Below are 57,671 nucleotides of genomic sequence, written 5' to 3' on the forward strand. Positions count from 1 at the left end.
TACTCCGTCGACGTCGATCCCGTTCCGTTCGAGGCGGTTGCGCGTGTCGGTCCTGACACCGGTACTCACGTCGTCGGCTGTGAGGTTCTCGTAGGTCGTCCGGACGTCGCTCTCCAGTGCGCTCATCCCGGCCTCGAGCAATGCCTGTTCGAGCAGCCGTTTGTTGAAAAACTCTGCCAGATCACGGAGGCTCATCCGCTCGACGCCGTCGCCTGTCCAGCGAGCCTCCAGATCCGCCCCCAACCCCTCCAGGCCGTACTCCTCGATGAGTCGCGCTACCTTGCTCGAGGGCCGGTCGTCCGGTGTATCTGCCATCGTAGGTATCCTTGCGAGATGAGTGGGATAAGACTACTGCCGTTAGATCGATGTGATGCGGTTGAACGTGTCGTCCAGTGCCTGTGCGTCTTCGGGGAGCAGTGCGACCACGAGGTACTCGGCGTAGTCCGCGAAGTACTCGACCAGTTCGGCGATCCGGACCGAGTCGATCGCTTCCAGCGAGTCCAGCAGCATGAACGGCACCGTCTCGTGGAGGTCGTGGACGAGGTAGCCCGCCAGCGCGAAGATCAGTCCGGTCACCTCGCGTTCGCTCTCACTGAGGTGCTCGATGGTGTCCTCGTAGGCAGCGCCGTTCTCGGTCGTCCGGACGATATGGAGTTCGAAGGCCGTCCGGTCGACCTTCCGGCGGCCCTCTCGGACCGTCTGTTCGACGCGTTCGATCCAGATCCGTTCTAAGTTCTCGTACTCCAGGATGTCGAGGATGGCGTCCATGTGCTCGTTGAACTCCTCGACGGCGCCGGCCTCGATCTGGTCGATCTTCGTGCGTTTGTCGGTGAGTTCCTCGACCAGTTCGTCGCGTTCGGCCCGGAGGTCGTCGGCCCGCTCTAACATCTCCTCGATCTCCTCGATCTGGTCAGAGACGTCGTCGAGGTCCGATTCGAGGCTGTCGATCTCGAACTCCAGCTGGTTGGCCTCCTTGTGGAGCGAGAGGATGTCGTCGAAGTCCTCGGATTCGAGGTCGTCGACCTCCGTCTCCAGACTCTCGACGCTCTCGGTGAGGGACTCGCGGTTCTCCTTGAGCGAGTCGATCTGGTCCTCGCGACGCTCCAGCTCCGTCTCGATATCCTCGATCTGCCGCTCGACGTCCTCGCGCCGTCGCTGCTGTTTCTCGGCCTCACGTTGCTGGTCCTTGAGGTCGTCGAGCTCGGACTTGAGGTCGTTGAGTGTCCCGACCTTCTCCTGTCGGAGATCCTGCAGCCGAGTGACCGTCTCCTCGATCTGTTCACGATCGACAGTCGACCCACAGGTCCAGCAGACCACCGACTCGTCGTCGTCGGCGAGCAGTTGGTCGGTCACAGCCTCGGCCGACTGGCCGTCGTCGCTGTCGAGCGACTGGATGACACCGTAGTCCCCCTCTTCGAGTCGTTCCTCGTTGTACTGGATGAGACTCTGGAGATCCGAGATCTCCGTGTTCAGGGCCTGCCGCTGGTCACGGAGCCGCGCGATCTCGTCGTCGAGATGCTGGTGCTCGCCCATCGGCGCTTCCGGGAGTTCAGACAGCTCTGATTCGAGTTCCTGTCGTTCCTGTTTGAGTGATGTGATACTCTCCTGCTGTGTCTCTATCTTACGACGAACTGACTCCAGATTGGAGCGAGTAGACCGAAGATCGCTGAGCTTGTCCTCTAATTCTTCCTTTTCTTTCCGACTTTCCTCTATATCGTGACTACTATCGTCTATCTCTTCTTCTTTCTCCGCTAATTCGTCCCTCTTTGCTGCTATTTTCTCCTGTATGCGCGTCCGCTCCTGTTCGAGATCGGGAAGATCCCGCTTTTTCGACTCTATCTTCGCCAGTTCGTCGTTGATTTCTCCCTTTTGGTCTTCGAGATCGGCGATCTCCTGCTTGATCTCGTCGATGTCCACCGGTCGCATGATGATCTCGCGCAGGTCGTCACCGCGAGCGACCGACTGCCGTGCCTCGTTGGTCTCCAGCAGGAACGCGAACAGATCCGCGACGGCAGGGTCGTCGAGATACCCTTCGCCGTCGAACTGGACCGTCCCGCCGGTTCGTTTCAGCGTGCGCTCGTATGTCTCACCACCGAGGGAGAGCTCGACCCGCCCGGTGTCCGCGTCGCCTTTCAACGTCGCCTGGCTGCTCCCCATTGCGGCCATAATCGACTGGAGGAACGACGTCCTGTTTGTCGCGTTCTTGCCCGTGAGGACGGTCACCCCCGGCGGGATATCGACGGTCGTCTCGTCGATCCCTCCGACGTTCTCGACGCGAAAATGTGCTGTCTCGGAGGATTGTTGTGACATTCCCATACCAGGGTCTTTGGTCCAGAGTATATAAATCCTTCTCACGGCCTTCCACATATTGGCTGTCCGCTAACAGGCGTACCATTATTACGAGGATCGTAGTGTGGCTATCGTCGGTGATCGATAGCGCTTCACGTAGCTCGTAACACCTGTACTTCCGTTATCGGTTCGCCATCCGGTGCAGCGTTGCTGACCGTCTCCATCCGGTCCGAATGAGATATGGATTTCAAACACTCCTCATACACTCAAAATGGCGAAAAATAGACCCAGATATTGGGATATCTAGGAAAAATAGTAAATTAACTAAGAGAATAGATGCAGAATGCACATAATAGCTACCAACAAACAGAATACAAATCTATATGCGGAGATTTAGATGCGAAATCGCTTTTTAGACTAGAATTACGGAGATCTTCCGGATTAGATGGGTATCTGTTCCTTTAGAGGATTGTTGATTCCATTACGGATTCAGAGTGGATACCAACTACGTGGAGGAGATGCCAGCACGTTCGACTTCGACAAGGAACTGAATGGGTCCTGCCGGATTGTGAACCGGAGGAAGACATACTCGCTCGCGCTGCTCGCTGCGCGTGTCTTCCAGGGTTCAAACCGGCAGTTCGTCTCACACACGCTCGCTTCGCTCGCGGTGTTCGATGGGCCCTGCCGGGGAAAATCCAGATCGTTTGGCACCGTGAACGACCCAATCTCGGCCGATACGGGCACTGCTTCCGTGGAGTACGACGGGTGCTGTCGTCGGGCCTTCGAGAACCCAGACAATGACGACAGACCTCGACCCACTCGATCCCGCGACAGCGAAGCAGATGTACTTGGACGAGCGCCGCCACGAGCTTGCGGACGCGACGCTCCAGTCCCACGATTACCGCTTGAAGCAGTTCATCAAGTGGTGCAACGAAGACGGTATCGACAATATGAACGACATCTCTGGCAGAGATATCCATCGGTTCCGGGTGAAGCGCCGGAACGAAGACGAACTGGCGACGGCATCGATGAAATCCCAGCTCGCCACACTCCGACTCTTCCTTCGCTTCTGTGCCACTGTCGACGCCGTCGAACCTGGACTCGACGAACAGATCATCCTGCCGACCACGACTGCGAAAGACGCCCGCGATGCGCTCCTCACTGCCGACCGGGCGGAACAGATGCTGGCCCATCTCGAACAGTTCCAGTACGCCACACTCGAACACGTCCTGCTGGCGGTCCTCTGGCACACGGGCTTTCGGGTCGGAGCGGCGGTCGGTATCGATCTCCATGACTACGACCCCGAAAAGCAACAGCTCAGGCTAGCTCACCGTCCGGAGGAAAATACCTCGCTGAAAAAGAAGCAAAAGAGCGAGCGACTGGTCGCACTGAGTGAGGCAGTCTGTGAGATACTGGACGACTGGGTTTCGGTCAAACACCCCATGAAGACAGACGACGCCGGACGGACACCGCTCTTTGCGACCAGCCGTGGCCGCCTCAGTCGGAACCGAGCGCGCTCTATCGCGTACCAGTTCACGCGGCCGTGCGTGTACGACGACTCGTGTCCGCACGACCGTGACATCGAGACGTGCGACGCACGGCCGACCGAGTACGCGTACGGTTGTCCGTCGGCCCTGAGTCCCCATCCTATTCGGCGGGGATCGATCACCTATCATCTCCAGTCTGGCACGCCGGAGCGTGTCGTGAGCGATCGGATGGATGTGGGCAGAAACGTACTGGAGCGCCACTACGATCAGCGGACGGAGCAGGAGAAAGTCGAACAGCGCCGCCAGTACCTCCCGGACGAATCAAACTAGCATAGCCCGCCCGCCATCATTGACGTTCAGTCTCGAACTATGGAACGTCCACACGCCTAACAGCAGCTTCGTGCGTGGACTTGTATTCTCCGCCCTGTTGAAACCCTCAATTTGTGACAGTTCTCAGAGGGTGTGCTGCATACACCGCGCGTATCTTGCAACTCGCTTTGTTTCATGTAGGCCGACGACTACAGGGATATTCCTCAGGACGAATCGGGATTGCTTTCAGAGACAAAAGTGTCAGGATCAATGAGATCGCCGAATTCTCTGGCTCGCCGTAGTTGCTGTTCCGCCTCACGCTGGTAGGTCTGTGCCCGGTCTAGTGCCCGCTTTTCGCGGGCGTAAGCGGTTCCACTCAGCCAGTTAGCTACTCGCCAGTAACACGTCGTTTTCTTTCTAGCACTATCGGCTGGTTCACTCACTGACGGGTCGCCACCTCTGTCAACGACCCGTGTGAACTTTTCAACCGCTTCTTCGAACGCGTCCGCCCCACCGTTGCACAGTGCCCGCGCATTGACCCACTGCTCTTCTTCGAGAGAAGCAATCGCGGAACCGAGCTGTCTCCGCCCCTCTCGATACTGAGCGTACCCGACGCGATACAAGATAATCACCCCACTGTCGTCGCAAGGCGTTGCCACAATATCACACTCGGGGCAGATTACCGTCGTTTCACTGTCGCCCTCTACGGTGAACTTGCTTTGACACCCCTCACACCGATAGTGCTGATTGGCGGTCATTCTGTCACCTATATGCGTTCTGAAAGAGCGTCCCGGTCGGCGGGAAGCAGGACTCTGTTTGGAGGGTAAAAAATGGCACTACAATCACATTAGTTTTCACACACAATAAACCCACTTTGAGTAACAAATGTTGCGTGATGTCAGGGTGTCATAGAACTCTTCGTAACTCTCTGAGAACTGGTGTTTGAGAATGGGCAAATATTACATAAACTCAGGGGCAGCAATAACAGGCCTTTCAGCCGATATCAGAGAACCATGGCAACCGTTCTATGACACCCTCTATTAGAGGCCAAGTGCATCCCTGAATTCATCTGGCTCTGGTATTACCGTTTCTGCATATTCTGACTCCTGTGTGAGTCGTTGTGTTTCCTTAGAATGTTTCTCGGCTTCATCTGTTCGGCCATCCTGTGCCGCCTCAGAAGCTTCAATTCCTTTTTCCGCCCATGGGATCCAGTATTCTGTGAGGTGTTTAGACGCCTCATCCGCGACCCGTTCTGCCTCGTCATGGCCGGCTTGATCGGCGAGAGTTGCTGCTTCATCGAAGTGTGCAACAGCGTCCCTCGAGGTCTCGAGCGTCTCTTGAAAGTCCTCTTCTGCTCTCTGATAATTCTCCGAATTAAAGTGATTACTGGCAGCGGCTCCAAGATTTGAAACACTTTGGAAGTCATAATCACCTGCCTGATAGGCCTGCAGCGCCTCTTGTTCCGTCTCAGTAGACGGGGTCGGCGTGGGCGTCGGTGTTGCTGTTGGCGTCGGTGTTGGCGTTGCAGTTGCCGTCGGCGTTGCAGTTGCTGTCGGCGTCGGTGTTGGCGATGGCGTCGAGATCTCTGTCTGTGTTGGCGTTGCCGTCGCGGATTCGGTTGTGGTTTCAGAGGTGAGATCGCTCTTTTCCTGTACCTCAGGGTCTTGGGGGGCATAATCCTCCGAATCGATTACGCCATCACCGTCTGAATCTTGGATGTCCTCAGTCTCGTCCTCGCCCCCTGAACAACCCGCAATCCCTGTTGAGACTAAAAAACCGTACTGATTAGAAACGACCGTCTCTTCACCATGTTTCGTACGTGTTTTAATCAAAGGTAAAGGTATTAATACCATCTGTTAGTTAGTAGTGGATAGGGACGCAATTGACCAGTGCAGATAACGATCGATATGCACACATACTGAGTAGCTGATTCGACAAGGAACACTGAAAGAAATAGAATCGTCGTACTGACTACATCCTCTGTATCTTGCACGCTGATTGTGTCGGCTCTTCTTAATTTTAACAAAGCAAAGATAGACATCGCAGCCCCAAGTCAATCCCACGAATCTCGAACATCGTTCAAACGGTCCTCTTTCCGCCTGCGTTTTGAACGCGGGTCGTAGTGTTTTCGGATTGTCTGAACTGACACATCGAAGCGTTCGCTTGCGATATGCGGTGGTAACCCGCCACTGAGGTGACGGACGATTGCCCCGCGACGAATTGCGTGCGGGTAGTACGAGTATGGACAGACACCTGAGTCCGGGTCACAATCACCATCACAGGGTCGCTCGGGTTCACGCTCGATAAGCCATCGGCAGCTCGTGGCTTCGTAGACTTTCCGACGGAGGGTCGATCGACTGGCTCGGCCATACTGGGTTGCGAACAGCGGCTCCCTGCCGTATTCATCTGTAACGTCAGGCCGCTCATAGCGAATATAAGTCTCGAGTGTGTCGACTACGCAGTCTGTGAGAACTACATTTCGTTCTCCATCGCCACTGTCACCGCTGCCGTTTTTCAACCGTGTTCCCTCCGCTGGTCGGTGACGAAGACGGATTTCGTTGTCCCGTGGATTGAAGTCCCGAAGATCAAGGGACTGGACGCCGCCGATTCGGGGCCCAGCATTCCAGAGGAGTTCAATCAGCGCGTGCAAGAATGCGCCATGGCGCTGCTGACGGAGTCGGGAAAGCAGTATATCAGCTTCGTCTGCGGGAAGTGCTTCATCACGAGCTGCCGGTGACAGACCGAGCTCGTCCTTATCGAGGATTCGGTAGATGGTCTCGGAGCAGTAGTTGCGCTTGTTGAGCCATCGAAGCCAGCTCCGGACGTTCTTCGTGTAGGTGAGGACCGTCGCATCTCCCCCATATTTCACCTGGAGCCTGTCGACGTACGCGTCAAGAATATCAACCGTGATCTCAGCTGATGTCCGGGTATCGTTGGCTGTCGCAAAGTCGATGAAGTCCGGAATCGTACGTCGATACTGCGCACGAGTAGCCGGACTTCGATTCTGTCTCCGTGAGAGGAACCGTTCGTACAACTCTTGCAGTAGTACGGGCTCGGATTCTGAGCGAGTTGAGGATCCCCGATCCTTAGCAGCGAACTCGAGGAGGTCAGCGATTGCGTCTGGATTATCGGTGTCTGCGAGCAACTCAGCGAGCCCCTCCGTCATTGGCAGTCTACGACCTCATTGAGTGCAACTCGCCAGATATCGCTCGGAACCACCGTGGCAGCCGTGGCTGGTGTGCCCTGTTCAGTGCAATTCGTCTCTGGGTCGAACGATGCGTACTCCTGTGCGTTGTTGCTTGCTGATCTCACTCCCTTACGGAGTGTCCCTGCACTCGCCCGACCATGTGCGGTCGTGAACAGCGGCTGATGTTCGTTCTGAGGTTGCGTCTCGTGTTCATGCTCCAAGTAAGTCCTGAGAGGACCGATAAGAGTCGACGAGAGGGAAGCGGTTCGATCTTCGTGTAGACCAGCAGTGGCTACAACATGATTCTCGGAAATCGAGATCGTAGCGAACTGCTGATCTAATTGGATGTCAGAAAGATTGAGCGCTCGTACTTGAGTTGGCCTCCCCGCTGTTTCGTAAACGAACTCGACGAAGACATGCGTTCGAGTCGCATACTGACGTTTCCGGAGATATGTTAGAAGGGCGTTGACGGATCGCTGTTGTTCTGGAGTTGGTTGTGGGTCGAACTCGTCAACGAGAATATCCCATGAGGGCTTGTCAAACGAACGTGCTCGAAGTTCTGAGGCAAGCCGAGCTTGGAGTATAGCTGGGCTCTCTTGGTAAAGACAGGAGCAGAAGCTCAATAGTGAGTATACATGTCCAACAACTGTATCGACGTCAAGCTCCAGTTCGTCTATGAGATACCAAATAAACTGACTCAGAACCCTCTCAGTCGATTCGCTCAGGGGCCTCTGAGTTGAACACCAGGTGACGAATTTCTTTAAAGAACTCTGATGAGAGAGGACGGTAGTTGGAGGAGTCTTCGAACGGAGCGTGCGCAAGTAAATTCCACCGAAGACTTTGAGAGCCGATGGTTGTATCTCACCCAGCTGCTGGTCGAGACCCGTCATTCCGCTCCTCCTGTCGGGTGGCGATAATTTGCGAGAAACAAACGATAAGTTGGCCAGTGGTCACTGAGTGACCATCTCAGATGTATTAAGCCATCTTAATGGATCTGCTGTGGTCACTCAGTGACCACTATACATCTCGTCAAGCGGTGGTCCCGGTCAAGGTTCTGCCAATCCGTTATTTATAGCGTCATAGAAACAGGAAAACCAATATGAAAAAAGTTTGATAAATAGGTTAGTAACTGAAAATATACTAAAGAATATTATCAAAGTGAGATGTTCTCAAGTGAACTCCTAATAGTATACAAGTGTTCTTCGGACTTATGCTCGTAATGTTCTTTCGTGATTTCTGTGCTTGAGTGGTCCAAGGCTTGGCTGCGTATCTCTCGGGAAACTCCTTGATCCCTCATTAGCTCGTTGAACGTGTGCCGGAGTGCGTGTGGAGTAACTCGATAGAATTTCATCTCGTTAGTATTGAATGACTCTTTTTGTCTCTCTGTGATACTTATCGTCCCAATCACTTCTTGAATACCTGCATCTTCGGCGGATTCTCGCACGATATTCGAAAAAGACCCCATCCCAATATGACCTCCCCCCCGACTGGGAAATAAATAATCGTTGTTGATTGAAGGTTCATACGCTTCTCGCGTAACTTCGGTCCAGTGTCGAAGTTTCATTGATAGATCGTTAGATATCGGCATGGTATATTTTCTATCTGATTTTATATTATAAATTTGTACAATATTCTGATCTAAGTCGACATGCTTCATTTTTCGAGTACACAGAGCCCTGTTCCGCGCGCCACATTCTACCCCCAGTTGAATCATCAACCGATCCCGGAAGCAAGGCGCCGAATCCAGCAATTGTTTCACTTCTTTCTTTGAGATTGCCTCTCTTTCTATTTCTTCTTTGGCAGGAAGTTTATTTATTTCAATAAATTCTCTGATCTCGTGTGGCGTTATATTAGAATCATATTGGCTTGTGGCTATTTGTTTGTACATATGGATTACCACTGTTCTATAACCCCCATATGATTTGACAGCGAGCCGTCGTTCTGCTAAATGGTCAAAAAAGTCATTCAAGTCACTGAGTTCGGCTTCACAAACCATAACTCCATTATTGTGTAAGAATTCGACAAACCTTGATGCCATAGCGGAGTACCCTTTTAACGTTGAGTTGGCCCAATTGTCTCTTTCATCGATTGCTTTATTGATGAAATGCCCACAACGAGGTTCTATGTCCACCGGTCCCCTGAGTAGCTGTTGCCATTCTTCTTTTTGACTTGCCTCTTGATATATCGGACATTTTGGCCTCTCCGGTCGGTCTGATGAGGTGTGTGCGCTCATACAATCATCTCTCCATGTCCGACAACCGGAATTCGACTTGCTGCTGGTTTTTAGAGGCGGTAATCAGCCCTCTGTCTTGGAGATGCAAAATCCCCTGCAGTGCCTCTCTTGTCGTTAATCCACTATTTGTAGTAAGGTCGTAAATTGTGGGCTGGTCCATTCTGAGGACCAGGTCCTGAACAGTCTTGGCCAGTTTATCCGACGAATGGGCTGATTTAGCCGGGGCTTGGGCCTGCATTTTATTTTCAGTCCTGTCATTGCTTCTCTGTCTCTGATCTGCGCCCGCTGCAATCAGTGCTGAGTGAATTGTGTCGACGTTCTCTGATAGCTCCTTAATCTCTGATTCCAGCGACTGGACCTCAACTTTGATCTCATCAATCGGCTGAGCACCCTTTCTTTCAAGCCGCTCTCGAAGCCCCTCAATTGCAGCTCGTAGTGCTTCACTCCGGTTTGCGTACCGCATATCTACCATTTGATCTAGTAGACGCTTCTGCCTTAGAGTGATCGTGCTATTGGGTTTTACAGACTTACCTGCCTCTTGAGAATCCAGGTCGATATCGAAACGGTTCGACTCGTCTTTCAGCATCTTGGGCCCTCCGTGAACAAGAAGGAGTGGACATCTTTAGCAGCAGCCGGGTCATTCCGAGTGACGCGGAGACTGTGTGCCCCCCTTCGCACGATACTTTTTAATCTTCGCCTCTGTAACCTGATATTGGAGTTTGTCCTAGTCATAGGTGAGCTCCGTTCTCGGGGCGCTACTACGCCCCGGGGCTTCCCAGCAAGTAGACTCGGCAGTCTTGCTTGGTAAGGTGAAGCTTTTACCGGAGTGTTTTCGCACAGCGTTTTCGCTGCCCGATATGTAATACAATACTCGCCTATAATAAAAAAATTCCGATGAATCGGGGCAGTTACTTTATTTTTCACACTTCTAAACTTCCATACCTCTGTAGTCTGCTTGAAAAACTCAAAGTAAAAGGAGACAATTTTTTAACTCTGGTATTAACCGGTCCCTAATGATAATTAATCATACTAATTAAAACTGAATGTAACAGCCGAACGGCTGTCACGCAGGCTTTAAATCTACAAATTCACGCCCCGCATTCGAGCGTATATTATTAGGTCATATTTTTGGACATTCTCACCGCGGTGGCCTGAACAACTTTCGAATCTCAGAAAAACGATTCTCTTCAGCATGGGTGTACATCTGTGTCGTATCTGGGTCTGCATGGTTGGCTACCAACTGTCGATATGCGACCTCAACACCTGATTCGGCAAGGAGGGTAATGAACGAGTGACGGAGTGTGTGGGGAGTCACACGCTGCCACTGCCTGGTTTGTATTTCTGATTGGGAGTGGCCACCTTCGTTTATATGAACTTTCGATTCACCTATTACCTCTTGTAAGCCGGCCTGATCGGCTGATTCGCTGATAATCTTGTTGAGGCTTCCATTCGATTCGAGCCTTTGCCCTCGCTGGCTGGGGAACACGTAGGGACTGTCATCTGCGTCTGCATAACCACCTCTGTGGTGTTGGAGCCAGAATCTCAACTCATATGCCAAATCCTCACTCATCGGAACATCGTACGGCTTCGAACCTTTCGGATCAGATACGTGGATTTTCAGACTCTCAAAGTCCAAGTCCTTAATCTTGAGTTCCCGTAGATCGGAATTTCGAAGTCCAGTTTCCACAGCAACCACTGCCATCAGCCGGTTCCGAAATGAGTCGAACGCATCGAACAGTTTTCGTAGTTCTTCACGAGACAGTGCCACTCGTTTGATCGGCTCTGGAGTTCGATAGCGACTCACGTCGATTTCAGCTAACCGTAATGGTTCCAGTGACAACTCGTCGCCGGCCTCAGTTCGTAGCCGAATGTATTTGTATAGCTCACTGATCGTCGTGACCTTTCCCTGGAGTGTCGACTGGCGGTTTCCACGCCTGACGCACTCTTCGACGAACTGCAATACATCTTCGAATGTGGCATCTATGACCGATGTCTCACTATCGTGAAGGAACTGAACGAATCCTCGGAGGTGAGATTCGTACGTGTCCGTCGAACTCGAAGAGAGCTTCAGTCCCGCTGCGTGTTCCAAATATTCTGTCGCATATCCGTCTGGTAGTTGGATACCAGACGCCTCCTCGGCTCTGTTCATCGTTCTGTCTCCCGGTCCTGCGAGCGATTGACCTGACCCGCGAGCGCGAACCGCTGTAGTCCATCTACTGTCTTTACGACCAGACCGCTGTCGACCAAGCGAGCGAGATCAGCTTGGAGACGTGACGGAGCCAATTCAGTCTGTTCAAGTAGATCTTCGATTCGCAATGGTGACGATGCCGTCTTTAGAACCTCAACTATTGCCGGCATATCATCCTCCATCTGCACCCCCCATTCAATCGGTTGGAGGTCTCCATTGCCTTCGCTCTCAGCCGTTTCTACAGGAATCTCGTCGAGATTCGCTCGAATTTCTTGAACAGATTGCTCTACCCCGTTCAACTGTCGCTCGATCTGCTGTAGAGCAAACTGCCCTTCCCCATCTAGGACTTGATGATGACTCTCGATCGCTGCACGCAGGCACAGGCTCACATTCCCCTGATAGTGCCGTGTCGCGATCTCCTGTAGCGTTTGATCGAGCGTCTCTGTTATCGTGAATTTTCGACGTATGAACGTCGGTTCCTTGGTGGTCATGCTATTCCACCAATCTTGTCCTCTCGAAAGAAGCAGGGTTGAGGCTACTTCTGATTACGTTCACAGTGGCACCCCCTCAAGTGAGGCCCCAGGAATCAATCGGTAGAGCGTTTTCCAGACCTCCCAGACGCGCTCTACTGTTCCCGTGCTTACCACCCGCTGTTGAGTATCGTCTGTTATGCGCGGCCGCTGCCACTCCGCTTCATCGATTCCATAGTCCGCAAGAGATTGTCCAAACTGTGACGCTAACTGCGACTCGATCTCGATGTGGGAGAGCCCGCGGAGTGATGGTGTTTCGATCTCGGTTGCAACTAGACACCCTCGAAGGTGCTGTAGTGTCGATTGGTCGGGAGTGATGAGCAGAGTGTCTCGGTATCGGTGAGTCCGTAGCTCGTCAAGAAGACCCTCCAGCAGGTCGCGCTGGGAGAGAGACCGCTTCCCAGAACGACTCAACGCTGTTGTTCTAACCAGTGATTCGGGATTCCCGACCCCGAGCTCCCAGTACTCCATTTCCCATCTGGAATTCGACGAACCTTGCTCGCTATCAGATTTCCTGGAGCCGCCAGCGATCAGGAATAGCCAACTCTCTCGGAGCTCGTCGAGGTGTAGCCAACTATTCCGTGACATGAGCACTCCTTCGGCCAACTTGATTATCCGGCTCAGGCCCGCGAAGCAGGCTGATCGAGTTTGTCTCGAAACACGCCGGGCACCGTGGGGGCTGAGTAACGTCTCCATTCCACTCGACCGAATCCCATGCATACGTCCCGCGACACCGGGTACATTCCCAATCGTAGACGCCGTACTCGTCTGCTAGGTCTCTGTGTTCAAACGCGAGCGAGGGAGTCAGTTCTGCATCTGGGTGTGAGTCAAGATACTCAACGAGCTTCTCGCGTGGGTACCCTGAGTACCTCGTCAGGAGGCCGGTGCTACCGCAGTCCGTAGCGTGTCGTTCCCCCATCCCGCATCGCTCACGATACGAGCAGAAGTCGCATTCCCAGTCATACTCTGGTATGGCAGGGGGGAGCTCGCTAGCGAGTCTGTACTGGGTATGCTTCCTCGCCCATTCCAGAACGATATCTTCCCAGAACACCTCGTCGAACTCAACATGAAAAACCTCTACCTCCAGCGACTGACGACTGCCATACAGGATTGCTCCGTCGGTAAGCTCAATATCGTACTTTTCTGAGAGGCCGAATAGGTATGCGTGCACCTGTGCCCGATGATGTTGACTGGGTGCATCGATGTGATCGATAGACGACTTGGTTTTGACTTCCGTCGGGAGTACTGGCACAGAGTCTTCGTCGACGATTACAGGGTCCGTCGCGCCCTTGATCCGTAGCTCGCCAGCGTCAGTCTCGACTGTGGTGTCGATCCACATCGTGTTCCGGACGTATGTGTTCGGACCCGTGACCGCGCGCTCGAGAAACGGGAAGACGAGGTCCTCCTCGAATCGCGTCCCAAACCAGAAGATTCCATCCGGATCCGACTCCTCTGCTGGTGCGTTATGTTGTCGGTAGAGAGTCTTTCGGTGACACTGGAGGAGTGAGCTTGGACTGTATCGCTCGGGCTTGGGTACCCGGCTTGGACCGTTGAAATACGGAGTGCCGTTCTCGATGTTTCGTCTATACTGGCGCTCCCGGTACCAGTCTTGGAAGCACTCAGCCGAAAGTGAGGTAAGGACATCAGCGGGTGAGGGGTTTTCCGGTCGAGAGGATGGTGAATGTTCAGCTGCCATGATCTTGGTGGATGGCGGTTACAGGGCCATCGATAGCTCTCAGGAGGCGACCACTCCATTTGATCAATCGCCGATTGTGGTCATAGGTCTGTCTCGTCTTCTGCTTCTTCGAGGAGGGCCTGGAACAAGTCTACCGTCGGTGTGTTAGTGTCGAGGAGAAGCGAGGCGATTCGGAAGTTTGGCCCGCGACAGACTGTCTGTCGCTCGGAGTCGTAGATGATGATACCTGCGTCCGACAGGGTCGGTAAATGCGTCTGCGAGAGTGCGTTGTACGCGTTACGGTAGGGCTCGCCAGTAGCCTGTCGCTCTGGGACACCGATTTCGAGACTCGCAATTTTTCGGGCCAGTTCTCGCGTTGTAAGCAATCTCTTATTGGTTTTCTCCAGAACCTGTATGACATACCGGCGGCGGGTTGCACGAAGAGAGTGGTAGAGCCTGGAAAGGAACTCTTCAAAGTCTTGGTCGCCATTCATCGGGTCGTTATTGAACCCACGCTGGAAGTGGATTCTCTGGTGGTGAACTCCGAACCGACTTTTGGGATTTGCGCTTCCTGTGCCGATTCCGGTCGGGGTCCTACTCTGAGGATTAGTACCATGTCTCTTCTATTGCTCAAAGATCGGGATATCGTTAGATGAGTCTAGACAACCATAGTTGCTTAAAGATTGTGTGGGTGACTTAGCGAACCTCCAATCATTGGGGTCAACCCACTAGTGACCATGCGGTTTGACGACGACTGGATGTCACGCGCTGATGACCGGATTTTGGAGCATCTCTCCGAAAGAGGGCCAGACACACCTAAAGAGATGGCTGACAGTGGACGAGTTCGATTTTCACGCCAACATATCAATCAGCGTTGCAAAAAGCTCGTTTCCGCCAGTTTGCTGGTCCACCTTGGAAACGGTGTTTATGATATCACCGAACATGGACAACAATATCTCGAAGGTGAACTAGATGTGAGAGACCTCGAACTTGAACACGAACCGTGATTGGTTGATCGAGAAAGATGGCAATCGGCGTATCAAAATAGCATCTAAGCCTCTACCTTGGTATTAAGAAATGTATATATTTGAGGTTTAGTTCTAGGTAGATGTATCTATTGCGGATATGATTGTATAATGGTGACATAAGATTTTCAATAAAGCAAAAAAGCACTGACTTCTCGCGCTTGTTTCGAGATGCACTCGGCCGGAGATACCGACACAAATTGAGGTTCACTCTGTGGTCTACTAATACTAGGAACTGCCGCGGCCGCACCAAGCGGACCCCTCCCGAAATGGTAAGTTATTCAGCCTGCTATCTCTGGCTGGAACTCGGTTCATGTCACACGCCCCGAGTTCCCTCTTTGATACGCATGAGCCCACCTGGTCCCACGGTCGGCAGCTGCCCACAGTGCGACACCACGATCGACGCCGGCGCGGTCCTCGTTGAGTACGACGTTGACGGTGAGCGTCGGTGCTACGCAGAGTGTTACGAGTGTGAGGAACCGGTTCGACCGCGAGACTCTTGAGGAACAGTTGCTGAGCCGACACCGCCCGCGTAGTCTCGGTGCTATACCCGACACGCACCGGCGCGTCGTCGACGTTCGCTTGGAAGCCGGTCGTGACACGATTCTGGCCGAGAGCGACGACCTGAACAGGCAGGTTTTTGCCTATACACTGACTGGTTGACGACGTGACTGGCATGGTTGGGAGAGTGGAACGAAGTGCCTTCGTCAGCATACTCGCCGTCGTCCTCTTGATCGGGCTCTCTAGCGCCGGGATTTTCGGTGGAACAGTCGCTGCAGTAGAGCGACCGACAACCGACTACACACAGCAAACCACGCCCACACCAACGCCGACAAATAATTCGACGATCCAGCACGAGCGCCCAGACACCGCCGACGAGGACGGGAATGCGTCTGCGGTGAGTCGATGGCTCGAACGGGATATGTTACAACGGCTGGAAGGAAGTACAATCGCGCTCTCTCAGAGCGAATACGAACGCGCACGAGCGGTACTCGGCGACGACTATGACAGTCGTCTCGGCCAGTATGTAGAGGTCGCCGGTGAGACGGACAGACCTACTGACGATGAAGCTACCTCGACATATCGGACTGTTCAGCGCCAACAACGGAATTACACGGACGCACGCGAAGCATACAACGAGACCTATGCTTCGTATCTCAGGGCGCGAAACGCCGGCAACCAGACTGCGACACGAGCCGCTGCTCGACGACTGGAAGCACGCAGTCAACAACTGCGCCGATTGAACTCGTCGTTGAGCCGGTCGTACCAGAGACTGAGTAATCAGACCGGTTTGAATACTACTGCCGCACAGCAACCGATTAGCAACGAAACAGCCGAAGTCCTCGAATTGCAAGACACCGTTCGGGCCGAGACATTCGTCGACACGCAACTCACTGTCGAATCGGATTCATCTGCCATTGCATTTACAGCACCCGCGAATATCTCTGGGCAACTGACGACGGCAAATGGGACGGCAATCGCTAACCGCAGTGTCCGTCTTCAGGTTCACGATCGCATTTATCGGACACAAACGACACAGAATGGCTCGTTCACGCTCACGTACCGTCCCGTAACGCTGCCTGCGAACGCGACGACACTTTCCGTACAGTACCGCCCGGCATCCCAATCACCGTATCTCGGCTCTGGTGACACTCTCTCTGTGAGTGTCCGGCAGGTCAGCCCGACACTGAACGTGAGTGTTGACCCGACTCGAGCTGGATACGGTGATGAGGTAACGGTCACTGTCGTCCCATTGGTCGATGGAAAACGGGTACCAAACCTGCCCATTGAGACGCGATTTGCCGAAACTCGCTCGACAAACCGGACGAGTGATGCTGGTGTTGCAACAGTGACACAGCGGGTCTCACGGACGGTTCAGCCCGGCCAGACTCGCATCCGTATAAATCAGCCCACTGCAGGACTGGCAGTCGGCCCTGCGACAACGACCGAGCAAGTTACTATCGAGGAGACACCGACGAATCTGACTGTCAGCGGGAGCCAGCAAGGTTCGACGCTGGTTATCAGAGGGAATCTGACCACCATCGACGGCCGCCCCCTCGATGAACAACTCATTTTCCTCGCATTTGGACCGGAGACAAACGTATCGACGCGGACGACCCAGAGTGGTGAATATCGAGTCTCTGTACCCGTCAATGATGTCCGCTCAGCCGGAGGAGCAGATTCAAAGGTTCCAGTCGTCGTCTTCTACAACAATCAGGACTCGAATCTAGCACCCACCAGGGCAGAGGCGACGATACCCGTCAGTAACCAGACCGCACAGAGCCAGAATTCTGGTCTCTTGGGCGACGGTAGTGCAGGCCTGCTACAGTTGCTCCTGTCGAACAGCGAGATCGTCGTTGGTGGTGCTGTCCTCATCATCCTCGGTTTAGGGGCGCTAGTCCTCCGGCGTCGTGGGGATGGAGAAGCTGCTCAAGAGTCTACTACAACTGACGAGCCAACCAGCACTACTGCAGCACCCGAACCTGAGATGGCTGACGAGGCTCCAGCGGAGCAACAACCGCACCACGAGTCACAGCGGTGGGTCGACAGAGCGAGGGAGTCAATCACTAACGGCGATACTGAGCAGGCAGTAAAGACAGCATACGCGTCGGTCGTGTCCCAGCTCCAAGACCAGGTGGACGTGTCGGACTCGCCAACGCATCGCGAATTCGTTGCGGCTACCACTGCTGCTGACAGTGATATCGACGGCGCCACACTAGAGACCGTTGCTGGCGCCTACGAACAGGCCGTGTTCACCGGTTCAGTCGATACCGAACTGGCAGAGGATGCCCTCGCAGCAGCTGAAGAGTTGATCGGTCCTACAGAGCATCGGGATCAATCAGACTGAGCTCTTAGTCAGCAGTTGTACGGACGAGGTGCTGTTGCTCTCGAAGAAGCGACGCAAGGTCGTCCGGGGCATCTTCCAGTTCGACAAGCACATCTCCGTAGCGGGCCTGTCCGGTAGTCGTGTACTCGAACGAGTCATGGATTTGCCGAACTTCTGTGACAATCGTCTCGACCGAGTCATGAGCGGTGAGAAGAGCGACAATCGGCGTCATATCGTCGTCCGCAAGATCACGCGGAACATCGTGAATGTCTTTGAACAGGAGTCTACGGGCGCGAAACGCGCGAAGATCTTCTCGGAGCTGGTCTTCTGCCTGTTCGTCAACTTCGCCCACAAGTGCGGGAATCTTTGCGAAGGCATCGATATCGCGGGCGCGATACCGATAGATTTCCTGGCTCGCCTCACGTCGATCGGTCGGCGTTGTCGCGTCGCGCATTTGCCTGAACAGTTTGGTCTCTACTAGCGGAATCTGGAAGAGCGCAGTGAAGTACTCCCGAAGTGCGGTCGTGATTGCCTCACGGTGTGCCGGCGGCGCGTGTTCGGCGACGAGTAGCGATGCAAACGCGGCGTTTGCCGTGAGGGCGACGCGTTGCTCCGTCGGCAGATCTTTCGTATCGATGATGTCGTCAAGAACGTTCACCTCAGCGTCCAGCCCGACCAACACCCTGAGCAGAGCTGAATCGAGCGGATCACGAAGTTCCTTGGCATAGACATTCGCAGCCGGGATTGTCCGAAGAGATTTCCGAGTGGTCTCCCAGTCCTCGGCGACTTCAGTGATATGAGCCGAGACGTCGGCCGTCGTATCGATCGGCAAACTCTCCCGTAGCGATTCCTCGTCGGAAAATACCTCCTCTGCCATCTCTAGGTAGATCGCGCGGAGTTCGTCAGGTTCGACTGGCAATCCAGGTCCCATTAACTATCAGGATACAATCACTCCCTGAACAAGTTTCTTTTGAGACAGTTCACGCCAACCTGGGCTCTGAGTATTCATGCGGTCCCTAACAATACCCTGGCACCGCCAATACTCGCAAGAGCTTGATGAATCCGGAACGAGCTGTCGCTGTTGGTGTGGCGTGTCTCACTGTGGCAGCCATCGGACTTTCAGCCTCGACGCTGGAGGCATCAGTTTCGACAGACCCATCCGAAGCCATCGATATCGATGGAGACGCCATACCGCTGGCGAGTGCCTGGGGAGACCGGTTGGAGGAGGCTGCAGCTGGCGTCGATGACAAGTACGACCATGATGCCGAATCAGCGTCACAGTCCCGTCAGGAAACAAATACCCGGCAACCACCACAGACGAAGCAAGCCGCGAAATCAACAGACGATCAACGCGACGCACACGCCGAGCAGCAAACAACTGAACGACCCGTCGTCGATCGAACCCCGTCCGCCCAGCACGGTGGTGGCCAGCACAGACCGTTACTCCTCGGAACCCTCATTGTTGTGTGTCTGGGAGTCGTCGGTGTTGGGGCGAGATATCGCAGCTCGATCCGCACCAAACTCCCCAGGAATCACACAGTTGAATCTGAGCCCTCCTCTCAGAAGGAGCTCCCGTGGACGCCAGACAACGTCATAGAGGAGGCATGGGCCGAACTGCTCATCGAAGCGGACGTAACTGAGACGGCACACCGAACCCCTCGAGAGTGTGCGCAGGCTGCAATCGACGCTGGATTCGACCCGGCAATGGTCCAGCGAATCCGCCGGGCAGTAGAGGATATCCATTATGGTGACCTCCCACCAGCGGATGAGCGAACCGAGGTCGCCAACCGAGTCCTGCAAGCGCTGGAGAATCAGGATGTCCACTGAACCGGTTTCGTTCGTGAAACGAACTATTCGAGCATCTCTCGTGACGACTGGGATTCTGGCGTTTGGCCTTGCACTGGTACCAGGTGGTCCTTCGCTAGTCCCAGTTCGTCGACTGGTCGCAGTCGCAGGGAACGAGTACTTCGCCGTTGGGCTGGTCGGCGCTCTGGGGCTGCTTATCCTCGTCTGGATGGTGCTCTACCGTCTCCGAAGCGGTGTCTGGCATGCGAGCCTCCCGGACCCGGAGACCCCTCAGCAGGGACCTACACCTGGCGACGAGGTCGACGCCGTCCTCACAATGGGCCGGCTCGGACAGCTGGTGAGTACAGACCTGACACGTGAAGAGCTACGCGAACGACTCCAGCTTGCGTCCTGCAGGGCTGCAGGACAGCGTCCACTTCTCACTGGAACCGGCGAAACCGCGCAACTACCCAATGAACCCCTGGCCACTGAGTCTGCGGTCGCGACATATCTTACTGAAGGATCCACAGCGGTGTCGGCTTCGCGTCGAGTCTGGGGCTGGGTGACTGGAGACCTCTGGGAACTCGAACAGAGCAAAACGGCTGTGCGTGCACTCGTAGACTCTTCGGGCATCGACACCCCGAAGGGGGGAGACGAGTGACGACCTGCAGTCCGACCGGGCGATGGCATGGAATCATCGCAGTTGCGATGGTCGCCGTCGTTGGCGGTGTATTGACCGATCGGCCGGGCGTACTCTTGCTGGGGATTATCGGTACCGGATTCGCAGCGTACCCCTATCTCACTGTTCCACCAACGGTCGACCTCGAAATAGAGCATCAGCTCAGCGACCACGCTCCCGACCCCGGCGAGTCAGTGACGATTACGACACGCGTTACTAATAGGGGGTCCCGGACACTCACTGATTTCAGACTCGTCGATGGCACTCCCGCATTGCTCACTGTTCAATCAGGGAGCCCACAACACGCCGCCGTTCTTCGGCCTGGGAAGACGACCGAGTTCTCGTACGCCGTCGACACAGTACCGGGAGTACACCGGCTTGAGTCAGCGGTCGCAGTAGCACGGGACGTAACTGGGTGCTACGAAGTGGAAACAACGCTTCCCGATCCCGTGGAGATCGACTGTACTGGCTCTGATTTCGACTATTCGGCGCTGCAGGCGACTGGCCATGGTGGGGAGGTTGCCAGCGATAGAGCCGGGACGGGCATCGAGTTCCGGACCGTCCGGGAGTACCACGATGGGGACCCGCTCCGCCGAATCGACTCCCGGCGATGGGCACGGACCGGCGAATTGAGTACTATCGAATTCGAGAGCGAAGGTCGACTGTCCCTGTTCGTGATCCTGGATGCGCGGCCATGCGCGCACCGTTCTCGCTCCGACCAGGATGCGACGGCGGTAGCTCATTCTGTCACAGCACTCAGAGGTATTCTGCGGACCGTAGAGCCACGCACTGTCGTCGGGCTGGCCGTCCTTGGCCCGAGCTTCGAGATGGAACAACCGGGAAGTGGTCAGGCCCACCGCGAGCGGATACAGCAGAAACTTGCAGCGGCCCCAGCGGTGTCTCTCCGAGCGAGTGATTCTGTCGACTATGATCTCGAACAGCAGACAGCCAGGATTCGGCACCGTCTCCACTCTGATACGAACGTTCTCGTCTGCTCGCCGCTCACAGACGAGTCCATTCTCGACGCAGTGTCATCACTCGCAGCAGCCAGTGCCACGCTCACAGTGCTCAGTCCTAATGTGACCGCCACAGACACACTGGGACACCAGCTCGCCAGCGTAGAACGGTACCAGCGCATGCGGTGCCTTTCTGATGCGGGTGTCTCTGTCGTTGACTGGGATCCAACGACACCGGTCGAGACATCTGTCAGCCCGGCTCGGACGGAGCCAGGGTCACAATGACGGATCAGATTGCCCACCGACCGACGCCACTCGCCAGCGGAATCACGGTGCTGTTCGCAGCGCTGGCAGTTGGAAGCCTCACCCAGACCCCCTCACAGCAGCACCTGGTGGTCGGAACCGTTGCAGCGATTGGGCTGCTGCTAAGTGGGCCCCACATTGGTCGGTACAGCACGATCATCTATCAAGTGCTTCTGCAGTGCGCTGGGATCGGGATACTGCTACTGGTCGCCGCCTCAGGGATCGTAAGCCTCGAACTGTTCATAGAGCGGCCGGAACTGTTCTTTGGTATCTGTGGGGTTCTCTTGTTCGGCGCTGGCCTGTACCCGGTTCGGAGGCGGGGTGCCCGTGTGAGTGTCGCGGCTGGACTCGCTGCGTTGCTTCTCGGCATTCTCTTCGCTGGGGTGTTCCAGACCTCCTCGATCCCGATACTGCTGGGTGCGACGCTGAGCGCTGTTCTCGCGTGGGACAATGCAAACCACGGGATTACGCTGGGTGAGCAATTGCGGACGGATGCACGAACGTATCCAGTCGAACTCGTCCACGCCAGTGTCGGACTCGGATACGGTGGTGTCCTCGTCGGGATCGGGCTGTTTATCGCCGACTACGAGATCACGTTCCCACTGCCGGCGCTGGTCTTGCTTCTGGTGGCGAGTCTCGTACTCATGATCGCGTTGTATCGCCGATAGTCGGGACCGGGGTTTCGTCGATCATGTCGGCCACGACGTCTCGCCCGTCGACACTGTCGAACTGGAGATCGTTCGAGAGGACAATTCGGTGGCCGAGGACTGCAGGCGCAATGTCTTTGACGTGATCCGGGGTGACGTAGGGCCGGTTACGGATGACTGCGAGTGCTCTCGCTGTCTCGAACAATCGCTGTGTGGCTCGTGGCGAAGCACCGAGTTCGACGCGGCTGTCCGCTCGCGTCTCTCGCGCTAACTCGACGAGATATTTCCGGACTGACCTCGCTACGTGGACGTCGTCCGTGGCTGCCCGAAGGGTTTCCGGCGAGGTTGTACTGACAGTATCGACCGTCGGCGTGCGTTCTGACCGCGTTGCCCGGCGGTCGATGATCTCGAGTTCGCCCGCTGCATCGGGGTACCCGAGCGCCGTCTTGATGACGAATCGATCGAGCTGTGCTTCCGGCAAGGGGAACGTGCCGTCCTGCTCGACCGGATTCTGTGTAGCGATGACGAAGAGCGGTTCGGGCAACGTGTGTGTCTGGCCGTCGATCGTTACCTGCTGCTCTGCCATTGCCTCGAGCAGTGCTGCTTGTGCTTTCGGTGATGCGCGGTTGATCTCGTCCGCAAGAATCACGTTCCCGAATAGTGGTCCTGGTCGAAATTCGAACTCTCGTGACTTCTCGTTGAAGACGTAGCTTCCAGTCACATCAGCCGGAAGCAGGTCGGGGGTAAACTGGATACGCGAGAACGTGAGTCCGAGGGCATTGGCAAGCGTCCGTGCGGTCAGTGTTTTGCCGGTACCGGGCACGTCTTCGATGAGAACGTGCCCCCTGGCGAGAAACCCAGTTAGGATTGTCTCAAGCCGGTCCTTGTCAATGACCACCGCGTCAGTCACCTGATCCATTATCGCCTCACATTTCTCAGCGGCGGTTTCGATTGTCCCCGTCTGTTCCATGCAATCTTTTTTAGCTGCTATCGAGATTGTTATCTACAGTATACTGTGGATTGGGAGGGGTAGCTGAGGAGGATCCTAGGTACCGGACAAGCCAGAAGCGATATATTCGTCTTCTGGATGAATGCTAGTATTATGCCCCAATCTAATTCACCTCGGAACAAGGTCCAGACGGCCATCGAGAAATACGAGTTGGAAACGCTCGGTGACGAACTCGAACGGCGATGGAAAGGTGAGGGATTCGAAGGACATAGCACTCGCGAGTTAGCAGAATATTTCAACCGAACACTCCTCCGTGAGGCAATCGCTGCATCGGGCTCGATCGCACTGGACGGGGAGATAGAGTCGATATACGAACTGATGACTGATGACGATACGCGACCTGGTGAGACAGTCCAAGCAGAAAACCGCCTTGCAGAATACGATGTGGACGCTGAAGAGATCCAAGCGGATTTCGTCTCACATCAGACGATGTATCGGTACCTCAAACAGATACGCGAGATAGATACCTCGAAAGACCAGAAGTCCACGGAGGAACTCATCAATGCAACCAGACAATCGATCCAGCGGTTGAGCAGCAGAACCCAATCGGTGGTCAAGAATAATCTGAGTAAGTTGAACAATCGCGACGAATTCGCGCTCGGTGAATTTGACGTCTTCGTCAACATCCAGGTATCCTGCAATGACTGTGGCACAACCAGAGAGATCACAGAACTCCTCGATCAGCGGGGGTGTGAGTGCCGAGAGAATACGTGACTGCTCGCCGACAAAGTCAAATGTCCGTAATTCGGTGGTACGAAGCGTCGAGTTCGGCAGCGTCTTCTTCCAGTAGTGCGACCGCGATAATGTCTGCATGGGTCTGTAAGTAGTCGATCAACAGTCCGATACGCCTGCTATCGATTGCCTCCAGTGAGTCGAGTATCATGAACGGGACCTTCTCGTAGACCTCGAACACGAGATACCCCGCGAGCGTGAATATCAGGCCTGTCACCTCGCGCTCGCTTTCACTCAAATGGTCAATCGTATCCTCGTATGTTCCTCCATCTTCCGCTTCTCTGATGACATGCAAATCGAAGCGTGTCTTATCGACCTTTCGACGGCCCTCACGGACTGTCACCTCGCGACGTTCGATCCAGATTCGTTCGATGTTATCGTATTCGAGCACCTCCAGTACAGTGTTCATACTCTCGTTGAATCGATCGACGATCTGGGTCTCGATACGGTCGACACGGCCTCTGAGATCCTTTATTTGTACAGTGAGATCGTCGATGTCGTCCTCTAGGGAGTCCATTTTGGCGACTTCCTGTTCGACCAATTCGATTTCTTCCGAGACCGATTCGTGTTCGCTTTTCGCCTCGCGGAGGTCTATCTCGATATTCTGTACCTCCTGGCGCAGATCGAGGAGTTCGTCCTCGTGTTGCTCCCGGAGCGATTCAATTTCGTCTTCCAGACGCTCCTGTTGCTCACTGAGGTCCGTTTTCTTCTCACGGAGCGTCTCTATCGTTCCTTCTGTCCGTTCGAGTTGTGACTCAATTTCGGAGAGTGACTCTTTAAGATCGCTCCGTCGTTGCTGGGCTTCCTCCAATTCCTGCTTGCGCTCTTTGTACTGGTCGATCTGGTCACGAAGGTGTTCACGCTCCCCATAGATATCTTCGTGTACAGCCTGCAACCGCTCAACAGTGTCTGCTATTTGTGTTCGACTAGTAGTCGTCCCACAAGTCCAGCACACGATTTCGTCGGTCTCGATTAGTTGGTCTGTGGGGTCCTCGTCATCCGTATCTGAAGCTTGGGCTGTCGACAGCACAGAAAGCGGGTCGTCCTCCTCCAATTCGTCACCCAGCATATCCTTATTGAACTGAATGACGTTCTGCAGCTCACTCATCATCGTCTCTTTCCGGGCAAGGTCGTCATGGAGGCGGTCTAACTCAGATTTAATGTTAACAAGTTCATCTGAATCGACCGAAGAGATATCTTCGAGTTCGCTTCTTGCAGCTTCGAGATCATCTTCTAGTTGGCTGATCGTCTGTTCCTTCGATGCGATACGAGACTGGACAGATTCCAGTTCGGACTCCGTCTCACGTAACTCAGTAATCCGGTCCTCCAGTTCTTTGTTTTCTCTTTCGGTCTCTGAGACCCTGGAATCAGCGCTCTCCAGTTCAGATTGTTTTGTTTCGAGTTGGTCTGAAAGGCTCGAAATTTCGTCGTTGAGTTCGTTTCGCCGTTGTTTTAATTGCGGCAACTTCTCTTGTAGCGTCGAGATGCGGTCTAGCTCGTCCTCTTTGGTTGCACGCGTTTCCCGGAGCCGATTAATTTCTGCTTCGATTTCATCGGTATCGACGGGTTCCATAACAACTTCCCACAGGTCGTCCCCTTGTCTGATCGCTTGCCGTCCTCGATTATCTTCAAAGAAAAACGCGAAAAGTTCGGCCAATTCTATATCCTCGTCATCGACCGGTACCTCGCCTTCGAACACGTTGGTACCGTCTGCATCGTAGATAGTTCGCTCGTACCGCTCACCATTCAAATCGAGTTCGACCGTGGCTTCGGACTGATCGCCTTTGATTGCCACCTGGCGGCTGCCCTGGGCAGCTGCCAACGCTCGCAGAAACGATGTACGATTTGTCGCGTTCGGGCCGGAGAGGATGTTAACACCAGGAGCAAGTTTTGTCTGGCTCTGGGAGATCCCGCCAATATTCTCTATTGAGATAGATATCTCCTCCCCTGCTACTTTCTGTTCCATAGCGGCCGTAGAACCCCCGTATTAATAATTTTTTATTCGGTAAGAATTGACTTCTGATAGGACTGCTTCCGTCATTGTCAGGATTGATCTTCAAACCCGTGGCTGGCAAGTATCGCTGATAGGACATCCGCTTCATCCTTGAAGTTATTTCCGGCCTGATGACCCTGTGCCTCAAGGTAGTCTCGAACTTGGCGAATAGCCATCAGCATATCATTCTTTTCCAGCTTCTCGCTGGACCGTACAGATTCTGACTGGCGGTTGTTTTCGATACACCAGTTTCTCAAAACCCGATAGTACCGAACCAGCACAAGTTTACTCCGGATGGCCGTGGAATCAAACGAGTCTGCCTGCAATGATTCAAATTCTACAGTTTCGGACCACTCTTGCCTGTTTCTGTGTCTATCTTGCCATGTCATCTCGATATCGAACATTCGGTCATCTGTCTGGAAAAGCAAACTCGATAAAGACTGCACTGTAGGCCCATCCGGAAACACTGTCTGGCGATAGAAGTCACCTTCTCCTGGGATTGGGTCACTCTCTACTTCGGGTATTGCCAGGTTCCCCTTCGAGGTGCTTTGGATCGTGAGATCGTACGCAACAGGGAATAGGAGAGAATCGATATTCCGTTCAAACAGACGTTTCAGTCCGGCATACGTATCTGTATAGGCGGCATTGAAACCATGCACAGAACACACTTTTCTAGCCAAATTCCCTTTCGGATGGTAGAGCCCGACAAAGCTTGTGCCTATTCCTGACTCCCAAGCTGACTGGCATTGGTGAGCGAATTCTGGATTTTTCTTTTCACGTATTCCTGGTAGAGAGTCGGTCAAAAGTAGGATTCTATTTTCTAATTTGGGTTTATATCTGTCTGTATGGTTTTGAAGAAGATCTTTTGCACACCTATATCCAGTCAATATGTTTGTATTTCCGACTGGCGACGTAGATTCCATCTTCTCCTGTATCAGTTCGTGTGTGTTTTCTTCAACCGGACGAACTGGTCGTGCAATGTGGGCGCTTGTATTGAACAAAACGATACCCACTTTATCATCTGGACTGAGCCGTTGTATGAACGAGGAAATAACATCTGCCACAGCCGCAAGTTTCTGGCCTTGATCGGCCTCCTCGATCCGGCTTCGTTGATTTATACTGGACCCCATTGACCCAGAGATGTCGATTGCGAATACGATATTAAGCGTAGGCCGGTCGCGTGCCCAGTCAAACGAACGCGCATTGAAATTCACATTGTAGTACCATTCTGTCTCGTTCGAAATCGGATTCCGGGGGGCAGCTCTATCAACCGTGGGAGCAAGCGAATCGATCTGGGTCGGATCTCGAACGGTTGTCGGAAATTCGTGTTTAGATAGAATCGACGATAGATCTATTTCATCGGGATCTGGTACTTCTCCTTCGACGATCTGCGACCGCAATGAAAAATTCGAGGAACGTAATGTCGAGGATTCAGGGGTCGAGTTTGGGGCACCTTCTAACCCCTCAGTAATACGATCAACAAGCGTTTCATTGGTTGTATTGGTCTCGCTCTCGGCTGTAATATTGTCACGTCCGCATTCCTTGCATTCCCAGTGAATTGGGCTTGCAGTAGTGCTGTCTACTTTCGGAATCCAGTTCGCTTCTAATTGGTCTACCGTCACCGTGTCCATAGCAACGAGGATGTTCTCTTTGTCGACCTCCTGGACGAGGTTCACCGCGTCTGTAAGAGCGGGATCCGAGGGAGACACCGGGCCGCCGCAGTCCGGACACGACTGCGGCCCTTGTTTTCTGTCTGAAAAATAGAGTAAATCGGTGAATCGATACCAGCGATCAGCTTCGAATGACAGTCGTTTGGCTGCCTCCCGCGACGTGAAATATACAGTAAATCCACAATTCTGTGCATCAGTAACCTTGAGTTCGGGAAATGGCGAACTCAGATCAATCTGTGAGATAACTCGCACTGGAACCGAGCCGAGCCGTGCCTGCGTGAAGTCATTGATAGATCTCATTTTGTAGTCCCCCCCAAGAGACAATTCCGTCCGTATCACGGTACGTGGTACGACTCAGGTTTATACCTTCTCAATATCTTGATATTCCCTGAGTCCTCCGTCAATCAGATACGGTGTCCACCAAAGCGACACACTCATTCATTTCGGGCTGAAATGAACCACCCATACCTGTATCATATCGTTCCTTCAATCTATGAGTACGCAGAGACAGACCGATAGCACGCAAGGGGAGGCGACCGAACAGTCGCCTGCAGAACTGCGAACCCAACTCGAACTCCTCGCAGAGGAGAACCGAAAGCTCAGGGACTCGTATACGCGAGCCAAACAGACACAGTACCGCAGAACTGCGCTTGGCCTGGGGGTGGTTGGCGCCCTGGCCGTTGCTGGTGCATTTCTCATTCCGGCATTCGGGACTGTCCTGTTCTGTCTGGGTGGCATCGGTCTTTTCGGAGGGATTGTGACGTTCTATATCACGCCAGAGAGTTTCGTGTCTGCCGACGTCGGCCGCGATGTCTATGCTACGCTCTCGGAAAACGAAGCGGCATTGATTGGTGAACTGGGGCTCGCAGGAGAACACAAATACGTCCCGACGCAGGATGGGGAGCGTGTTCGCCTATTCGTCCCACAGTCCGATACGGACAACGTCCCGTCATCCGAGCAACTGGAACGGACGGTCATCGCATCTGGTGATGAGGGGCCGCTGGGTTTGGCCGTCGACCCCAGTGGCCGCCGGTTGTATCATTCTGTGGAAGAGGCGCTTGGAGAGACAGTTGCCGCGTCCCCAGTGGCGATCGCCGAGCAATTCGGGGACGCCATCGTAGAACAACTTGAACTGGCCCGTGCGATGTCCGTAGAGGGGGGAGTCGAGTCGAATCAGCTCACGGTCGCCGTCACCGACTCTGTCTACGGCCCGCTCGATCAATTCGACCACCCGATCGCCTCGCTACTTGCCATCGCTCTGGCCCGTGGACTCGGGACGCCTGTCTCGATTGAGATCACGTCAGATACTGACGACCGTGCGGACTATCTCCTCACCTACCGCTGGGAGCCACACGAAACTGACGATAGGTGAGCAGCTATCGACACCCAACCGACTTCTCTCATACTTACGGTCGTCGGGTGGGCTCTTCCCCAGTCCTGCCTTGGCGGTACGCCACGAGTCTGTCAGTGACACGCTGGACCCGCTCGTCATCCCACTCCGGATGGCGCTTGCTGACTGTCGCAGCGATATCCTCTGCTGAGAGCGTCGGCGTGTCTGCCGAAACCGCCTGCCACTCTCGGACCCGCTCGACAATGTTGAGTGGGATGGATACCCCGACAATGACCAGCACTGTCGTCACCCCAATCGCGAACGCTACCATCGCTGAATCTTGGAGGAACAACTGGAGGACAACGAGTGGCGGTGGTGACGCGCTATGAGAGACGTCCAGAAGGACGTCCGTATGCGGTTCGATAATCGCCTGGAGGAACGCACCGTTGTCGCCGCGCTCTACCATCGCATTGAGGAAGATACTTGGGTCGCTGACGGCCAAGACTGTCCCCGCGCCGACAGACTCGACCGTCACGATCGAGCGAGCGCGCAGCGTTTCGCTCGCGTCAAGGTTCCCGTTGCGATTCGAATCGACGTAGCTGAACTCCGATGACGAGACGAGCGTCGTCGCCGTGCCCGGTCTGACGATACTCGGATGGTTCAACTCGAGTTCGTCAACACCCTCGGTATACGTATGATTGCGGACGGTAACCGCGCGCGGGAATGCCGGACTCGGTCCGGCCCGCTGTTCGTCACGCAGTGGCCGGCCATCGATACGCGCGTCCGCGCCAACGGCAGATAATAACTCGTTGCTGTGATTCCCATAGTCATCAGCCACGAGCAATGTTCCACCACTCCTCACGAAGGACTCGATGCTAGCGGTCGATGTCTCAGTATACGGTTCCGTCGGCGAAAGCACGATCGCAATTGTCTGATTTGCTTCCTCGGGAGTGTATGCACTACTGTTTTGCGCGATTGTTGTGCGGGCACCGGATGCCTCCGCTGCAGACCGAATCTCGGAGACTCCATCCCAGGCAGGGTTGTATGGTCCAAGGGTTGCGGAGGAGGTTCCCGCGGCTATCAATGCTGTAGCTCCGAGCGTAACCACGAGTCCGGCAAGCAGAAGCTGTGGATATGAAATATCTGGCCGGTTCATGAGAACACTCCTGGAAGCAGATTCACCAGGATCCGTCGAATGACGATGTACGCGAGTACGAGCAAGCCAAGACCGATCAGCCATTTGAGTCGATGCCGCCACGCTGGACTTACCGCGCTTGGGGAGGTCAACTCGGTAACGATCAGAAAGCCGATGAGCGTGATGACGAAGAACAGCTCGAACGAGAGCGAGCCGACCAAGGCCAGGACGAGTAATGAGCCTAGTTGCCAGGCAAGATTTCCGATCACGAACTGCTGTCGCCGTTGCGTCGGCATTGATTCGAGGGTTGTTGTGAAGTGGTTTGTAGCTGTCGGCTCGATCAGAATGCTCTTGCCGCCTACAAGGAAGGATACTGTCGCTAGTTGTCCACTCTCTCGATAGCGGCGGCAGCAAGAGGCTGGTCTGACACGGTGAGAATGCCGAAACGAGACGAACTACACTTTTGGCATTACGGAGACTGAGAGAACAGTCACAGATCTGGTCGCTTTCCGCAGTGGCCGTCGCTCAAACCCCGCTCAGAAGACAGCTGTTGCTCCCCGCCAGCCTCGCTTCGACCGAAGCGAGGCGGCTCACCCGAGCCCGTGCTCGTAACCTGGTGGCAGTCCTTCCCCGTTCGTCCGATGCTTGGTCTTCCAGTCAAGCTCGTCGTCCAACACACGTTCGATCCCATGGAGAAACGAATCACCGAACGTGAAGCCAACCGGGAGTGCTCGCCCGCCACGCCGTGGCCGGGCGAGCACCGCCCACTGCACCACCAGCCACAACTGCTCTAACAGAAAGCCAACACCCACGTAGAAGAGCCGAATTGTCGTCGATGGCGTTGTTGTCAAGGCCCGTGCCTCACGGAACTTCTCGTAACTCTTCTCAACCTGTGAGCGCTTGTCATAGTCCGTTGCAACTTGCCGCGGCGTGCGGTCTTCGAGACCGTACGCCGCGTATCCCGTCGTTTTCACACCAAACTTCCCACGATCACCGTTCTGGTAAGTGACGTTCACCGCCAGTGGAAACATCTGTTCGTGCTCCTTTCCTTCACAGATCGTCTCTTCACTCATGTACGACGCTGTCGCTGCAAGTTTCTCCCGCAGCGACACCTTCCCGGTCTTGACCGGGAAGCCCGGCGGTGCAACTGCTCGAAGCACGCCGATAACCTCGCCGACGTAGGCTGCGCGATCCATGAGAAGCTGGTCAACGTCGAACGGGTACAACTCGACGCGGGCGAGCGCGTGCTCGCCATCAACTGGCTCAACCGCCAGCGTCAGCGGCTTTCCCTGCGCGATCACGAACGCCGTACAGTACCGATGACACTGCGTTGTCCCGTCCCGAGCAGCCATCCGGCGGATCTCGTCGTCGCTCTCCGGTGTCCCGTGGAACGGGTTGTCCATGAAGTCGATACAGACGGTTCTCGACCAATCGCGGTCGAGAACCGACATCGCCAGCAACGCGAGAATGTCATTGACAGCGTCCAGCATCGGCTCTTTTTGGAGCGTATGGAGCCAATCCATGATGGGTTCTCTGTTGGGCGTCTTCTCTGTGTTGATCGTGACGCCGTTGACCGAGGTTGTCCCAACAGCTGCACGGAGAACGACCTCCATGATCTCGCCGGAATCGAGGGGCGAGCCCTCGATTCCTGGCATCGGAACCAGCTCAAGCACCTCCTGAGCAAGAGATTTCAACTGGGCGTTCGAAATGAACTCGTCCGGATCTGTGAGAACTTCCTTGAGCAAAGGGACGTTCATCACGAGTGTATCCGGACAGCGGATGAATCAGATTACCATCCGTCTTTAGCTAAGAGACAAACCGCGTGACAGCAGCGGCTTATCGAGGCTTCTTTTCGAGAGGAATGAGGAGGCGATAGCTGTGTCCAACAGAGCCTCCTCATCGAGAATCATGCGTCGGCTCACTACACTGTTTCCCTCCGAGTTCCTCGAAGAGCACGCCGAGGAACTCGGCGTGGTCGAGCGAGAGGGCAAGCTTCAGATTCCTGTCTTCGTGTGGGCGCTCGTGTTCGGCTTCGCCGCAGGCGAGAGCCGAACACTCGCTGGGTTTAGACGCTGCTACAACGCCACAGCTGACGAACCAATCTCTTCTGGCGGCTTCTATCACCGGTTGACACCGACGCTGGCAGAGTATCTCCGCGACCTCGTCGAGGCCGCGTTCGACGAGGTCGCTGTTCCAGACGCTGTTAACGCTGATATCGACCGATTCAGGGACGTGATGATCGCTGATGGAACAGTGTTGCGGTTGCACGAGTTCCTCTCTGATGAGTTCCAAGCCCGTCACGAGGAGCAGGCTGGAGCGAAGCTCCACCTGCTCCACAACGCCACCGACCAGACAATTGAACGGATCGACGTAACGGACGAGAAAACGCACGACAGCACGCTGTTCAAGACGGGATCGTGGCTACAAGGACGGCTAGTTCTGTTCGATCGAGCGTACTTCAAGTACCGCCGTTTCGCGTTGATCGACGAGAACGACGGCTACTTCGTGAGTCGGCTGAAGCAGAACGCGAATCCGGTGATAACGACGGAATTACGGGAATGGCGCGGCCGCGCCATTCCCTTGGAGGGCAAGCAGATCCACGACGTGGTCGATGATCTCTCGCGGAAGTATATCGACGTAAAAGTCGAGGCAGAGTTCAAACGCGGGCCGTACAACGGCACACGGTCGCTGGACACGAAGCGGTTTCGCGTCGTCGGCGTCCGCAACGAGGACGCCGACGACTACCATCTCTATATCACGAATCTGCCGCGAGAGGAGTTTCTCCCGGCGGATCTAGCGACGCTGTACCGGTGTCGATGGGAAGTAGAAACGCTGTTCCGTGAGTTGAAGACGCAGTATGAACTGGACGAGTTCGATACGAGCAACCCAGATGTCGTGAAGATTCTACTGTACGCGGCGTTGCTGTCACTGCTGGTGAGTCGTGAGTTGTTGGATCTGGTCACCGAGCAGGCCGACGACGAGCTCGTGTTTCCGCCGGAACGCTGGGCGGCGACCTTCCGGTCGCACGCCCAGCTCATCCTCCACGAACTCGGTGAGTACCTCGGCTACTCGCCACCGCCGTTGCTGGAGCGGCTGATTGAGGATGCTCAGAAGATCCACCAACAACGACCGATCTTACAAGAGACGCTCGCTACCGCTACACAACCGAGGTGTGAGTCTTAGCTAAAGACGAATGATCAGATTACTGATTCATCCGCTTCACTCCTACAACGTGTCAGCTACTGGGCTGTTGAATCAGAGTGGACAACTAGCGACATTATGGACGTTACACATCGCTGTCGAGGGCACTGTCTAGTTCTGAATCTCGTCAGCTGGCGTTTGGCCGTCGAGTGCCTGGTTCGGTCGTTCGTGGTTGTAGTGGTGTCTGAAGCGTCGTAGCCACTGTTCCGCGCTGGATTGACTGCCCCGCCAGAAAGAATGAAAGCGGTCGATTCGCATGGTCACAGTCTGGAACCACTTTTCGATGTGGTTCCGGATTCGGTAGTCGAGCCGACCGCTCAAATCGTGACGTGAGAGGGCAGTCAGATAGCCGCCAGCATCGACGAGAAACACTGAATCGGCGACATCGTGTTTCTGAGTGAGCCGATGCAGGAATGCCGCCGCGGGGTCAGTTCCGCGGCGGCTGAACACGTCGATTTCGAGCAGTAATTTTGACTCTGTGTCGATAGCGGCGTAGAGCCACTTTTTCTCGCCGTCAACCTTGATCTGTTTCTCCTCGACCGCGACCCGCGACGGCGATGCCGTCGGCGGGTTGCTCTGGGCTTCAGACAGCGTATGAACCCAGTTCCAGACCGCACCGTGAGAACGATCGACACCCAGCAGGTCTAAGATCGCCCCCGTCTCCCTGATCGACAGCCCCGCCGTGTGGAGACGCACCCCAAATCGCCGGACGGGTGTCGGAGTGCGCTCGTGGCGGTGTTTACCTATGGAAATTCTGCTACCTGAATAAACCACCGTTGACGACATAATATTTTGCACCGCTGCGCTGATTGGACCCGAAATCTAGGAAATGGCCAGACGACAGGCTGATGCTGTTCTCGATCAGTAGCAGGCGAGAGACATCGTCTGCGGTAGCTGTGGCTGATGCGTCCTGCGACCTGGCCACTGACCGCCGCCGGTCCGGCGGCGGTCAGGCACTCACACCTGGCGGGTTATACACCTCCTCTCGGTCGAGCATGTGGAAGATAGACACCAGCAACTTACGAGCAGTTGCGACGATCGCTTTCTGCGATCCCTTCTTTCCCGCTAATCGATCGTAGAACTGTTTCAGGTACTCGTCTTTACACGTGTGGACGGCTGTACGCGCACACTGGACGAGGATCCACCGTAACTGCCGAGATCCACGTTTCGAAATGCTACCTTCGATCCGCGAGTCGCCCGACTCGCGGATCACCGGGTTCAATCCAGCGTAACTCACGACCTCTTTGTCCCGATCAAACCGCTCTATCTCGCCGACTTCAGCGTAGATCATCAGCGCTGAATAGTAGCTCACACCTGGAATCGTCATCAGCAGCTGGGTCTCCTCCAGAGACCCAGCAAGCTCTTCGATCGTCGCTTCGAGTCGTTCAATTTCTTCGGTAAGCGTCTCGATCATCGCAAGATACGACGCTAACAACTCGTCCCAGGGAGTCGGGAGCGAGAGGTCCCGTAGGGACTCTCGCCCCGACACACTCAGCGGCTTGATGTCTCGCGTGATTCCATGATCAGACAACAGTCCATGGATCTTGTTGGCGTAGTCGGTCCGATTCTCGACCAGTTTCTGCCGCCCGCGCACGAGTGCGCGGGCTTCCCTGATCTCGTTGGTCGGAACGTAACTCTCCGGGACTGAATCTAACCGACCCATCCGCGCCAGCTCTTTTGCATCGACGCGACCAGTCTTCTTGTCCGCGTTTGCGATTAGCGTGAGTTTGCCTGGATGGGCAACAGTCACATCCAAATGTTCCGACAGCGTATCGTGGATGTGGTAGTAATTGGTGGTCGCTTCGATGACGGCCTCGGCACCAGCATACCGCTTGGCGAGGTCGTCGAGGTTCGCGTTCTGGACGCGAACCTCTTCGACGATCTCACCGGCTTCGTCCATCACTGCCACCTGTGCGTGCCGCTTGTGAATATCAATTCCAAGGTACATTGATCTCACTCCGGGACGTCAGTGCGTGAAACAGAGATTCACCTATGCGGGCTTTCCCGGATGCCGCGCCCCGCGGCATCCGGGCTGTAGCGCCCAAGCCTCGGCTTCTTACGCACTTGGACCAGTCAGTTAAACGTGCTCGACGGCACGAAACACGGATCGGTCTCTTGCGTCCCATATCTTGTTCCACGCTCTCATGGGATAGCAGAATTTCCATCGAGTCAGTTAAGCGTCAAAAGTGAGGCGGGAGAATTTCTTGCTGGTTCATGGCAGAAATCGCCCGCCTCACTGGTCATAGAGAGTGGATTAATTTGGATTTTGTGGAGCGCGAGCGGACACCCGAGCCAGCGATGGCGCTGGGTATTCAATCGCACGTTGCGGGCCTTTCACTGTCGAATACCGTTGAATTACTCGACTGCTTGGGTGTCCAACGGTCGAGAAAAGCGATCCACGATTGGGTCCAGAAGGCCGATCTACAGCCAGAATCTGGGAAAGAACCGAATCAGATCGCGCTCGACGAAACAGTGATTCGGATCAACGACCAGCAATATTGGCTGTACGCCGCCGCTAACCCAGAAACGAATCAACTGCTTCACGTCCGGTTGTTTGCGACGACAACCACTGCTCTCACCGAAATCTTTCTCAACGAACTGCGGCAAAAACACGAGGTCGAAAACGCTGAATTTCTCGTCGATGGTGCTCAACATCTCCAAACTGCCCTGCAACGAGCTGGCCTCCGATTTCAGATGTGTCGCCACGGAAATCGGAACGCTGTCGAGCGGATTTTTCGAGAGCTAAAACGACGAACCTCGTCGTTTTCGAACTGCTTCAGCCACGTCGAACCGAACACAGCCGAAACCTGGCTCCAGAGTTTCGCTCGCTGGCACAATGCTCCAAACTAAACACTACCACGGGAGCCGCGTAAAGCATTTCCGTAAGGAGATGCGCACCACGCTGAAACGCCTGCAAGAGCGAGACGCCTCCAAGTGGCGGATAGACGAACGATTCAACCACTACCAGAATGCCCCACTGATATTGTCGAGAAGGCATCTCGACAGGCTGTCGAGTACGCCCGTGAATTCGAGGCCCCCGTAATCGTGATGGAGGACCTGTCGTACATCCGCGAGTCGCTGGACTGCGGAAAATTCATGAACCGACGGCTCCACGCATGGGCTTTCGCTCGATTGCAGGACCGTATCGAGGACAAAGCCAGCGATGTGGGAATCCCAACGATGTACGTCAATGCGGCGTACACGTCGCAGACGTGCCACGAATGCGGTCACATCGGCTATCGAGACATTGGCGGAGAGTTCCTCTGTACGCACGATGTGTGTCACGTCACGACGTTCGAGGGCGACATAAACGGCGCGATAAATATCGCACAGTGGGCAGACCCGAGGGGAGAGAGCGTGCCGCTGAAACCGGCAGGCAACGACTCGTCTCGGGATGGGAGTGCCTGTGACAGCACCACGACCCACAGTGAGCAGAGCCAATTAGAGCAAATGACGCTCAGTGAGTTCGGGTCGAAACCCACTGCTAGCGACTAGCTGGTATTCCCACGCAGGGAAGCCGCGCCGTCGCCGGGCGAAGCCCGGTTGCCTGAGGGATCTCCGATCTCTCTCCATTCACGGCGCGGAGGATGTCGCTTTGCAGCCATCGAACCCACATCTCGGGTTGTCGCTGAGTTTGGCCTCTTTTTTTATCGCCATCGCCCTGTGGGTTTTCGATGGTGCACCGGGTATAAACCTCCTTTTGCGGGGACTGAAACGATGTTTTGGTACGTTAACCATTTCTCGCTCTTGATTCCGAGAAATATACACATCAAAATCAAATTTTTCACTCTCGGCAGTTCCGTAGAACCTTCCTGCGCCGCGTATATCCATTTCAGATAGAAAGAAGGGTTTTCTCATTAAATCCACAACTATCCAGATACTATCGACAAAGATAGCACCCTCATTTGAAACTAACATCCATTTTTGAAATCCATTTGATAACAATAACCTCAGTATTGAGCTGATCGGCTGCGAAAGTGGAACATTATTATATCTGTTCCAGTCTTCCCTCTCTAAGATTCTACCGAGAGTTCGCGTTCGCCGATTTCGTATTCTACGCTCCAGTGGAGATAATAGGACACGATCCCGAAGAGTCCAAACACTACGGCTATCACAATAGGAATACTTCCCACACTACTAAGAAGGATAGCCATCGCCACAAGTCCTCCGAAGGCAAAGACAAACACCAACAGAGAACTGACCGATGTAGTCCCTTCGAGCAAGTCAGCCAGCAGAAGTACCGAGACACCAGCTACTCCGACAGCGATCTGTAGCAGTCCAGGATTTACCGGGATGAGAACGACCAGTCCGAGGTACCCAACCACGACCACGGCGACAGTCGGTAGTAAGAACAATCCGACAGCCATGACAGTCCACACTCCCACGCCGACAAGCTCCCCAAGCCACCAGGATGCTGCAAGCGTCACACCAAGTGCAAGCCAGCGTCCCCAACTCGGTTCCGTTGACCAGCGAAGAACACCAGCTGAGAACGAATTGTTGCCCGACTGCGCGTGCTGGCTATCGGCTTGCATGCGAGTTCGGTCGGATTCTTTGCTCATTGAGCGGCACTCCGCTGTTGTTTCCCAGCCGATAAGATAGCCGCTAACTGATCGCTCGGCCCGACCTCGTATGCACTGACGCCCGAGAGCGATGCCAGGCTCCGCCGAAAGTCTTCGAACTCCGTATAGCGACGATAGGCGTCGTCCAGATTGCCCACTGATGTTTTCTCGAACAGAACACTCGGCGTCACAAAGACGACCACCTGACCGCCCCCACGATGAGCGGCTTTGACGGCTTCACGGAGTTCTGTTCGATTGGAGTCGTCCGTGATAATGATGGTCCGGACCGTTCCCTCAAGTCTGCCTGTGATCGTTTCGACACTGGCAAACAACGGTTGGTCGGCAATTCGCTGTACGTAGGTATCCGAGGAGGCAAAGAACGGGTGCAGTGCTGTCTCGAAGGCACTCTCGCCATCCAGTTGGCCCGCTGTTCGCCGAGCTCGCGCGGGATCAATCGTTCCCTCAGTGTAGTCGGTACCAAGACCATCGAGGGGCGTCAGCGAACGAACACTCTCAGTTATCGCTCGATAGTGCTCTTCCTCAGCACCTCGCCCAACCGCATGGAGCAATCCGTCATCGGTGACGCTGTACCAACTCAGTGGGTCTCCGAGCTCACGTGCGCTATCGACAAGCCCCAGGGAAACCTGTCGTGCGAAGTCCAGTTTCGTCTCACCGTCCGGCCCCGTTCCCATACTGCTCCGGTGATCGAAAATGAGCGCTGTTTCGAGATCAGTTTCGGCTTCGAATTCTCGCACGTGGAGGTTAGCCAGCCGTGCTGTCGCCTTCCAGTCGATTTGCTGGATCGTATCCCCCGGGACATACTGACGAACTTCTGCTGGCGTCACCCCCCCGCCAGTACGACCGGCCTCGTGTTCACCGAATCCTGTCGCGATTCGCTCTCCCCCTTCGCCAACATGAATATCGCGCGGTGCGCGTGATTCAACGGTGATCCTGAGGTGGGATTCGATGGTCGTCGTCTGGCGGAACAGACCCAGTGTGTCGGTAACCGTCACCTTTGGAGGGTCGAACTTGAACTGCCCAGCGACCGGCCACGCCACCTCGAATGAAGACTCTCGAGATTCGTCGTCGGGACCGAGGGTGCAGGAAGCACCGGTCGTGTTGCTGGCAAGCGGCGGCTGGAGAATAACCTGAACTGACACTCCTGACTGCGATCCAGATTCGACCCTGAGCGTTCCTGGTGTCGTCTCACCGGCAGTCACTCGTGTCCGATCAAGTTGCTCGTCAACAGTCAGACTATCGACGACCGCAGTCGTCGATCGAACATACCGATACTGTCGAGCGAGGAGCCACCCGAGCAGGCTCGCTGCCCCGACGAGCAGTACCGTCCGGTTGAGGACGACCGCCCACAGACACAGCACTGCAGCCAGCCCGAGTGTCACCCAGTATCGGCGCGTTACCTTCATTTATTCTTAAGACGCACGAGTGGCAGTTAAATCGGTTGGACTTACGAGGCTGTGTAGCTACCATGAATACTTTGCAGGAAATCGATTGGCCGTCACCGCGGCTTTTTTACTTGGCAACAGCTACAGATGGTGTATGCCTAACCGACGGAAACCGTGGGTGTTCTTCGTCGACATAGCCAGTCGGATTCCCGTCGATCTTACTGCCGTTCTCATTCTTGTTGTCGTGACGAATGCGGCTGTCTTCCTCCCGATCGTTCGTGAGACGCCGCTCCGCATCATCGTCGGATTACCGTTCGTGCTGATTGTTCCCGGCTATGCGCTGATTGCAGCCCTGTTTCCGGAGCAGGGACGCTCGCCAGAACAGTTGGATGACGAAGAAGAAACCAGCGAGACGACTGACCAGTCCCGAGGTATCGACGGTATCGAACGGGTTGCGCTATCCTTCGGACTGAGTATTGCCATAACCCCGTTTATAGGGCTGGTCCTGAATTTCACGCCGTGGGGCATCCGTCTGGTACCGATTATGGTTGCTGTGAGTGGCGTGACGATTGTTCTGACTGCTGTCACTATGTCCCGTCGTCGAGAGCTTCCGCCCGAAGAGCAATATCGGGTCCCATATCGAGAGTGGCTCGAGGCTGGCAAAAATGAACTTCTCGAACCAGACTCACAGGCTGACGCGGCTCTGAAAGTTGGACTCGTATTGAGTGTGAGTGTGTTACTGGCGGTTGGAAGCGTCGGCTTTGCAGTTGACGTGTCACAACAGGGAGAGTCCTTTTCGGAGTTTTACTTGCTTACGGAAAACGAAACCGGCGCATTGGTCGCAGATGGATATCCGACCGAACTGCAGCGTGGTGAGAGCCACCAGTTGACCGTTGGGGTCGGAAACCAGCAGCACGAACGGGTGAACTACATAGTGCTCGTGGAACTCCAGCGAATAGAGGTTGTCGACAACGATACGCGTATCCGAGAGTCTGAGGAGTTACACCAGTTCCGGCCGTCCCTTATTCACAACGAGACGTGGCACCGCCAGCACAAAGTCACCCCACAACTGACCGGATCGAATCTACGACTGCAGTATCTCCTCTACCGCGGGAACCCACCGACACCCCTGAACCGATCGGCAGCATATCGAGAACTGCACCTGTGGGTAAACGTGACTGCCTGAAATATGATAGCCAACAAATTCGAGTGTTGTATCGAAGCGGGATGACGAAACCACTATTGCATAACTTGGTGTACATTGGTTAATGGCTCAGTCTGGAGACGTCGCCGACGCCAACACATCCACCATCGTCAGTGGGACGAACCTTGTTCGGGAGTATACACGGACGAGCGGTGGCTTCTTTGGGAATTCGGACGGGCCAACATTGCGTGCCGTCGACGAGATTTCGATCGCTATCGACAACAACGAGGTCGTCGGCATTGCCGGCCCCAGTGGGAGTGGGAAATCGACGCTGCTGCATTTACTCGCCGGTTTAGATGTCCCGACCAGCGGGACCCTGATAATCGACGGCATTGATATCGCGAGCATCTCGACACGCCAACGGGGCCGGCTCCGACTGGAGACGGTCGGTATCGTCTTCCAGCGATTTCACCTACTGGACTCGCTGTCGGCCCGCGCGAACGTCGCCGTCCCCCTGCTTGAAGCTGGTCACGGGAAAAGTAACCGTCGAGAGCGTGCCGAACAGTTGCTTGAAGCGGTGGGGCTTGAAGAGCGCGTGACCCACAAGCCCGGCCAACTCTCCGGCGGGGAACAACAGCGTGTCGCTATCGCCCGGGCACTCGCTACTGACCCCGCGCTCGTAGTCGCCGACGAGCCAACGGGCGAACTGGACTCTGAATCTGGCGAGCAAGTGCTTGACTTACTTGTCACTGCGGCCGACGACCGAGCTGTGATACTCGCCTCGCACGACCAGCAAGCGCTGGATGTCTGTGACCGCGTGGTCTACCTGCGCGACGGACAGGTCGTCGGGAGGCAGTGATGTTCGGTCGGATGCGAGCGCTGATGGGACTGGCTGGTGCTCGCGTCGCGGGACGGCTCCGTATCGCACCCCAACGCGTGTTGCTGAGTGTATTTGGAGTAGCCCTGGCCATCGGCCTGATGGTCGCAGTGTCGGGCGTCTCTCTGGGGCTCGCTTCCGAGTCGGTCATCGAGAGCGAAGGTGTCGACTACTGGATCGTCCCCGAGCAATCGAACGTCGAGTCCATCGCGGTGTCAGCGGGCGGATTACAGTTGGGCGACGTCCATGCGACCAGTGCGGAGATCGCCCGCGACGACCGGGTCAGCTATGCGACGCCCGTGCTGTTGGAGCTGGTGCCGGTACGGGATACGAATACAGGGGAGCGGACCTATGTCCTCACAGCCGGCGTGGTTCCCCAGCCAGACACTTCGGTGCTCGGGCTGCCTGGCTCCCAGCTCGAACCTGGCGACCCCTACTACAACAACGGCAGCTACGACGGCCGCTTTACTGGGGAGGTCGTGCTGAATGACGCCGCGGCCGAGGTGACGAATAGCTCCGCGGGCGATTCGCTGGGCCATGTGCGGGAGTCGAACCGGAAGCTCTCGGTCACGAATGTTTCCGCTGGAAGCGGCCAGACGACCGGCGGGACCGTCCCGGTGATGCTGATGCATCTCTCCGAACTACAATATCTGACCGGCGCAGCGGAGAGCGACTCCGCCGATCAACTACTGGTCAGTACGAATGACCGCGGCGTTCGGGAGTCGTTAGACGGTCGCTATCCGTGCACAACGGTCGTAACAAGATCTGGCCTCTCCGCACAGCAAGTCTCGTCGTCGAATTTGCCGCTGGCCGTGGCAGTCTCCGCGTTCATCTCAGCTGTAGTAGTGGGCGTGTTGTTCGTCACGACGCTCATGGGTCTAGAGGTAAGTGCCGACCGGCAGCAGTTTGGGGCGCTGGCCGCGATGGGCTATTCGAACCAGTCGTTATCGACCCTTGTTGCTGCCGAAACGGTCATCATTTCGCTTGTCGGCGGTGTCGTAGGGATTGGTGTCGGGCTCATTGGTGTCCTCGGTGCCAACGGGATCGGTGCACGACTGTTCGGACTCGAAAGTGTCGCAGTCTTCCAGCCAGTCTTAGCCGGGTACGCCATCGCTGTGGCGCTCCTCATCGGGGTTGTCGGGGCGATATACCCCGTCTGGCTGAGTCGGCGTAGCGACGTCTTGGAGGTGCTCTCGTAGATGACACGCCTACCCGAACTGGTTGGCATCGCCGTTTCTCAACTCCGCTACGACCGACTTCGTACGGTGCTTGCAGTCTTGGGCGTGGCGATGGCCGTCCTCGCGACGGTGCTGCTCGTCAGCGTTGGGAGCGGCGTAATCGAGACCGGCCAGCAGAAATTCGACCAGTCTGGACGTGACCTCTGGGTCACTGGGGGTGCTGTTGAGTTGCGGCCCGGAAGTGCAGGTGGGTTCCAGAACACGTTGGTTAACGCACATTCTGTTTCGGAGAACATCTCTGCCCGTGACGAAGTCTTTACGGCAATACCAATGGCCTTCCAAATCGTCTATGTCGGGAGCAATACCTCCGAGTTCGAGACAATCGTCGGTGTGGGCGCGCCAGCATACGGCCCTTCCGTGTCGATTACCGAGGGTCGGCCATTCCAGACCACAGAAGACGTCCACTACGCGAACGGCAGCTACGATGGTCCGATGACAAATGAGGTTATCCTCAACCAGCGTACAGCCGAATTACTCGACGTCAAGGTCAATGATACAATTTACCTCGGAGGAACGCTCCAGGCAGCCAGCGAAAACGAGTTCGTTGTCCGGGGGATCTCGCCGACGTTCTCGCGGTTCGTCGGGGCACCGACCGCTACCGTACATCTAAGCGAACTTCAGGAAGTAACCGGCACGACTGCCAGCGATCGGGCCACATTCATCTCTGTACGCCTCACTGATGGCACGAACGCAGAGACAGTAAAACACGAGTTACAGAGAGAGTATCCGGCCTACACGGTTCGCACGAACCAAGAACAGCTGCAGGCGACACTCCAAGAGCAGGTAACGGTGATTGCGAGTGGATTCAGTTTGGCCTTATTAGCAGTCGTTGCTGGAATTCTGTTGACGATGAACCTCCAGCTCTCCTTTGTTTACCAGCAACGAGATCGATTCGCCGCTCTGCAGGCACTGGGGATGTCCAGGTCCTCGTTGACCAGCATCGTTGTCGCGAATACGCTACTCATTGGCCTCCTCGGTGGCTTCGTCGGGATCGCCCTTGCTGTTCCCTCTACGTGGCTTATCAACTGGGTCGCGGCCAGTGTCAGTGGTTTCGAGAACGTGGTGTCGCTTTCAAAACCAATTCTGGTTGGAGGCTTCGTCGCCGCCACCATTGTTAGTATCCTGAGTGCTATTGCCGCGAGCATCTATTTACACAGATTGCAGCCGCTTGACGTGCTTCGGTCGTGAACTTATCAGTGTATTTGTCATTTATCTCTCATGACCTATGTGAACATCCGGCACTGTCTAGTTCTGAATCTCGTCAGCTGGCGTTTGGCCGTCGAGTGCCTGGTTCGGTCGTTCGTGGTTGTAGTGGTGTCTGAAGCGTCGTAGCCACTGTTCCGCGCTGGATTGACTGCCCCGCCAGAAAGAATGAAAGCGGTCGATTCGCATGGTCACAGTCTGGAACCACTTTTCGATGTGGTTCCGGATTCGGTAGTCGAGCCGACCGCTCAAATCGTGACGTGAGAGGGCAGTCAGATAGCCGCCAGCATCGACGAGAAACACTGAATCGGCGACATCGTGTTTCTGAGTGAGCCGATGCAGGAATGCCGCCGCGGGGTCAGTTCCGCGGCGGCTGAACACGTCGATTTCGAGCAGTAATTTTGACTCTGTGTCGATAGCGGCGTAGAGCCACTTTTTCTCGCCGTCAACCTTGATCTGTTTCTCCTCGACCGCGACCCGCGACGGCGATGCCGTCGGCGGGTTGCTCTGGGCTTCAGACAGCGTATGAACCCAGTTCCAGACCGCACCGTGAGAACGATCGACACCCAGCAGGTCTAAGATCGCCCCCGTCTCCCTGATCGACAGCCCCGCCGTGTGGAGACGCACCCCAAATCGCCGGACGGGTGTCGGAGTGCGCTCGTTCTCCCAAACGTCTTGACTGTCCTCGTCTAACGTTTTTCTGAGCAGGTCTGCGAGTGTCATGAACACCTCTCGCTACGGCCTGCTCGCTTCTCAATCCCTCAACTAGACAGTGCCGAACATCCCAAGTTATAATAGACTCCACACTATCGTATTTGGTAGCAGGGACTTGCCAAATACTATCAAATAGGTTTGGAACTAACGCAGGACAGGGTCACCGTGGGGCTGCGTAGCCTGAGGGTTACACTTACTGTTCTCACGTCGCTGTAGCGAGCAGGAACACGCAGACATATCAATGGCAGAAGCTAGCAACCATACAACTAACGAGCAGGCAGTCTCAACGACTTCAGAAGAAGGTAGTAAGTGGCTGCTTGACGCCGAGAGCAAGGTTGAACCGACGCTGAGCGTTGTCATGCCGACGCTCAACGAAGAGAAGGGGATCAGGGAATGTATCAAACGGGTGGAGACGGCCCTGGAACAACTACGGGTTCCGGGCGAAATCGTCATCAGTGACAGCTCAACGGACAGAACGCCGGAGATCGCTCGGGAGATGGGTGCCATCGTCGTCGAACCCGATGGCAAAGGCTATGGCTATGCCTACCGGTATGCCTTCGAACGAGTGCGTGGCGAGTATGTCGTCATGGGCGACGCCGATACGACGTACGATTTCGAGACGATTCCTGAGCTTCTGGAGCCGGTTCGCTACGGCGACGCAGACATCTGCATGGGGAGTCGGCTAGAGGGCGAGATTCGTGACGGCGCGATGCCGACATTACACCAGTACGTCGGGAATCCACTGCTGACGAAGTTCTTGAACAGTTTCTATGGGGCTGGCGTAAGCGATGCCCACAGTGGCTTCCGGGTTTTTACTCGGGATGCCCTCGAGACGCTGGACTTAGAAACCGATGGGATGGAGTTTGCCAGCGAGATGATCATGGAAGCTGGCGCGAAGGATCTGGAGATTGCCGAGAGGCCAATAATCTATCACGAGCGCGAGGGCGAGGAGACGCTCGACAGTTTCCGTGATGGCTGGCGCCACGTCCGGTTCATGCTCATGAATGCACCCGGATATCTGTTCTCGATGCCCGGGATTTCGATGGGGGTAGCCGGCCTGGTCATCATGGGGCTCGCGTTCGGGAGTGTGTCGCTCGGTGCGTTTACCCCAGGCCCGCATTCGATGATTGCTGGGAGCCTATTGGTGCTTGCTGGGTTCCAAGTATTCAGTCTCGGCGTGTTCTCGACCGTCGCCAGCGACCCGATACAGACGCCGTCTGATCCCCTGACCGACAGATTTATCCAGGAACTTCGACTGGAACGGGGTGTTACGATCGGTCTCGGTATATTTGCTGTCGGGGCGGCCTACGCTGTCTCTCTCGTCGCAGAATGGGTTGCCAGTGGATTTACTGTGTTACCGTTGTTGATGGCGGATATCATGGCGTTTACAGGGATTATTCTGGGCCTGCAGATAATATTCAGCTCATTCTTCCTGAGCACGGTTGCGGCCCAGAATTCGTGACCGCCACGTTAAGCTAGTAACCATTCTGTCACTTAGTGATGGCACAAGTACTGGCAACCCGTAATCAGGAGTGTGAGTTATTCCGGTGCCTTAACCCTTAGAATTAGGACTGCCCGCTCAAATGCCTGCTCGAGGCAATCGCCCGGGTGTAAATCTCGGTTCGAGCGCCTCATCCTTCGGCAGTCTGTTGATTATTCAGCTCTTGATAATCCGAGATAAACGTATGCTCGAAGGCAAATGGACCCTACCCTCGAAACACCCAGACGCAGAACAGCGATTTTCAATATGGACAAGCAATCCGACTAAAACGACTCACTGGAGGGCTGACTATGACGGTTGAGGGACTCGACTAAGTCACAATCGGAATTACCCTACTGACGGTCGAACTGTTTCTTCTTCTTCACGGCTGGGACAGACCGCAGTTATCTCAGCACCATCTCCTCCAAAAATATCGGTAGTCGCTTCAACGCCGATTTTCATCCCTCAACATTGACAAACGTATCTATTCCAGTGTATGACCATAGCTGACTATCAGTCGACCAGCTATTTTGTTACTCGTCTATTTGAAACGAGAAAGCTGAAACTAAATCGATTCATTGAGGCTATGTTCCCTCGTCTGGGCCGGTATAACCAATTCATGACAGGAAGCAAACTCGCGGGTAAGAAGTTTAGAGAACTCTTATCGCTTGCCCCTGTACATATTAAGATTGATGCTCTACATTGCTACAGGAAGTATATAAATGTACTCAGATAATATAATTTACTGTCCTACGTGTGGCATGAATCTAGTGGACGAACAAATTGAGGACCGGCAACGGCGCTACTGTGTGGAGTGTGAGACACCGATTTATCGAAATCCCAAACCATGTGCAGGCGTCCTTGTGGTAGATGAACGCGAACACGTCCTTCTGATAAAACGAACCCAGCCTCCTGCTCCGGGCTCATGGAGTGTGCCAGCTGGCTATCTTGAGGTGAATGAGCCTCCACAGGAAGCAGGGATTCGTGAATTACGCGAAGAAACGGGCCTACATGCCAACACCGATTCTCTAAAACTGCTGGACACAGCCTTTGTCCGTCATCCAGACGATTAGTACGTTCTCGTCATCATCTACACTGTTCCTCGTTCGGAGACCAACGGCACAGTAGCACCGGGTTCAGATGCTGCTGACGCCCGATTCTGATATCTTGCGGATCTGGAGACTCGTCACGAACAGGTAGAACCTAGCTATGGTTCCATTCTTGAACAAGACGTTAGCGAAGCGGGGACCGCTAATTATTGGGCGACAGTCTCGGCGGGTGTCTCCATCGCCTGTTCAGGAGCCTCTCCTTCCGACAGGAGGTGATAGTAGCGGTCCACCGACCGATCTTTGGTAAACCGTTGTTCGAACGCCTCTCGAGCATTGCGTCCCTGCTTTTCGACAAACTCCTGATCTGCTTTCCACGTTCGAATCGCATTTACCACACCCTGAACATCACCCTGTGGGACGTGAATGCCTGCATCGAACGCATCAATGATTTTGGCCTCATCATCATACGGTTGTGTGATTCCCAGAACGGCCATGCCGGCTGCCATCGCGGAATATAATTTACTCGACACACATACTCCCTCGAATCCTTCATTCACCGTAACGATCGAAACGTCACCAGAGGTGAGGCTATACGGAAGATCATCCCAGGGCTGATATGGTAGGAATTGGACAGTATCTCCACGGATCCCGCGGTTTTCGGCGATATTGACGATCGTTTCCTTGTTGTCGCCTTCACCGATGATGAAGAAACGAACGTTTTCCTCCTCGAACTCCGAAGCTGCCTTGACGACCGTTTCGAGATCGTGGAATTCGCCGATGTTCCCGGAGTAGAGAACGGTAAAGGGATCAACCAGATCGTGTTCTTTGCTGAACCAGTTTTCCTCCTTCGGGATTGGTTCGATGAAGTTCTCATCCTCCCAGTTGTGGATAATCGTGATTTTCCCGGAGTCAAAACCTGCACCCGCATTCTCGGTAATTCGGTCCCGCATCATCGGCCCAAGCGCAACGATATGCTTGGCCCCGTGGAAGGCCCTCGCGTTGAACCAATTCCAGACTCTATCGATGAGTCCACCTTCCGAGATGTACCCGAGTTCGACCGGCTGGTCCGGGTAAAGATCATACACGATGTAGGTATAATCCCAGCCGCGAATCTTTGCCACCAGCCACATCGCAGGTGGGAGCATCGGGGGATTCGAGAGCACAATGAGTTCACGTTCCGCCTCTGACCGGCTTATAAGTAAGGCAAAGAACATCCAACCGGTGAACACGAACCAATTGAAGAGTCGTCGTAGGAGCGAGACTTGCCGGACTTGTGGAGCCCGAATACGTTTCGTCAAGACGCCCTCGTGTGTCGATACCCGTGGCTGCTTCTCGTTTTCTCCGCTGTGATAGTTCGGCTGCCCTGTATAGACAGTGATATCAAGGCCACGATCCTGAAGACCGACAGCCAGATCAGTCATCAACTGGCCCGTGGACGCAGTGTCCGGGTGAAAGTACTCAGTTACGAGAACGTACTCTTTCCCTGCTGAACTCATCGTTAAGTGATTAGCGCTCGTGGAGAAGTGTTTCGAGGTTTTCGCGGACATAGTCTCTACCGCGGTTTTCGACGTACCAGTCGAGAGTATTTTTGATTCCTTCTTCGACTGTATACTGCGGTTCCCAGCCGAGCAGTTCTTCGGCGCGTGTCGTGTCTGCTGCGCGGTGGCGAACGCCGACCGGCTTGTCGGTCATATAGTTAATCTCGTCCGGTTCCCAGTCGAGATAGTCAAAGATAATCTCGACAGCCTCGTTCATCGTTACGTATCGACTGATACCGGCGTTGACGGGGGTTCCGTCAGTGATGTTCTCGGCGGCGAGGCGCAGCGAGCGCGTGATGTCTTTAACGTAGGTGAAGTTGCGGGTCTGCTCGCCGTCGCCCCAGATCTGGAAGGGGTCTTGGCGGGCGTAGGCTTTGGCCATGAAGGCGACGATCGCGTGCGTCTCGTTTTCTCGCGGCCCGTAGGCTGTGAAGATTCGGACGGCGCTGGTGTCGATGTCATACTGCTCGTTGTAGGCTTGGAGTGAGCGTTCGCCCATGAGCTTCGCCCAGCCGTACACCTCGTCGGCATAGGCACCGCCGCGCTCGTCGAAACTGACCATATCCTCCCGAAGACGCTGGCGCTCCTGCTGGATGTCCGTCGGATACGTACATGCACTGGAGGCGAAGGAAATGCGGTCTACGCCGTTCTTTGCTGCGGCCTCGTAGACGATATTGTCGAGTGCCATGTTCGTCGCACAGTTCGCCGGATACTGCGAGATGTAGCCTCGGCCCCCGTGGTCCGCGGCAAGGTGGAAGACGGTGTCGATGTCGACCGTCGCCTCGTCCGCGAACTCATACTGCTTGAGATCGCCTTCCAGAACCTCAATCTCGCCTTCGACCGCTTCGAGGTTCTTTCGTTCACCGCTCGAGAAGTCGTCGGCCACGCGAACCGCTGCACCCTCCGCAACTAGGTCCTCGACGAGATGTGATCCGATGAACGATGCGCCACCCGTAACCAGTACGTGTTCTCCATTCCAACTCATTCGCTACCTCCATCGGCGACCGCTTCCCGCTTAGAACCTTCGAGTTCCGCCTCGGCCCACTCGTATACCTCGCGGAGACCATCCTCAAGTCTGACCGAAGGTTCCCAGTTGAGTTCGTCCTTCATCTTTTTCGTATCCGCGGCGTACTTGTCGGTACCAGTCGGCATCGAGAGATCGTGTTCGATGGTGAGGTCCTTCCCACTGATGGCGATGATCTTCTCGGCGAGCTCGTTCATTGAGACGATCTCCTTCGAGTTCCCGAGGTTGATCGGCTCTCCATCAGACTTCTTCTCCATCGTCCCGATCATCCCGTTGACTAGGTCCGTCACGTATATGAAACCGCGCTTCTGGGTCCCGTCGCCGAAGAGTTCGATCGAGTCGCCGTCATCGGCTTCGATAGCTTTCCGACAAAGAGATGGGATGACGTGACTACTATCAGGATCGAGGTTCTCGCGTGGGCCGTATGCGTTGAAAATACGAACGCTACTCGTTGCGATGTCACAGTCTGTGTGGTAGGCGTCGCACGCAATTTCACCGAGGATTTTCGCCCACCCGTACGTACTGTGAGGGTTCGCGGGAATCCCCTGGTCTTCACTGAACTTATTTAGATCGTCGTGTTCCTGTCGATAGATGCACGCACTCGAAGCGAAGAGGAAACGATCGGCATCATTGACGCGTGCTGCCTCCAGCATGTGTTGATTCATTAAGACACTCGGCGTGAGTCCATTGACGTTCTCGCGCTGAATGTAGTGTATTCCACCAACACTTGCTGCTAGATGGAAGACGTGATTGATGCCCTCGGTGGCCTCGATACAACCCTTGTGCGTCGTCAGATCAACCGGCCGGATTTCGACAGCATCAGCAATATGTGAAAGTTTGTTGTGCCCTTTTGAGAAATTGTCCGCGACGACTACTTCGGCACCGCGTGAATTCAACTCTTCAGTAAGGAACGAACCGATGAATCCCGCTCCTCCTGTTACAAGAACCGTTTGGTCCTGCCAATCGACCATACGTGCTTATATATGTTTCCGACCAATAAACTTGCTATTACGGACACTGTTTCGTTAGCGCGGATTGACGAACGGGCAGGTCGTTGAGTAATCTGTCCAGGATGCTCGCAGACCTGCTCAACGAGACGTATGGGGGAGTTAGATGAATATTGGGACGCGAGCGGACGGCGACGCCCGCCAGGGCGTTCGCCGTCCGCCTGCACCGGACCGGCTGTTCAGTCAGAGAGATAGTAACTATTCTCGCGAAATTTGGTGTAGCACGCTCTTATGAAGCTGTCTGGGACTGGGTGTATCGGCTGGCTAACAGGGGGTGTTACCCGCCGACGGCGCAACCGTCCGGGTCGCAGTCGACGAGACCGCTGTCAAGATAAACGGCCAGTAGTCTTGGCTGTACGCTGCAATCGACGTCGACACGAAGTCGATTCTCGACATCGCATTGTTCGGTCGGCATGGCACCGATCAGGCGGCGTTCCTGCACGGATTGACGGAGACACACGACTATTCGGAGGCGGTGTTTCTCGCCGACCAATACGGTTATCGGACTGCCGTTGTGCGACTTGTGTTGAGCGGTCGGGGCAACTACACCGAGCGAAATCTGATCGAGAAGTGGTTTCACATCTTCAAGATGCAGGTCGACCGCTTACATCTTTCGTGGGTGGGCAGTGGGGCCAGCGTTCGCGAATCGCTCGCACAGTTCATATACTGTATCAACCACCAACGACCACACCAAACACTCGATGGACGCACGCCAGCGGAGGAGGTGCTAAACCATACCGTGCCTGTGCCTCTCGAATATGCGCTGCCTGAAAGTTTAGAATATATATCAGTATTAATTGTCTCTTCCTCACTCAAGATAACCCATCTCTCGCAATTGGTCTTGGGTCTGTGAATCTAATTCCATCGCTAGCTCGTAGCTCTCTGCATCGACTTCGTCAAGTTCTTTTTTCCACGACGTTAGTTGCTTTCGCAGTTCTTCTGCAACGTCTCTCTCTTTTACTAAGTTCTCCGTCTCTTCGGGATCTATCTCCAGATTGTAGAGCCGTTCTGATGCTTCGCCGAACCTCCGACTTAGGAAATAACCGGGGTTGGAGAGGACCTGAAGCATGAACTGGACGTCAACCAGTTTACTTAGATACGGTCGTATCCCGGACTCTGACGAAACCGTCTGTATGTACTTCCAATTCTTACGGCGTACCGAGTAGAACGAGTTCTGCACGTCCGCGTAGTCAGTCTCAGAATACACCACTTTACGGCCGCCGTCGAGAACCGATCGACCAGCGATTTCGTCTGAGAGACTGGATGGGTTCTCTATGCCGAGGTAATCAAGGGTTGTTGGAAGCAAGTCTATTAAACTCATCAGTTCGTCTGAACCATCCCACGAGGGCTGTTCTTCAGGATAACGAATGATTACCGGTACGTGCACCAGTTCTTCGTAGGGAACGTGTGAATGACCGACGTTACCGTCATGGTCGCCGAACGCTTCACCGTGATCACCCGCGAATATTATCAGTGTATCCTCGAACACGTCATGTCTCTTCAACCGATCAAGCAGCGACTGGAAGGCGTGGTCTGTGTACGCTATCTCGCTGTCATAAAGATCGATGAGTCGACGGAAATCCTCTTCGCTAGAGGCACGCCGCAGACTCTCTCTTGTCCCGTCTATAGGACCTTCGTAGTCTTCGTCGACGTACGTCTCGAATCCCTCTGGTGGTTGATACGGGTCGTGTGGGTCGATACTCCAGAGGAAGGTGAAGAATGGTCGGTCATCGTCTCGCTGTAGGACCTCTTGTTCGAATCGATCGACAACCTGCTCTCCTGTTGGGAACACGACACGCCCGGACTCGTGTTCCAACAGTTCGTCGCTCGCCGTAGACTCGACCCGGTGAGAGGTGAGTGTCTCGTCCTTGTAGAGGTCAACGAAACGCTCAAAGCCTCTGTCGAAACCGAGCTCGGACGAGACGTTACCAATCGCCGAAATTGCGACTGTCCGAAACCCCTCATCCTCGAAGATCTCCGGCCATCTCGGGAGTTCGCCCCCGAAGAAATCATCGAGTGTGTTCACCCCGTGGACCGATGGATACGTCCCGGTTAGAATTGACGGTGCGACTGATCGCGTCCACGTCGACGGTGTGTAAGCGTTCACATACCGGGTGTGTTCGTCCGCAAACGCGTCGATATTCGGCGTCGTTTCCAGTTTATATCCGTAACAGGATAGGTGGTCCGCTCGGAGTGCGTCCGAAATGAATACAAGGACGTTCATTGGCGCCTCTCACTTGTGTGATCAGATTGATAACTCTCATTTAGGATGTTAACGTACCACTTCGAAGTCTCTTCCGCTACTGAATTCCAAGAAAACTTATCAACCATGCGTTCTTTTCCAGCAGCGCCAAGCGACTCCAGACGTTTCTTATCACCCAACAGCTCGTCGACAGACTCCGCAATTCGAGAGGGGCATTCGGGAGGAATTAAGATCCCCGTTTCTTCAGACAGTTGCTCGGGAATCCCACCTACATTGGTCGACACGACTGCTGTCCCCGCGGCCATCGCTTCGAGAGTCACGAGCGGAAAAACATCGGCACGGGTCGGGAATACGAAGAGATCCGCCAGCGAAAAAAGAGCATCCAATCGTTCTTGCTCAACGTAACCCAGATACCGGACCGAGGACGGATTAAATTCGTTCATGCGTTCGACTAATCGGTCGTCTTTTGGAGGCCCCACGACCAATAGCGTGCAATCTGTCTCTATTTTCTCATAAGCATCAAGCAGGTCTTGGACACCTTTACTCTCCATTATCTTGCCGACAAACAACAGAACAGGCTTCGAAGTATCGAGGCCGAGGTCGCGCCGTATCTCCTCTTCTGAAATAGTAGTACCGGTCCCTATCGAAACCCCGTTTGGAAGAACCGTGATTTTTTGTTTGGAGATAAACTCAGACAATAACTTCTCATCATTTTCCGATAAGGCAAACAGATGACTAGCGTTCCTGAGAATATATTTATATAATGTTAAAAAGAAGAAGTCAAATAGAAGTTCTTGTGTTCTCGACATTTCTGCATTTGTAGGCAGATTAGGCAGTTTGCTAATTCCATGAGTAGTGATTACGTATGGGACTCCAGACATCCGACAGCGAACAGTCACTGATAAAAGTCCCCATAACGGGACAGCGTTGTGTATATGAACAATATCGTATTCCTTCAAGGGACGAGGAGCCGAAAACTCCGTCCAGATAACCGTATTCGCGATATTGAGGTCCGACTGAATAAATAACTCTCCAATGTCTCGAAGTAAGGTCCGAGACGGGGTTGTGTATATGTTTTCGCTCAGTTCAAGTTCGGACACGAGCTGCTCGTCGTAGTTCCCATCCATCTTAATCGTGTCACAGTCAACATACTGATTCAGCGCATCTCCTAATTGCAGGCCAGCGCGGATAGCACCGCCACGTGACTGTGGTGTAGAAACCACGACGTTCAAAGTGGATAGACTACTATCGCTCCTTTTTCCAGACATTTTATCGGTTTTTCTAGCTCTGTTTGGCAATCTAGTACTGCTACTCACAGGTAGCCGAGGTTGTCAAGTCGCTGTTTCGTTTCTTCATCGAGTTCACGGTTTTGACTTTCTCGGTTTTGACTTGTGGTCCAGTCCTGTTGGAGGTTGTCGATGTATTCCTCTGCACTTGCTTTATCGAATGAAGGATTACCGTACTCCGTATGACCAGGGAGGAACTGTTTCAAGGCGGTTAAATAGGCCCGGTCTTTTCGTATCTGAGTACCTTTGTAGCTCTTCAATAAAATACCGATATAAGCAATTAATGCATCTTTATACGAACTATCTACGAACGTATGCCCGCCGTTGCCGTCCCAACAACTCTTAACTCGGACTGTGAGGTCGTTGAAGAAGACATTATTGTAAAAAACCATCTCGAAGTGATTGTATCCGATTTCTTGTTGAACATTCCAGACCGGATTTCCGGGAAGCGCAGTGTAGTCCGGTTCTTCGATGCCGAGAAGTTCGAGAAACGTCGGAAACAGGTCGATATGTCGAATTGCTTTTGACTGGTCTCCGTTCCCGAGTGACGGATGAACGAACGTCGTCGGAACATACACTAATTCGGGGCAGGCGACATGGTTATGACCAAGCATTCCATACTCACCTAGCAATTCTCCATGATCGCTGGTATATACGAGCAGAGTCTCATTTTCTATCCCTCGCTCGAGGATACATTTTCTTGCCGCCTTAAAACGGTCGACAGAGGATGCTACTGCAGCGTTATAGTCTCGAAAGATCCGCTCTTGATTACCAGCGACGCCCTCTAAATATTCTGGACCTGTCTCCGAGATTTGGTCATACGTTTCTGGATCGTATCTATTATAAGGTGCATGGCCGCCGGGATCTCTCACGACCCAGATGAATGGTTCTTCGGCATCTGCCAACGGAACACATTCTTCCATCTGAAAAATCCGACACATGTCCTCGTGCATTGTCCCAGTCTTCGACGAGAAGTAGGTGTTCCACCCTTCTAAGTCAACCATGGACGTAACATCTGTGTCGAGCACATTTGAGAAACCAGTTACACCGTGCTCTGGGACACGGAGACCTGTTAACATCGAGGGAAACGATGCTGGCGTGTGTAATGAAGCAGAAATCGTTTTGTATGTCGGGCCTAAATTAAACAGACGCTTGTCGATAGATTGATATCTAACGGCGTCAGCAACAAAAATGACTATATTTTTAATTTTTCCTGCACGGATTGGGTCGATTGCATTACTCATTAGCCGTAGGGATTCTACTTTCTATTGTGTTCATCTATATCTATCGGTTCATATTATAATTGGTAGATGCGAATTTGACTGGTGATCAGATTCCTACTATCAAGGTGGAGAGGATAGATTGGTATAAAAAACTTATTTATTCGCATGGTCAAAAGTATCGCTTCATGACCTCTCTCCAAAAGATCGGGACCGCTCTTCGTCATCCCAACATGGCATTACGAAAGCTAAATCAATTATACCATCATAAATTGAACACACGTTCGTTCAATCATTCCGGGGATACCGTGGTTAACGAGGATTGGGATGTAATGATAATATTAGATGCCTGCCGATTTGATCTGTTCGAAGAACTGAATTCTGTTTCTGGGACGCTGGAGACGCGCAGGTCTAGGGGGGCGAACACAATCGAGTTCCTGCAGGGAAACTTCTCTGATCGGACTCTCCACGACATGGTTTACGTTACTGGGAACCCGCAACTCTACCGACATAACGACAAAATCGATGCTGATTTTCACGATGTCGTAAACGTATGGAGCGAGTCGGGATGGGACGAAGAGGAGAAGACTGTTCTTCCAGAGACGATGACCCAGACGGCACTAGAAGCCGAAGAGCGATATCCCAACAAACGACTAATCTTCCATTACATCCAACCACATTACCCGTTCATCGGTTCGAATATTAATGATGGAGAAGACCAACTTTCGGAAAGAGAGAGCTCGAAAGAGAACATCTGGGTCCACTTGATGAAGAATAAGACGGACCACGACCCAGAAGCGGTTATCGAAGCTTACAGAAAGAATCTCCAACTGGTCCTCCCGCACGTTCGCGAATTAGTAGAAGAATGCAGGGGCAAAGTAGTGGTGACTTCCGATCACGGTAATCTCCTTGGCGAAAGAGCGAGGCCAATCCCAATCAAAGAGTGGGGCCATCCAATGGGAATATACACTGACGAACTCGTGACCGTTCCGTGGCTCGTGACTGATTACGACGAACGTCGTGAGATAGTCGCTGAGAAACCATCGCGTGAAATGGTTAATGTCGACTCTGACACCATCAAGGAACGGCTGGGAGATCTAGGATATGTCTGAGGCGAGGGTTTCGGTCGGATATTATGCTCCAGAAATCGGTTCTGAAAGCCTATCTGCCCCTGATTATTGCCTGAAGAAACTGATCGAAGAGTACGAACATGACAACAGCATCGAGAGAGTTGTATTTGTACACAAATCGGATAAGGCACCAAGCTGGTTGCCATGTTCGCAGGTAGTCACTATTCCTCGCACACCGGGATTTCTCGAAAGGCGTATCAACGAAACTGATGTTGATATCGTACACCTGAATCGATATTTTGATCTTCTGAATCCGTACTTCCTCAACAGTTCAGTCGTCCTCACCTATCACGGTGATCTGCAATGGGAGTACCCAAAACTGGCTGGCGGTACAACGAAATCGTGGCTCATGCGAGCAGTTGAAGTTGCGAAGTTTCCTGCGTTGGACGAGGTTGTCTTTGTTTCTCAGGATCTTAGAACTCGCGTTGAGGATCGCTTTCAATACCTCCCATTCAACGGGCGAACGATATACAACGGCGTTGATCACCAACTATATCATGAGTATTCTGAGGACAGACCACTCGATTACGACGTGGGCGAACCGTTCATTCTACACGCGAGTAACCTGACGAAGAAAAAAAACCCGAGTATCTTACTTGATGCGTTTGGTCGAGTCGCTGACCAGGAGGACGTCAATTTACTCATCTGCGGAAGTGGCTGGCAAGAGTCCGAAGCAGTAACTAACCAACTCTCCAGACTTGGACTGCTCAATCGGGTTGAACGAGTAGGATACGTCCCGGAGGAAGAATTGATTCGACTGTACAATAGGGCCCTACTATTCGTGTTCCCCTCAAAACACGAGACTTTCGGGCTCCCAGTAGCAGAAGCAATGGCATGTGGCACTCCAGTTGTTACGAGCGATGTCTACTGTCTCCCTGAGATTGCGGCTGGCTGTGCGGAACTATGCTCCCCAGATTGCAGTGATTCATTGGCGAACTCCATGTTGAAACTGATACGTGACGACGAGAAGCGACAGACACTTGCCCGAGACGGCTTAAATCATGCAAGGAAATTCAACTGGGATTCTATCGGAGACGAGTATCTTGACCTATATAAGTCGTTAATATCGGATGACAAAAACATGACCTGACAAGGCGACGATTTCCTCTGATCCAGTACTGACAGTTTATTTAATTTTTTATCGCCCGAATGAACTCCTGAGAGTCGCGAGTAGAGATGACCTGATGTGAAAATCCGGCAGATTCGAGTTCGTCGTATAACTCGTTGACACTCCCACCAAAGGCACCAATATCTCCGGGGTGTGTCTCAATGTAAAGTAACCGACACTGGGGAGTCCGGATCGTCTCACTGAGTCCGCGAAGGACGTTCAGTTCGGCACCCTCAACGTCTATTTTCATAACTGTCGGATCAGGAACTGACTGCTCTCGAATGAGCTCGTCTCCCAG

At 54.2% G+C, this 57,671-nt stretch carries 52 protein-coding genes and 2 pseudogenes (2 of these 54 only partly in view); 23 read left to right on the plus strand and 31 right to left on the minus strand.

The window, feature by feature from the left end; genetic code table 11:
* A protein-coding gene (gene rdfA / locus Hhyl2_RS14620) for a rod-determining factor RdfA (protein WP_483551505.1) crosses the window boundary here: on the minus strand, positions 1-315 show its 5' portion. 303 nt of this gene lie to the left of the window's left edge; 315 of the gene's 618 nt are visible here — the first part of the coding sequence; it begins with the start codon at positions 313-315; the stop codon falls past the left edge of the window.
* Between the two features lie 42 nt (positions 316-357).
* A complete protein-coding gene (locus tag Hhyl2_RS14625) occupies positions 358-2,316 on the minus strand; it encodes an archaea-specific SMC-related protein (protein WP_483551506.1) in 1,959 nt (652 codons plus the stop codon).
* Between the two features lie 770 nt (positions 2,317-3,086).
* Here Hhyl2_RS14625 and Hhyl2_RS14630 point away from each other — a divergent pair.
* Positions 3,087-4,106 carry a tyrosine-type recombinase/integrase gene (locus Hhyl2_RS14630; protein ID WP_483551507.1) on the plus strand — a complete coding sequence of 340 codons (1,020 nt, stop codon included), beginning with the start codon at positions 3,087-3,089 and terminating at the stop codon, positions 4,104-4,106.
* Between the two features lie 1,019 nt (positions 4,107-5,125).
* Here the strand turns inward: Hhyl2_RS14630 and Hhyl2_RS14635 are convergent.
* The 9 genes from Hhyl2_RS14635 to Hhyl2_RS14675 form a co-directional block, all read right to left on the minus strand.
* On the minus strand, positions 5,126-5,938 hold the full coding sequence (locus Hhyl2_RS14635; protein ID WP_483551508.1) for a hypothetical protein: 813 nt from the start codon (positions 5,936-5,938) through the stop codon (positions 5,126-5,128).
* A 200-nt stretch (positions 5,939-6,138) separates the two neighbouring features.
* Positions 6,139-7,251: a tyrosine-type recombinase/integrase gene (locus Hhyl2_RS14640; protein ID WP_483551509.1), complete on the minus strand. Its 1,113-nt coding sequence runs from the start codon at positions 7,249-7,251 to the stop codon at positions 6,139-6,141.
* Positions 7,248-8,162 carry a tyrosine-type recombinase/integrase gene (locus Hhyl2_RS14645; protein WP_483551510.1) on the minus strand — a complete coding sequence of 305 codons (915 nt, stop codon included), beginning with the start codon at positions 8,160-8,162 and terminating at the stop codon, positions 7,248-7,250. Before Hhyl2_RS14645 ends, Hhyl2_RS14640 begins: the two co-directional genes overlap by 4 nt.
* 263 nt (positions 8,163-8,425) lie before the next feature.
* On the minus strand, positions 8,426-9,505 hold the full coding sequence (locus Hhyl2_RS14650; protein WP_483551511.1) for a tyrosine-type recombinase/integrase: 1,080 nt from the start codon (positions 9,503-9,505) through the stop codon (positions 8,426-8,428).
* 4 nt (positions 9,506-9,509) lie between these two features.
* Positions 9,510-10,091, minus strand: coding sequence for a hypothetical protein (locus Hhyl2_RS14655; RefSeq protein ID WP_483551512.1), 582 nt, complete (start codon positions 10,089-10,091; stop codon positions 9,510-9,512).
* A 552-nt stretch (positions 10,092-10,643) separates the two neighbouring features.
* On the minus strand, positions 10,644-11,654 hold the full coding sequence (locus Hhyl2_RS14660) for a tyrosine-type recombinase/integrase (RefSeq protein WP_483551513.1): 1,011 nt from the start codon (positions 11,652-11,654) through the stop codon (positions 10,644-10,646).
* The gene (locus Hhyl2_RS14665; RefSeq protein ID WP_483551514.1) at positions 11,651-12,184 is read right to left on the minus strand and encodes a hypothetical protein; all 534 of its coding nucleotides are present in this window, start codon (positions 12,182-12,184) and stop codon (positions 11,651-11,653) included. The genes Hhyl2_RS14660 and Hhyl2_RS14665 overlap by 4 nt, the downstream gene beginning before the upstream one ends.
* Before the next feature lie 613 nt (positions 12,185-12,797).
* Entirely contained in the window at positions 12,798-13,919 is a 1,122-nt protein-coding gene (locus Hhyl2_RS14670) for a CRISPR-associated protein Cas4 (RefSeq protein ID WP_483551515.1), read from the minus strand.
* Between the two features lie 80 nt (positions 13,920-13,999).
* On the minus strand, positions 14,000-14,392 hold the full coding sequence (locus tag Hhyl2_RS14675; protein WP_483551516.1) for a DUF7344 domain-containing protein: 393 nt from the start codon (positions 14,390-14,392) through the stop codon (positions 14,000-14,002).
* Between the two features lie 243 nt (positions 14,393-14,635).
* Between Hhyl2_RS14675 and Hhyl2_RS14680 the strand changes: the two genes are divergently transcribed.
* The 4 genes from Hhyl2_RS14680 to Hhyl2_RS14695 all read left to right on the plus strand — a co-directional run bounded on the left by Hhyl2_RS14680 (position 14,636) and on the right by Hhyl2_RS14695 (position 17,771).
* Entirely contained in the window at positions 14,636-14,905 is a 270-nt protein-coding gene (locus tag Hhyl2_RS14680) for a MarR family transcriptional regulator (protein ID WP_483551517.1), read from the plus strand.
* 365 nt (positions 14,906-15,270) lie between these two features.
* Positions 15,271-15,426 (plus strand): DUF7837 family putative zinc-binding protein, encoded by a 156-nt coding sequence (locus tag Hhyl2_RS14685; RefSeq protein WP_483551518.1) that lies wholly within the window; start codon positions 15,271-15,273, stop codon positions 15,424-15,426.
* Positions 15,362-15,586, plus strand: coding sequence for a hypothetical protein (locus Hhyl2_RS14690; RefSeq protein ID WP_483552047.1), 225 nt, complete (start codon positions 15,362-15,364; stop codon positions 15,584-15,586). The genes Hhyl2_RS14685 and Hhyl2_RS14690 overlap by 65 nt, the downstream gene beginning before the upstream one ends.
* Before the next feature lie 4 nt (positions 15,587-15,590).
* On the plus strand, positions 15,591-17,771 hold the full coding sequence (locus Hhyl2_RS14695; RefSeq protein ID WP_483551519.1) for a hypothetical protein: 2,181 nt from the start codon (positions 15,591-15,593) through the stop codon (positions 17,769-17,771).
* A gap of 4 nt (positions 17,772-17,775) precedes the next feature.
* Here Hhyl2_RS14695 and Hhyl2_RS14700 read toward each other — a convergent pair whose 3' ends face one another.
* Positions 17,776-18,627 (minus strand): hypothetical protein, encoded by an 852-nt coding sequence (locus tag Hhyl2_RS14700; protein ID WP_483551520.1) that lies wholly within the window; start codon positions 18,625-18,627, stop codon positions 17,776-17,778.
* 179 nt (positions 18,628-18,806) lie between these two features.
* Between Hhyl2_RS14700 and Hhyl2_RS14705 the strand changes: the two genes are divergently transcribed.
* The 4 genes from Hhyl2_RS14705 to Hhyl2_RS14720 are packed head-to-tail and all read left to right on the plus strand — an operon-like array spanning position 18,807 to position 22,141.
* Positions 18,807-19,577: a DUF4129 domain-containing protein gene (locus Hhyl2_RS14705; protein ID WP_483551521.1), complete on the plus strand. Its 771-nt coding sequence runs from the start codon at positions 18,807-18,809 to the stop codon at positions 19,575-19,577.
* Positions 19,567-20,196 carry a DUF7269 family protein gene (locus tag Hhyl2_RS14710; RefSeq protein WP_483551522.1) on the plus strand — a complete coding sequence of 210 codons (630 nt, stop codon included), beginning with the start codon at positions 19,567-19,569 and terminating at the stop codon, positions 20,194-20,196. Before Hhyl2_RS14705 ends, Hhyl2_RS14710 begins: the two co-directional genes overlap by 11 nt.
* A 47-nt stretch (positions 20,197-20,243) precedes the next feature.
* Entirely contained in the window at positions 20,244-21,455 is a 1,212-nt protein-coding gene (locus Hhyl2_RS14715) for a DUF58 domain-containing protein (protein WP_483551523.1), read from the plus strand.
* 47 nt (positions 21,456-21,502) lie between these two features.
* A complete protein-coding gene (locus tag Hhyl2_RS14720) occupies positions 21,503-22,141 on the plus strand; it encodes a DUF7519 family protein (protein WP_483551524.1) in 639 nt (212 codons plus the stop codon).
* Here the strand turns inward: Hhyl2_RS14720 and Hhyl2_RS14725 are convergent.
* Positions 22,116-23,039: an AAA family ATPase gene (locus tag Hhyl2_RS14725; protein WP_483551525.1), complete on the minus strand. Its 924-nt coding sequence runs from the start codon at positions 23,037-23,039 to the stop codon at positions 22,116-22,118. The genes Hhyl2_RS14720 and Hhyl2_RS14725 overlap by 26 nt on opposite strands.
* A 183-nt stretch (positions 23,040-23,222) precedes the next feature.
* Between Hhyl2_RS14725 and rdfA (Hhyl2_RS14730) the strand changes: the two genes are divergently transcribed.
* Complete coding sequence (rdfA, locus tag Hhyl2_RS14730) at positions 23,223-23,843, plus strand: rod-determining factor RdfA (protein WP_483551526.1); 621 nt, start codon at positions 23,223-23,225, stop codon at positions 23,841-23,843.
* Between the two features lie 16 nt (positions 23,844-23,859).
* Here the strand turns inward: rdfA (Hhyl2_RS14730) and Hhyl2_RS14735 are convergent, their stop codons facing one another.
* A complete protein-coding gene (locus tag Hhyl2_RS14735; protein ID WP_483551527.1) occupies positions 23,860-25,827 on the minus strand; it encodes an archaea-specific SMC-related protein in 1,968 nt (655 codons plus the stop codon).
* 77 nt (positions 25,828-25,904) lie between these two features.
* Positions 25,905-27,824 (minus strand): VWA domain-containing protein, encoded by a 1,920-nt coding sequence (locus Hhyl2_RS14740; RefSeq protein ID WP_483551528.1) that lies wholly within the window; start codon positions 27,822-27,824, stop codon positions 25,905-25,907.
* A gap of 193 nt (positions 27,825-28,017) precedes the next feature.
* On the opposite strand from Hhyl2_RS14740, the gene Hhyl2_RS14745 reads away from it, so the two are divergent.
* Complete coding sequence (locus Hhyl2_RS14745) at positions 28,018-28,896, plus strand: DUF7982 domain-containing protein (protein WP_483551529.1); 879 nt, start codon at positions 28,018-28,020, stop codon at positions 28,894-28,896.
* A 34-nt stretch (positions 28,897-28,930) separates the two neighbouring features.
* Here Hhyl2_RS14745 and Hhyl2_RS14750 read toward each other — a convergent pair whose 3' ends face one another.
* The 3 genes from Hhyl2_RS14750 to Hhyl2_RS14760 form a co-directional block, all read right to left on the minus strand.
* On the minus strand, positions 28,931-30,010 hold the full coding sequence (locus Hhyl2_RS14750; RefSeq protein ID WP_483551530.1) for a DUF4350 domain-containing protein: 1,080 nt from the start codon (positions 30,008-30,010) through the stop codon (positions 28,931-28,933).
* Positions 30,007-30,285 carry a DUF8044 family membrane protein gene (locus Hhyl2_RS14755; protein WP_483551531.1) on the minus strand — a complete coding sequence of 93 codons (279 nt, stop codon included), beginning with the start codon at positions 30,283-30,285 and terminating at the stop codon, positions 30,007-30,009. The genes Hhyl2_RS14750 and Hhyl2_RS14755 overlap by 4 nt, the downstream gene beginning before the upstream one ends.
* A 294-nt stretch (positions 30,286-30,579) precedes the next feature.
* Positions 30,580-31,746 carry an ISH3 family transposase gene (locus Hhyl2_RS14760; RefSeq protein WP_483551532.1) on the minus strand — a complete coding sequence of 389 codons (1,167 nt, stop codon included), beginning with the start codon at positions 31,744-31,746 and terminating at the stop codon, positions 30,580-30,582.
* Positions 31,747-31,897: 151 nt separating this feature from the next.
* Here Hhyl2_RS14760 and Hhyl2_RS14765 point away from each other — a divergent pair, with 151 nt between their 5' ends.
* Positions 31,898-33,172, plus strand: a complete 1,275-nt coding sequence (locus Hhyl2_RS14765; RefSeq protein ID WP_483551533.1) for an IS4 family transposase — start codon at positions 31,898-31,900, stop codon at positions 33,170-33,172.
* Positions 33,173-33,301: 129 nt separating this feature from the next.
* Here Hhyl2_RS14765 and Hhyl2_RS14770 read toward each other — a convergent pair whose 3' ends face one another.
* Complete coding sequence (locus Hhyl2_RS14770; protein WP_483551534.1) at positions 33,302-33,976, minus strand: IS6 family transposase; 675 nt, start codon at positions 33,974-33,976, stop codon at positions 33,302-33,304.
* A gap of 163 nt (positions 33,977-34,139) precedes the next feature.
* Positions 34,140-35,138 (minus strand): IS110 family RNA-guided transposase, encoded by a 999-nt coding sequence (locus tag Hhyl2_RS14775; RefSeq protein WP_483551535.1) that lies wholly within the window; start codon positions 35,136-35,138, stop codon positions 34,140-34,142.
* A gap of 266 nt (positions 35,139-35,404) precedes the next feature.
* On the opposite strand from Hhyl2_RS14775, the gene Hhyl2_RS14780 reads away from it, so the two are divergent.
* Complete coding sequence (locus Hhyl2_RS14780; protein WP_483551536.1) at positions 35,405-36,040, plus strand: IS6 family transposase; 636 nt, start codon at positions 35,405-35,407, stop codon at positions 36,038-36,040.
* A gap of 10 nt (positions 36,041-36,050) precedes the next feature.
* Positions 36,051-36,685, plus strand: a pseudogene (locus tag Hhyl2_RS14785) (RNA-guided endonuclease TnpB family protein); the annotation flags it as partial.
* 78 nt (positions 36,686-36,763) lie between these two features.
* On the opposite strand, the gene Hhyl2_RS14790 reads toward Hhyl2_RS14785, so the two are convergent.
* The 3 genes from Hhyl2_RS14790 to Hhyl2_RS14800 all read right to left on the minus strand — a co-directional run bounded on the left by Hhyl2_RS14790 (position 36,764) and on the right by Hhyl2_RS14800 (position 39,173).
* Entirely contained in the window at positions 36,764-37,108 is a 345-nt protein-coding gene (locus Hhyl2_RS14790; RefSeq protein WP_483551537.1) for a hypothetical protein, read from the minus strand.
* Between the two features lie 95 nt (positions 37,109-37,203).
* Entirely contained in the window at positions 37,204-37,749 is a 546-nt protein-coding gene (locus Hhyl2_RS14795; protein WP_483551538.1) for a hypothetical protein, read from the minus strand.
* Entirely contained in the window at positions 37,746-39,173 is a 1,428-nt protein-coding gene (locus Hhyl2_RS14800) for a DUF58 domain-containing protein (protein WP_483551539.1), read from the minus strand. The genes Hhyl2_RS14795 and Hhyl2_RS14800 overlap by 4 nt, the downstream gene beginning before the upstream one ends.
* A gap of 133 nt (positions 39,174-39,306) precedes the next feature.
* Here Hhyl2_RS14800 and Hhyl2_RS14805 point away from each other — a divergent pair, with 133 nt between their 5' ends.
* The 4 genes from Hhyl2_RS14805 (at position 39,307) to Hhyl2_RS14820 (ending at position 43,599) form a co-directional block, all read left to right on the plus strand.
* On the plus strand, positions 39,307-40,338 hold the full coding sequence (locus tag Hhyl2_RS14805) for a DUF1616 domain-containing protein (protein ID WP_483551540.1): 1,032 nt from the start codon (positions 39,307-39,309) through the stop codon (positions 40,336-40,338).
* 82 nt (positions 40,339-40,420) lie between these two features.
* Positions 40,421-41,155: an ABC transporter ATP-binding protein gene (locus Hhyl2_RS14810; protein WP_483551541.1), complete on the plus strand. Its 735-nt coding sequence runs from the start codon at positions 40,421-40,423 to the stop codon at positions 41,153-41,155.
* Positions 41,156-41,274: 119 nt separating this feature from the next.
* Positions 41,275-42,372, plus strand: coding sequence for an ABC transporter permease (locus Hhyl2_RS14815; RefSeq protein ID WP_483551542.1), 1,098 nt, complete (start codon positions 41,275-41,277; stop codon positions 42,370-42,372).
* Entirely contained in the window at positions 42,373-43,599 is a 1,227-nt protein-coding gene (locus tag Hhyl2_RS14820; protein WP_483551543.1) for an ABC transporter permease, read from the plus strand.
* Between the two features lie 57 nt (positions 43,600-43,656).
* On the opposite strand, the gene Hhyl2_RS14825 is transcribed toward Hhyl2_RS14820, so the two are convergent.
* A complete protein-coding gene (locus tag Hhyl2_RS14825) occupies positions 43,657-44,337 on the minus strand; it encodes an IS6 family transposase (RefSeq protein WP_483551544.1) in 681 nt (226 codons plus the stop codon).
* A 232-nt stretch (positions 44,338-44,569) separates the two neighbouring features.
* On the opposite strand from Hhyl2_RS14825, the gene Hhyl2_RS14830 reads away from it, so the two are divergent.
* Together Hhyl2_RS14830 and Hhyl2_RS14835 are read left to right on the plus strand one after the other, a co-directional pair.
* Positions 44,570-45,790: a glycosyltransferase family 2 protein gene (locus tag Hhyl2_RS14830; RefSeq protein ID WP_483551545.1), complete on the plus strand. Its 1,221-nt coding sequence runs from the start codon at positions 44,570-44,572 to the stop codon at positions 45,788-45,790.
* Positions 45,791-46,569: 779 nt separating this feature from the next.
* Positions 46,570-46,881, plus strand: coding sequence for an NUDIX hydrolase (locus Hhyl2_RS14835; protein WP_483552036.1), 312 nt, complete (start codon positions 46,570-46,572; stop codon positions 46,879-46,881).
* Positions 46,882-47,063: 182 nt separating this feature from the next.
* Here the strand turns inward: Hhyl2_RS14835 and Hhyl2_RS14840 are convergent, their stop codons facing one another.
* Genes Hhyl2_RS14840 through Hhyl2_RS14850 form a run of 3 tightly spaced genes read right to left on the minus strand, consistent with a single transcriptional unit; the run spans position 47,064 to position 50,390 of the window.
* Positions 47,064-48,353: a glycosyltransferase family 4 protein gene (locus tag Hhyl2_RS14840; RefSeq protein WP_483551546.1), complete on the minus strand. Its 1,290-nt coding sequence runs from the start codon at positions 48,351-48,353 to the stop codon at positions 47,064-47,066.
* 10 nt (positions 48,354-48,363) lie between these two features.
* On the minus strand, positions 48,364-49,380 hold the full coding sequence (locus tag Hhyl2_RS14845) for an NAD-dependent epimerase/dehydratase family protein (protein ID WP_483551547.1): 1,017 nt from the start codon (positions 49,378-49,380) through the stop codon (positions 48,364-48,366).
* Complete coding sequence (locus Hhyl2_RS14850; RefSeq protein ID WP_483551548.1) at positions 49,377-50,390, minus strand: NAD-dependent epimerase/dehydratase family protein; 1,014 nt, start codon at positions 50,388-50,390, stop codon at positions 49,377-49,379. The genes Hhyl2_RS14845 and Hhyl2_RS14850 overlap by 4 nt, the downstream gene beginning before the upstream one ends.
* A gap of 101 nt (positions 50,391-50,491) precedes the next feature.
* Here Hhyl2_RS14850 and Hhyl2_RS14855 point away from each other — a divergent pair.
* Positions 50,492-51,159: pseudogene (locus tag Hhyl2_RS14855) on the plus strand (IS6 family transposase); the annotation flags it as partial.
* A gap of 75 nt (positions 51,160-51,234) precedes the next feature.
* On the opposite strand, the gene Hhyl2_RS14860 reads toward Hhyl2_RS14855, so the two are convergent.
* The 3 genes from Hhyl2_RS14860 to Hhyl2_RS14870 form a co-directional block, all read right to left on the minus strand.
* Positions 51,235-52,650, minus strand: coding sequence for a sulfatase family protein (locus Hhyl2_RS14860; protein ID WP_483551549.1), 1,416 nt, complete (start codon positions 52,648-52,650; stop codon positions 51,235-51,237).
* Positions 52,647-53,852 (minus strand): glycosyltransferase family 4 protein, encoded by a 1,206-nt coding sequence (locus Hhyl2_RS14865; protein WP_483551550.1) that lies wholly within the window; start codon positions 53,850-53,852, stop codon positions 52,647-52,649. Before Hhyl2_RS14865 ends, Hhyl2_RS14860 begins: the two co-directional genes overlap by 4 nt.
* A gap of 89 nt (positions 53,853-53,941) precedes the next feature.
* A complete protein-coding gene (locus Hhyl2_RS14870) occupies positions 53,942-55,159 on the minus strand; it encodes a sulfatase-like hydrolase/transferase (RefSeq protein WP_483551551.1) in 1,218 nt (405 codons plus the stop codon).
* 164 nt (positions 55,160-55,323) lie between these two features.
* Between Hhyl2_RS14870 and Hhyl2_RS14875 the strand changes: the two genes are divergently transcribed.
* Positions 55,324-56,247 carry a hypothetical protein gene (locus Hhyl2_RS14875; protein ID WP_483551552.1) on the plus strand — a complete coding sequence of 308 codons (924 nt, stop codon included), beginning with the start codon at positions 55,324-55,326 and terminating at the stop codon, positions 56,245-56,247.
* A complete protein-coding gene (locus Hhyl2_RS14880) occupies positions 56,240-57,355 on the plus strand; it encodes a glycosyltransferase family 4 protein (RefSeq protein WP_483551553.1) in 1,116 nt (371 codons plus the stop codon). Before Hhyl2_RS14875 ends, Hhyl2_RS14880 begins: the two co-directional genes overlap by 8 nt.
* Before the next feature lie 40 nt (positions 57,356-57,395).
* On the opposite strand, the gene Hhyl2_RS14885 is transcribed toward Hhyl2_RS14880, so the two are convergent.
* A protein-coding gene (locus Hhyl2_RS14885) for an FkbM family methyltransferase (protein WP_483551554.1) crosses the window boundary here: on the minus strand, positions 57,396-57,671 show its 3' end. 504 nt of this gene lie beyond the right edge of the window; the window shows 276 of its 780 coding nt (coding positions 505-780); its start codon lies beyond the right edge, outside the window; its stop codon occupies positions 57,396-57,398.

Source organism: Haloarcula sp. H-hyl2, assembly GCF_056934385.1.

Bases quoted from the DNA above. Each gene is read 5' to 3' on its own strand.
- Hhyl2_RS14625 (WP_483551506.1), bottom strand. From the start codon at position 2,316: ATGGGAATGTCACAACAATCCTCCGAGACAGCACATTTTCGCGTCGAG.
- Hhyl2_RS14630 (WP_483551507.1), top strand. From the start codon at position 3,087: ATGACGACAGACCTCGACCCACTCGATCCCGCGACAGCGAAGCAGATG.
- Hhyl2_RS14635 (WP_483551508.1), bottom strand. From the start codon at position 5,938: ATGGTATTAATACCTTTACCTTTGATTAAAACACGTACGAAACATGGT.
- Hhyl2_RS14640 (WP_483551509.1), bottom strand. From the start codon at position 7,251: ATGACGGAGGGGCTCGCTGAGTTGCTCGCAGACACCGATAATCCAGAC.
- Hhyl2_RS14645 (WP_483551510.1), bottom strand. From the start codon at position 8,162: ATGACGGGTCTCGACCAGCAGCTGGGTGAGATACAACCATCGGCTCTC.
- Hhyl2_RS14650 (WP_483551511.1), bottom strand. From the start codon at position 9,505: ATGAGCGCACACACCTCATCAGACCGACCGGAGAGGCCAAAATGTCCG.
- Hhyl2_RS14655 (WP_483551512.1), bottom strand. From the start codon at position 10,091: ATGCTGAAAGACGAGTCGAACCGTTTCGATATCGACCTGGATTCTCAA.
- Hhyl2_RS14660 (WP_483551513.1), bottom strand. From the start codon at position 11,654: ATGAACAGAGCCGAGGAGGCGTCTGGTATCCAACTACCAGACGGATAT.
- Hhyl2_RS14665 (WP_483551514.1), bottom strand. From the start codon at position 12,184: ATGACCACCAAGGAACCGACGTTCATACGTCGAAAATTCACGATAACA.
- Hhyl2_RS14670 (WP_483551515.1), bottom strand. From the start codon at position 13,919: ATGGCAGCTGAACATTCACCATCCTCTCGACCGGAAAACCCCTCACCC.
- Hhyl2_RS14675 (WP_483551516.1), bottom strand. From the start codon at position 14,392: ATGAATGGCGACCAAGACTTTGAAGAGTTCCTTTCCAGGCTCTACCAC.
- Hhyl2_RS14680 (WP_483551517.1), top strand. From the start codon at position 14,636: ATGCGGTTTGACGACGACTGGATGTCACGCGCTGATGACCGGATTTTG.
- Hhyl2_RS14685 (WP_483551518.1), top strand. From the start codon at position 15,271: ATGAGCCCACCTGGTCCCACGGTCGGCAGCTGCCCACAGTGCGACACC.
- Hhyl2_RS14700 (WP_483551520.1), bottom strand. From the start codon at position 18,627: ATGGCAGAGGAGGTATTTTCCGACGAGGAATCGCTACGGGAGAGTTTG.
- Hhyl2_RS14705 (WP_483551521.1), top strand. From the start codon at position 18,807: ATGAATCCGGAACGAGCTGTCGCTGTTGGTGTGGCGTGTCTCACTGTG.
- Hhyl2_RS14710 (WP_483551522.1), top strand. From the start codon at position 19,567: ATGTCCACTGAACCGGTTTCGTTCGTGAAACGAACTATTCGAGCATCT.
- Hhyl2_RS14715 (WP_483551523.1), top strand. From the start codon at position 20,244: ATGGTCGCCGTCGTTGGCGGTGTATTGACCGATCGGCCGGGCGTACTC.
- Hhyl2_RS14725 (WP_483551525.1), bottom strand. From the start codon at position 23,039: ATGGATCAGGTGACTGACGCGGTGGTCATTGACAAGGACCGGCTTGAG.
- rdfA (WP_483551526.1), top strand. From the start codon at position 23,223: ATGCCCCAATCTAATTCACCTCGGAACAAGGTCCAGACGGCCATCGAG.
- Hhyl2_RS14735 (WP_483551527.1), bottom strand. From the start codon at position 25,827: ATGGAACAGAAAGTAGCAGGGGAGGAGATATCTATCTCAATAGAGAAT.
- Hhyl2_RS14740 (WP_483551528.1), bottom strand. From the start codon at position 27,824: ATGAGATCTATCAATGACTTCACGCAGGCACGGCTCGGCTCGGTTCCA.
- Hhyl2_RS14745 (WP_483551529.1), top strand. From the start codon at position 28,018: ATGAGTACGCAGAGACAGACCGATAGCACGCAAGGGGAGGCGACCGAA.
- Hhyl2_RS14750 (WP_483551530.1), bottom strand. From the start codon at position 30,010: ATGAACCGGCCAGATATTTCATATCCACAGCTTCTGCTTGCCGGACTC.
- Hhyl2_RS14755 (WP_483551531.1), bottom strand. From the start codon at position 30,285: ATGCCGACGCAACGGCGACAGCAGTTCGTGATCGGAAATCTTGCCTGG.
- Hhyl2_RS14760 (WP_483551532.1), bottom strand. From the start codon at position 31,746: ATGAACGTCCCTTTGCTCAAGGAAGTTCTCACAGATCCGGACGAGTTC.
- Hhyl2_RS14765 (WP_483551533.1), top strand. From the start codon at position 31,898: ATGCGTCGGCTCACTACACTGTTTCCCTCCGAGTTCCTCGAAGAGCAC.
- Hhyl2_RS14770 (WP_483551534.1), bottom strand. From the start codon at position 33,976: ATGTCGTCAACGGTGGTTTATTCAGGTAGCAGAATTTCCATAGGTAAA.
- Hhyl2_RS14775 (WP_483551535.1), bottom strand. From the start codon at position 35,138: ATGTACCTTGGAATTGATATTCACAAGCGGCACGCACAGGTGGCAGTG.
- Hhyl2_RS14780 (WP_483551536.1), top strand. From the start codon at position 35,405: ATGGCAGAAATCGCCCGCCTCACTGGTCATAGAGAGTGGATTAATTTG.
- Hhyl2_RS14790 (WP_483551537.1), bottom strand. From the start codon at position 37,108: ATGTTAGTTTCAAATGAGGGTGCTATCTTTGTCGATAGTATCTGGATA.
- Hhyl2_RS14795 (WP_483551538.1), bottom strand. From the start codon at position 37,749: ATGAGCAAAGAATCCGACCGAACTCGCATGCAAGCCGATAGCCAGCAC.
- Hhyl2_RS14800 (WP_483551539.1), bottom strand. From the start codon at position 39,173: ATGAAGGTAACGCGCCGATACTGGGTGACACTCGGGCTGGCTGCAGTG.
- Hhyl2_RS14805 (WP_483551540.1), top strand. From the start codon at position 39,307: ATGCCTAACCGACGGAAACCGTGGGTGTTCTTCGTCGACATAGCCAGT.
- Hhyl2_RS14810 (WP_483551541.1), top strand. From the start codon at position 40,421: ATGGCTCAGTCTGGAGACGTCGCCGACGCCAACACATCCACCATCGTC.
- Hhyl2_RS14815 (WP_483551542.1), top strand. From the start codon at position 41,275: ATGGTCGCAGTGTCGGGCGTCTCTCTGGGGCTCGCTTCCGAGTCGGTC.
- Hhyl2_RS14820 (WP_483551543.1), top strand. From the start codon at position 42,373: ATGACACGCCTACCCGAACTGGTTGGCATCGCCGTTTCTCAACTCCGC.
- Hhyl2_RS14825 (WP_483551544.1), bottom strand. From the start codon at position 44,337: ATGACACTCGCAGACCTGCTCAGAAAAACGTTAGACGAGGACAGTCAA.
- Hhyl2_RS14830 (WP_483551545.1), top strand. From the start codon at position 44,570: ATGGCAGAAGCTAGCAACCATACAACTAACGAGCAGGCAGTCTCAACG.
- Hhyl2_RS14835 (WP_483552036.1), top strand. From the start codon at position 46,570: ATGAATCTAGTGGACGAACAAATTGAGGACCGGCAACGGCGCTACTGT.
- Hhyl2_RS14840 (WP_483551546.1), bottom strand. From the start codon at position 48,353: ATGAGTTCAGCAGGGAAAGAGTACGTTCTCGTAACTGAGTACTTTCAC.
- Hhyl2_RS14845 (WP_483551547.1), bottom strand. From the start codon at position 49,380: ATGAGTTGGAATGGAGAACACGTACTGGTTACGGGTGGCGCATCGTTC.
- Hhyl2_RS14850 (WP_483551548.1), bottom strand. From the start codon at position 50,390: ATGGTCGATTGGCAGGACCAAACGGTTCTTGTAACAGGAGGAGCGGGA.
- Hhyl2_RS14860 (WP_483551549.1), bottom strand. From the start codon at position 52,650: ATGAACGTCCTTGTATTCATTTCGGACGCACTCCGAGCGGACCACCTA.
- Hhyl2_RS14870 (WP_483551551.1), bottom strand. From the start codon at position 55,159: ATGAGTAATGCAATCGACCCAATCCGTGCAGGAAAAATTAAAAATATA.
- Hhyl2_RS14875 (WP_483551552.1), top strand. From the start codon at position 55,324: ATGACCTCTCTCCAAAAGATCGGGACCGCTCTTCGTCATCCCAACATG.
- Hhyl2_RS14880 (WP_483551553.1), top strand. From the start codon at position 56,240: ATGTCTGAGGCGAGGGTTTCGGTCGGATATTATGCTCCAGAAATCGGT.